The organism is Streptomyces sp. NPDC088730, from assembly GCF_044751215.1.
GTDB lineage: Bacteria > Actinomycetota > Actinomycetes > Streptomycetales > Streptomycetaceae > Streptomyces.
Genome location: NZ_JBIVLK010000016.1, coordinates 111,622 through 168,207, shown reverse-complemented (window position 1 = coordinate 168,207; position 56,586 = coordinate 111,622). Strand labels below are relative to the sequence as shown.

Genomic DNA, 56,586 nt, shown 5'->3' with positions numbered 1-56,586 from the left:
ACGACTGCCGCAGACGCGCGACGGCCGGGTTCGGGGGCGTGCAGGGGCGTCCCCGCAGGACGACGAACACAGACCCGGGTGCTCATTGCGTACCCGCCGCACGTTCGTCGTCCGAGGAGACGCCCCGGAGGGACCCCGAACCCCCACCCACCGGGAAAGGCGCACCCCGCACCCGGCGGAGCCCCCGCACCCACCATGCCGTCACCCGATGTCCGGCGGGTCCACCCGAATGCGTACCGGCCCGCCACCGCCACCGCCCCGCGACATCCGGGCCGCCTGCGCCGACTTCAGCGCGGCCGCCAGTGCCGCCCCGCTGCCCGGACGTACCCGGATCAGGGCCCGCTCCCAGGTCTCCCCCGGCGGCGCGTCGAACGGCCTGCGGGGCCGTCCCGGCTCGCCCGAGGGGACCGGCACCGGGCCGAGCACCTCCGCGTCCGGCGGCAGCTCCGCGGCGGCCAGGAACGCGGCGAGCGCCTGCGGCTCACCCGTCACCGAAGCCATCCGGGACACCGGCGGAAAGCCCAGCTCGGCCCGTTCCGCCAGCTCACGGCGGGCGTGACCGACCGGGTCCCAGCGCACCAGGGCCTGCACAGGACGCAGCGTCGGCTCGGCGACAATCACCACCGTGCCGCCTTCCGGCTGCCCCCGTACCAACGCGGCGGCCGCCGTCCAGCGACGCAGCGCCTCCTCCCCGGCCCGCAGGTCGGGGCGGCCGACCATCGCCCAGCCGTCCAGCAGCAGCGCGGCCGCGTACCCGCCCTCGGCGACGGGTTCGGCGCCCGGGGTGCTGACCACGAGCGCGGGCTGGTCCGGCACCGAGTCCAGCACGTGGTCGCGTCCTGAGGTCCGCACCGGCACGGCGGGAAACGCCCGGCCGAGCTCCTCCGCCGTGCGCCGGGCGCCGACGACCTGCGCGCGCAGCCGGCGGCCCCCGCAGGCCACGCAGTGCCAGGACGTCTCGGGCAGTCCGCACCAGGCGCAGTTCAGGTCCCGCTGGTCGGGCGCCTCCAGGGGTCCCGCGCAGTGCCGGCAGCGGGCGGGCTCCCGGCAGCGCTCGCAGGCCAGCCGCGGGGCGTACCCGCGACGCGGCACCTGCACGAGCACCGGGCCGCCGCGCAGTCCGTCCCGGACGGTCTGCCAGGCGAGGCTCGGCAGCCTCGCGGCCCGTGCGGCGCCGTCCCGCGCGAGCTCGCCGTCCCCGACGGTCCGCACCAGGGGCGCCGCGATCCTGGTCTGCTCCCGGTCGGCGCGCAGCGGCAGCGCCCAGCCGCTCTCGACCAGCTGGGCGGCCTCCACGGTGCAGTTCGTACCGCCGAGCAGGAAGCCGCATCCGCTGTGCGCGGCCCGCAGTTCGAGGACCTCGCGGACGTGCGGGAAGGGGGCGTTGTCATCGCTGTGGCTGGAGTCCCCGTCGTCCCAGACGGCGACCAGGCCGAGACCGGCGACCGGGGCGAACATCGCGGCCCGCGTACCGACGACCGCCCGCACGGACCCGCGCCGCACGGCGAGCCATTCCCGGTACCGCTTCTCGGGGCCGGAGCCGGCGGTCAGCAGGGCGTGGCGGCCCTCACCGAGGATTCCGGTGAGCGCGGTGTCCACCCGTGCCGCGGTCCGTCCGTCGGGGACGACGACCAGTGCGCCGCGTCCGGAGGCGAGGGTCGCGGCGACGGCCCTGGCGATCTCCTCCGGCCAGTGCGGGCCCGGCAGAGCGGTCCACACGGCCCTGGGCGCGCCGCCGGAGGCCAGCGCGTCCAGGAACGCCGCGCCCTGCCCGTAGCGCGCCCAGCTGCCGGGAGCGGGCGGCGGGGGCGGCGGCAGGGGTTCGGGAGAGGGCTTGGACTCCGCGCGGGCGTTCCTCGGCGGCACCGCGAGCTGCAGGACGTCCGCGAGACTGCCCGCGTACCGGTCGGCCACGGCTCGGGCGAGGGCGAGCAGCTCGGGCCCGAGGACCGGTTCGGGCGACACGACGGAGGCGAGGGCGGCCAGCGCCCCGCTGTAGTCGGACTCGGCCAGCCGCTCGACCAGGAATCCGTCGATCAGGCCGCCGCCCTCGCGCCGCCCGCCCCGGACGTTGCGGCCGCCCGCGCCGAAGCGCACCCGCACCCGCACCCCGGGCCGCGCGACGGCGTCGAGCTCCTCGGGGACGGCGTAGTCGAAGTACTGGTCGAGGTGGAGTGCGCCCTTGTTCACCAGGACGCGGGCGACGGGCAGCTCACCGGCGAGGGCGGCCCCGCGCCAGGTCCTCGGTTTGGCGCGGGGCACCTTGGCCTGCCGCACCGTCTCCCGGATCAGCGCAAGCTGCTCCGGAGCCCCGGTGCCGGGCTCGTCGGACCGCTCGTTGTCGCTGCTCACAGCCAAATTCCTACCAGACGCCACTGACATTCCGTCCGGCTCGGGACTCGGACGCAACGCCGGAGCCCGGACACCGATGGGCGTCCGGGCTCCGGCGAAGAGGTGCCCGCTGGGCGGGGCCGGGGGCCTACAGACCCGCGGCTGCGCGCAGTGCGTCCACCCGGTCGGTGCGCTCCCAGGTGAAGTCGGGAAGCTCCCGGCCGAAGTGGCCGTACGCGGCGGTCTGCGCGTAGATCGGGCGGAGCAGGTCGAGGTCACGGATGATCGCGGCCGGGCGGAGGTCGAAGACCTCGCCGATGGCGTGCTCGATCTTCTCGGTCTCGATGGCGGCGGTGCCGAAGGTCTCGACGAAGAGGCCGACCGGCTCGGCCTTGCCGATGGCGTACGCGACCTGGACCTCGCAGCGGGCGGCGAGCCCGGCGGCGACGACGTTCTTGGCGACCCAGCGCATCGCGTAGGCGGCCGAGCGGTCCACCTTGGACGGGTCCTTGCCGGAGAAGGCACCGCCGCCGTGGCGGGCCATGCCGCCGTAGGTGTCGATGATGATCTTGCGGCCGGTGAGTCCGGCGTCACCCATCGGGCCGCCGATCTCGAAGCGTCCGGTCGGGTTGACCAGCAGCCGGTAGCCCTCGGTGTCCAGCTTGATGCCGTCCTCGATCAGCTGCGACAGCACGTGCTCGACGACGAACTCGCGGATGTCCGGTGCGAGGAGCGAGTCGAGGTCGATGTCGCTGGCGTGCTGCGAGGAGACGACGACCGTGTCGAGACGGACGGCCTTGTCACCGTCGTACTCGATGGTGACCTGGGTCTTGCCGTCGGGACGCAGGTACGGGATGGTCCCGTTCTTGCGGACCTCGGACAGCCGGCGCGACAGCCGGTGCGCGAGGTGGATCGGCAGCGGCATCAGCTCGGGCGTCTCGTCGCAGGCGTACCCGAACATCAGGCCCTGGTCGCCGGCGCCCTGCTTGTCGAGTTCGTCCTCGTCGCCCTCGACCCGCTTCTCGTAGGCGGTGTCGACGCCCTGCGCGATGTCGGGCGACTGCGCGCCGATGGACACCGAGACGCCGCAGGAGGCGCCGTCGAAGCCCTTCTTGGAGGAGTCGTAGCCGATCTCCAGGATCTTGTCGCGCACCAGCTGGGCGATCGGGGCGTAGGCCTTGGTCGTGACCTCACCCGCAACATGCACCTGACCTGTGGTGATCAAGGTCTCGACGGCGACACGCGACGTCGGGTCCTCTCGGAGGAGTGCATCGAGAATGGTGTCGCTGATCTGGTCAGCGATCTTGTCGGGGTGACCCTCGGTAACGGACTCCGAGGTGAAGAGACGGCGGGACACATCGCTCCCTGGGGTTGCAGCGGCTGCTGGCTGAATCATTGGCGGACGGGCCCGGGAGCTGCGCCCGGTACGGTCCTGGACCAGTTTATCGGTCGGCTCCGGCCGGTGGACAACATGTCTCGCCCTTTGGGAGTTCTGTGACATGTGGCACGGCCGTCCGAAGGCCTCCCGGGACGCCGTCCGGTGCCGTGTTCCCCGGGAACCGGCCGCCGGAACGGCGACACGAGAAATTCACGCAAGTCGTGGCGACACGAGGTCCCAGACCGTGTCGGCGAGCGCCTCCTTGGGCCCGAACGGCACCGGGGTCTCGCCGCCGTCGGCCGCCAGCACCACCGCTTCGTTCTCCTCCGCGCCGAAGGTCCTGCGCTCCCCCACCTCGTTGACCACCAGCAGGTCGCAGCCCTTGCGGCGGAGCTTCTCCCGCCCGTTGGCGAGGACGTCGTCGGTCTCGGCGGCGAATCCGACGACGATCTGTTCCGGCCGGGCGCGCCGCCCGGCGACCTCCGCGAGGATGTCCGGGTTGCGGACGAGCGCGATCGGGGCGGGCTCCTGGCCGTCCTTCTTCTTGATCTTCCCGGCGGCGTACTCGGCCGGGCGGAAGTCGGCCACCGCCGCCGCCATCACCACGACGTCCGCGTCCGCCGCCGCCTTCAGCACGGCGTCGCGCAGCTGCGTCGCGGTGCCGACCCGGACGACGTCGGCCCCGGACGGGTCGGGCAGGCCGGTGTTGGCCTCGACGAGCGTGACCCGCGCGCCCCGGGCGACCGCGGTGCGGGCGAGCGCGTACCCCTGCTTCCCGGAGGAGCGGTTGCCGAGGTAGCGGACCGGGTCGAGCGGTTCGCGGGTGCCGCCCGCGCTGATCACCACATGGCGGCCGGCCAGGTCGGGGGCGGCGGTTCCGCGCGCCAGCACGCGGCGGCAGACCTCGAAGATCTCCCCCGGGTCCGGCAGCCTGCCCTTGCCGGTGTCGACGCCGGTGAGCCGGCCCACGGCGGGCTCGATGACGACGGCGCCCCGGCGGCGCAGGGTGGCGACGTTCTCCCGGGTGGCCGGGTGCTCCCACATCTCGGTGTGCATGGCGGGCGCGAAGACGACCGGACAGCGCGCGGTGAGCAGCGTGTTGGTGAGCAGGTCGTCGGCGAGCCCGTGGGCGGCCCTGGCCAGCAGGTCGGCGGTGGCGGGAGCGACGACGACGAGGTCGGCGTGCTGTCCGATGCGTACGTGCGGGACCTCGTGGACGTCGTTCCAGACCTCGGTCGACACCGGGTGGCCGGAGAGCGCCGACCAGGTGGCCGCGCCGACGAAGTGGAGCGACGCCTCGGTCGGCACGACCCGTACGTTGTGGCCGGACTCGGTCAGCCGCCGCAGCAGCTCGCACGCCTTGTACGCGGCGATGCCGCCGCTGACGCCCAGAACGACCTCAGGCTTCTCCACTGCGTCTCCCCGCACTCGGGTACGTACTCGGATACGTACGCCCCCCATGCTGCCTCACGGTCGCGGACGCCGGTCCGCCGCCCCGGACACACCACGGGCCCGGCGGTGGTGACCGCCGGGCCCGTGGTGAAGGTGCGTTCTGCTGCTACTGCGCGGGGCCCTCGATGGCCTCGGAGGTGAGCAGGCCCGCGTTGATCTCGCGGAGCGCGATCGAGAGCGGCTTCTCGTGCACGTGGGTGTCGACGAGCGGACCGACGTACTCGAGGAGTCCCTCACCGAGCTGCGAGTAGTACGCGTTGATCTGGCGCGCGCGCTTGGCGGCGTAGATCACGAGGCTGTACTTCGAGTCGGTTGCTTCGAGGAGCTCATCAATCGGCGGGTTGATGATGCCCTCGGGCGTGGTGATGGAAGAGGACACTCTCTGCCTTCCGAAGGGGGTGAAGATCAAAGAAATCTTTGACAGTCAGGGGCTGTGTGGTGCGGTCCCGTACCGGCGCGACCCGTTCTTCGTTCAGTCGCCGGCGGCACGGTGGCCGGAAGCCTCCAGCATCAAGGCTAGCAGCTCACGTGCCACATCCTCGACGGAGGTATTGACAAGCGTCGTATCGAACTCGGATTCGGCGGCCAGCTCGATCCTGGCCGCGGCGAGCCTCCGGTCGATCACGGCAGGTGCCTCGGTACCCCGGCCGGTGAGCCGGCGCACCAGCTCGTCCCAGCTCGGCGGCGCCAGGAAGACCAGCTGGGCGTCGGCCATCGACTGCCTGACCAGCCGGGCGCCCTGGAGGTCGATCTCCAGCAGCACCGGCTCGCCCGCCTCAAGACGCTCCTGCACGGCGCGGCGCGGCGTGCCGTAGCGGTTGCCGGCGAACTCGGCCCACTCAAGCAGCTCACCGTTGGCGATCAGCTTGTCGAACTCCTCGTTGTCCACGAAGAAGTAGTGGACGCCGTTGCGCTCGCCGGGGCGGGGCTTACGGGTCGTCGCCGACACGGAGAGCCAGACCTCGGGGTGGACCTTGCGCATATGCGCGACGACCGTGCTCTTGCCGACCCCCGAGGGGCCGGAGAGCACGGTCAGCCGCGGACGTGCGTCCGGGGGTACGGGGGACGTCCCCCGGGATGTTGCAGCCATGGAGCGATTATCCAGGTTCTCAGGGGTGCCTGAGAACGTCAGGCGGGGCTGCCGCCGAACTCACGCTCCAGGGATGCGATCTGGTTGGAGCCGAGACCCCGCACCCGGCGGCTCTCGGAGATGCCGAGCCGTTCCATGATCTGCTTGGCGCGGACCTTGCCCACGCCGGGCAGGGACTCCAGCAGGGCGGAGACCTTCATCTTGCCGATGACGTCGTTCTCCTGGCCCGACTTGATGACCTCATGGAGGGAGGCGCCGGAGTGCTTGAGTCGATTCTTGACCTCGGCCCGCTCCCGGCGAGCCGCGGCGGCCTTTTCGAGCGCGGCTGCGCGCTGTTCAGGGGTAAGGGGCGGAAGAGCCACGCCTACGTCACCTCGGATGTCGATCTGTCGGATACGGACCGGTGAGGCAGCGGGAACGCCCCTCACCTGGTGAGCAACGCACAACCTGTGTGCGTTGGCTCTCGACGGAGACTAGCGGCCAGGGCCGCCGGAGTCAGCGAGAACAGACGAAAAGTCCTGGTCAGCCTTTGCCGACCGGGACATTCCTGGCATAACAACCGAGATTTTTGGCCAGGATTACGTCGACACGCTGTTACGTGGCATGGTCAGCCCTCCGGGACGGCCGCGCGGACCTCGTCCGCGAACCGCTCGGCGGCTTCGCGCAGCCCTGCCGCGTCCGGTCCGTGGCGCAGCACGCCCCGGCTCACGCTGGGCAGCACATCGCGTACGGCGTCCCCGAAGACCCCGGGCAGATCCGCGGGGGTCGCCCCCTGCGCGCCGATGCCGGGCGCGAGCAGCGGGCCGTTGATCGAGAGGTTCACGCCCGCGTCCCCGAGGGTGGCGCCGACGACCGCGCCCACCGAGCCGAGCCGGGTGGCGCCCTCGTTCTCCGCGGCCATGTGGTCGAGCATCAGCTGGGCCAGCGAGCGGCCGTCGGCCGCGGTGGCGCGCTGCACCTCGGCGCCCTCCGGGTTGGAGGTGAGGGCGAGCACGAAGACCCCGGAGCCGGAGGTCGCCGCCGCGTCCAGTGCCGGCCGCAGCGAGCCGAAGCCGAGGTAGGGCGAGACGGTGACCGCATCGGAGAACAGCGGCGAGTCCTTGTCCAGGTAGGTGGCGGCGTAGGCGCCCATGGTGGAGCCGATGTCGCCGCGCTTGGCGTCCATCAGGACCAGCGCGCCGGCCGCCCGTGCCTCCTGGACGGCCCTCTCCAGGACGGCGATGCCGCGCGAGCCGAAGCGCTCGAAGAACGCCGACTGCGGCTTGAGGACGGCGACCCGGTCCGCCAGCGCCTCGACGACCGTACGGGTGAACCGCTCCAGGCCGGCGACGTCGTCGTTCAGCCCCCAGGAGGTGAGCAGGGAGGCGTGCGGGTCGATGCCGACGCAGAGCGGCCCACGGGTGTCCATGGCGCGGCGCAGTCGCGCGCCGAAGGGTTCCAGGGTCATTTCACGGCCTTCCGGGTTTCCGCGCCGACCGCGTCGGCGAGGGTGGCGTACGGGGAGGCGGCCAGACGGGCGGCCAGGCCCTTGTGGATCGACCGGGCGTAGAACGGGCCCTCGTAGATGAAGGCGCTGTAGCCCTGTACGAGCGTGGCGCCGGCCAGGATGCGCTGCCAGGCGTCCTCGGCGTTCTCGATGCCTCCGACGCCCACCAGGGTGATCCTGTCCCCCACCCGCGCGTAGAGGCGGCTCACGACCGCCAGGGAGCGTTCCTTGAGGGGTGCGCCGGACAGCCCGCCGGTCTCCCCGGTCAGCGACGGCGAGGACCTCAGGCCCAGCGTGTCGCGGGCGATGGTGGTGTTGGTGGCGATGATGCCGTCCAGGCCCAGCTCGACCGCGAGGTCCGCGACCGCGTCGATGTCCTCGTCCGCGAGGTCGGGGGCGATCTTGACGAGCAGCGGGACCCGGCGTCCGGTGACGGTCCGGTCCGCGGCCTCGCGCACCGCGGACAGCAGCGGGCGCAGCGACTCGGTGGCCTGGAGGTTGCGCAGTCCGGGCGTGTTGGGCGACGAGACGTTGACGACGAGGTAGTCGGCGTGGGCGGCGAGCCGCTCGGTGGACTTCACGTAGTCGGCGGCGGCCTCCGCCTCCGGGACCACCTTGGTCTTGCCGATGTTGACGCCGACCGTGGTCCGGAAGACCGGGTTGCGGGCCGCCAGCCGCTCGGCCACGGCGGCGGAGCCCTCGTTGTTGAAGCCCATGCGGTTGATCAGCGCGCGGTCCGCGACGAGGCGGAACAGCCGCTTCTTCGGGTTGCCCGGCTGCGGTTCGCCGGTGACCGTGCCGATCTCGATGTGGTCGAAGCCGAGCATCGACATGCCGTCGATCGCGATGGCGTTCTTGTCGAAGCCGGCGGCGAGGCCGAAGGGGCCGTGCATCCGCAGGCCGAGGGCCTCGGTGCGCAGCTCCCGGTAGCGGGGGGCGAGCGCGGCGGCGACGAAGGTGCGCAGGACGGGCACGCGGGCGGCGAGGCGGATCCAGCGGAAGGCCAGGTAGTGCGCCTCCTCCGGGTCCATCCGCTTGAAGACCAGCTGGAAGAAGAACTTGTACATCGGGGGTGTCCTCGGTGTTCTCACGAAGAGGGGGACACCGTTTCCGGTGTCCCCCTGGGAGCGGGCCAGGACCGGCCCTAGGGCCTGTCCGGTGGATCAGGGTCGGGATAGGGCGCGCCGTCCGGTGCGGTGCATCGCGAGGCGCCGGAGCGTCTCGACAGCGGAGCTATTGGGGCGTTTCGGCAACGCGGCGAGGTGCCGTGCCAGACGCCGCGCCCCCGGCCATGATCCGCGGGACACGGCCTAGTCGCGGGCCGCGGTCAGATGTTCCGCGTGTTCCTGGAGGGAACGGACGCCCACGTCGCCGTGGTTGAGTGCGTCGATGCCCTGGACCGCCGCGGCGAGCGCCTGGACCGTGGTGAGGCACGGCACGGAGCGGGCGACGGCGGCGGTGCGGATCTCGTAGCCGTCGAGCCGGCCGCCGGTGCCGTACGGCGTGTTGACGATGAGGTCGACCTCGCCGTCGTGGATCAGCTGGACGATGGTCTTCTCCCCGTTGGGGCCCTCTCCCTCGGACTGCTTGCGCACGACCGTCGCGTTGATGCCGTTGCGCTTGAGCACCTCCGCGGTGCCGGAGGTGGCCATCAGCTCGAAGCCGTGGGCGACCAGCTCGCGGGCCGGGAAGATCATCGAGCGCTTGTCGCGGTTGGCGACGGAGATGAAGGCGCGGCCCGAGGTGGGCAGCGGGCCGTACGCGCCGGCCTGCGACTTGGCGTACGCCGTGCCGAAGACCGAGTCGATGCCCATGACCTCGCCGGTGGAGCGCATCTCCGGGCCGAGGACCGTGTCGACGCCGCGGCCGTGGATGTCGCGGAAGCGCGACCACGGCATGACCGCCTCCTTGACGGAGATCGGCGCGTCCAGCGGCAGCGTGCCGCCGTCGCCGTGCTTCGGCAGCAGGCCCTCCGCCCGCAGCTCCGCCACGGTCGCGCCCAGCGAGATCCGGGCGGCGGCCTTGGCGAGCGGGACCGCGGTCGCCTTCGAGGTGAAGGGGACGGTCCGGGAGGCGCGCGGGTTGGCCTCCAGGACGTAGAGGATGTCTCCGGAGAGCGCGAACTGGATGTTGATCAGCCCGCGTACGCCGACGCCCTTGGCGATGCCCTCCGTGGAGGCGCGCAGCCGCTTGATGTCGTAGCCGCCGAGGGTGATCGGGGGCAGGGCGCAGGCGGAGTCGCCGGAGTGGATACCGGCCTCCTCGATGTGCTCCATGACGCCGCCGAGGTAGAGCTCGGTGCCGTCGTAGAGCGCGTCCACGTCGATCTCGATGGCGTCGTCGAGGAAGCGGTCGACCAGGACCGGCCGGGTGGGGCTGATCTCGGTGGACTCGGAGATGTACGAGGCGAGGCGGGTCTCGTCGTAGACGATCTCCATGCCCCGGCCGCCGAGCACGTACGAGGGGCGTACGAGGACGGGGTAGCCGATCTCGTCGGCGATGGCCTTGGCCCCGGAGAAGGTGGTGGCGGTGCCGTGCTTGGGGGCGGGCAGTCCGGCCTCGGCCAGGACCTGGCCGAAGGCGCCGCGGTCCTCGGCGGCGTGGATGGCCTCCGGCGGGGTGCCGACGACGGGCACGCCGTTGTCCTTGAGCGCCTGGGCCAGGCCGAGCGGCGTCTGGCCGCCGAGCTGGACGATGACGCCCGCGATCGGGCCGGCGAGGGACTCCGCGTGCACGATCTCCAGCACGTCCTCAAGCGTCAGGGGCTCGAAGTACAGGCGGTCGGAGGTGTCGTAGTCCGTGGAGACGGTCTCGGGGTTGCAGTTGACCATCACGGTCTCGTAGCCGGCGTCGCTCAGGGCGAAGGAGGCGTGGACGCAGGAGTAGTCGAACTCGATGCCCTGGCCGATGCGGTTGGGGCCGGAGCCGAGGATGATCACCGCGGGCTTGGTGCGGGGCGCGACCTCGCTCTCCTCGTCGTAGGAGGAGTAGAAGTACGGCGTCTTCGCGGCGAACTCGGCGGCGCAGGTGTCGACGGTCTTGTAGACCGGGCGGATGCCGAGCGCGTGCCGCACCTCGCGGACGACGTCCTCGCGCAGGCCGCGGATCCCGGCGATCTGGGCGTCCGAGAAGCCGTGCCGCTTGGCGTCGGCCAGCAGTTCGGGCAGCAGCTTGTCGGCGGCGGCCAGCTCGTCGGCGATCTCCTTGATCAGGAAGAGCTGGTCGACGAACCAGGGGTCGATCTTCGTCGCGTCGAAGACCTCCTCCTGGGTGGCGCCGGCCCGGATCGCCTGCATGACGGTGTTGATGCGGCCGTCGGTCGGGCGGACCGCCTCGGCCAGCAGTTCGGCCTTGTCGCCGGGCTCGCCGGTGAAGGTGAACTGCGAGCCCTTCTTCTCCAGGGAGCGCAGCGCCTTCTGCAGGGCCTCGGTGAAGTTCCGGCCGATCGCCATGGCCTCGCCCACCGACTTCATGGTGGTGGTGAGGGTGGAGTCGGCGGAGGGGAACTTCTCGAAGGCGAAGCGCGGGGCCTTGACGACGACGTAGTCGAGGGTCGGCTCGAAGGAGGCCGGGGTCTTCTCGGTGATGTCGTTGGGGATCTCGTCGAGCGTGTAGCCGACGGCCAGCTTGGCGGCGATCTTGGCGATCGGGAAGCCGGTGGCCTTCGACGCCAGCGCGGAGGAGCGGGAGACGCGCGGGTTCATCTCGATCACGATGACCCGGCCGTCGACCGGGTCGATGGCGAACTGGATGTTGCAGCCGCCGGTGTCGACGCCGACCTCGCGGATGATCGCGATGCCGATGTCGCGCAGCCGCTGGTACTCGCGGTCGGTGAGGGTCATCGACGGGGCGACGGTGATCGAGTCACCGGTGTGGACGCCCATCGGGTCGAAGTTCTCGATGGAGCAGACGACCACGACGTTGTCGTTCCGGTCGCGCATCAGCTCCAGCTCGTACTCCTTCCAGCCGAGGATGGACTCCTCCAGGAGCACCTCGGTGGTCGGGGAGAGCGTGAGGCCCTGTCCGGCGATGCGGCGCAGCTCCTCCTCGTCGTGGGCGAAGCCGGAGCCGGCGCCGCCCATGGTGAAGGAGGGGCGGACGACGACGGGGTAGCCGCCGAGCGTGTCGACGCCCTTGATGATGTCGTCCATGGAGTGGCAGATGACCGAGCGGGCGGACTCGCCGTAGCCGATCTTCGCCTTGACGGCCTCGACGACGCCCTTGAAGAGCTCGCGGTCCTCGCCCTTGTTGATGGCCTCGACGTTGGCGCCGATGAGCTCGACGCCGTACTTCTCCAGGACACCGTTCTCGTGCATGGAGATCGCGGTGTTCAGCGCGGTCTGGCCGCCCAGGGTGGGGAGCAGCGCGTCGGGGCGCTCCTTGGCGATGATCTTCTCGACGAACTCGGGGGTGATCGGCTCGACGTAGGTGGCGTCGGCGATCTCCGGGTCGGTCATGATCGTCGCCGGGTTGGAGTTCACCAGGATGACGCGCAGGCCCTCGGACTTGAGGACGCGGCAGGCCTGGGTGCCGGAGTAGTCGAACTCGGCGGCCTGGCCGATGACGATCGGACCGGAGCCGATGACCAGGACGGACTGGATATCGGAGCGCTTAGGCACGCTGGCCCTCCATCAGGGATACGAAGCGGTCGAAGAGGTACGCGGCGTCGTGCGGGCCGGCGGCCGCCTCGGGGTGGTACTGGACGCTGAAGGCCGGCCGGTCGAGGAGCTGGAGGCCCTCGACGACCTGGTCGTTCAGGCAGACGTGGGAGACCTCGGCCCGCCCGTAGGCGGTGTCGGAGACCTTGTCGAGCGGGGCGTCGACGGCGAATCCGTGGTTGTGCGCGGTGACCTCGACCTTGCCGGTCGAGCGGTCCTGCACGGGCTGGTTGATGCCCCGGTGGCCGTACTTCAGCTTGTAGGTGCCGAAGCCGAGCGCCCGGCCGAGGATCTGGTTGCCGAAGCAGATGCCGAAGAGCGGGGTCTGGCGCTCCAGGACGCCCCGCATGAGGGAGACGGGGTGGTCCGCGGTGGACGGGTCGCCGGGGCCGTTGGAGAAGAAGACGCCGTCGGGGTTCACCGCGTACACCTCCTCCAGGGTGGCGGTGGCGGGCAGGACGTGTACCTCGATGCCGCGCTCGGCCATCCGGTGCGGGGTCATGCCCTTGATGCCGAGGTCGACCGCGGCGACGGTGAACTTCTTGGTGCCGATCGCGGGGACGACGTACGTCTCCTTGGTGGCGACCTCCGCGGAGAGGTCGGCGCCGGTCATCTCGGGTGCCTGGCGCACCTTGGCGAGGAGGGCGCCCTCGTCGGCGAGCGCGTCGCCGGAGAAGATGCCGACGCGCATCGCGCCGCGCTCGCGCAGGTGGCGGGTGAGGGCGCGGGTGTCGATGCCGCTGATCCCGACGACGCCCTGGGCCGTGAGCTCCTCGTCGAGCGAACGCTTCGAGCGCCAGTTGGAGGGCTTCCGGGCGGGGTCGCGCACGACGTAGCCGGAGACCCAGATGCGCTTCGACTCGGGGTCCTCGTCGTTCACACCGGTGTTGCCGACGTGCGGGGAGGTCATCACGACGACCTGGCGGTGGTACGAGGGGTCGGTCAGCGTCTCCTGGTAGCCGGTCATGCCGGTGGAGAACACCGCCTCGCCGAAGGTCTCCCCCACAGCCCCGTAGGCGCGGCCGCGGAAGGCGCGGCCGTCCTCCAGGACGAGTACGGCGGGAGCTTTGCCGGCTCCCCGGGTGGAGATCGTCATCGTGCGGTGCCTTCCGTAGAGCTGGTGAGGTGGTTGACGGCTTCGACCCAGGCAGGGTGTTCGGCCGAGTGGTCGGAGCGGAATCCGGAGTCGATCAGCTGGTCGCCGAGCGCCCAGGTGATGACCAGCAGGCCGCCCTCTGGGAGGACCTTGCCGGCGAGGGCCTTGTCGGTCCGGGCCTCGCGCAGGTCGGCGGCGGGGACGAAGAAGTCCGCCGCGCCGGGCCGTACGACGTCGAGGCCCTGCTCGGTGAGGGTGAGCTCGACGCGGCTGCGGGTGCCGAGGCCGTGGGCGACGACGCGGTCGAGCCACTGCCCGGCCGTCGTCGAGGCGTGGTAGCGCCCGGTCAGGGTGAGCAGCCGCTCACCGTCCGCGAAGCCGTCCGGGCGGGTCGCCAGGTCCGGCAGTCCGGACTGGAGGCTGCCGCGCCACTTCCATCCCTGGCGCATCAGCCAGTAGACGAAGGCGACGAGGACGGCCAGTCCGATCACCCAGCTGATCCGGGCGGACCAGTCGGTCACCTCCGCCGACTTCCGCTCGGCGGCCAGTTGGTACAGCTGGAATGTGGGGCTGAGTGTTGTCACGCGAGCTTCCCGTCGACGACCGTGGCACGGCCCCGCAGGAAGGTGTGGGTCACTCGGCCCGGCAGCTCGCGCCCCTCGTACGGAGTGTTGCGGCTGCGGGAGGCGAAGCCCGCGGGGTCCACCGCTCCACGGTATGCCGGATCGACCAGAGTGAGGTTGGCGGGTTCGCCGGCGGCGACGGGGCGGCCGTGGCCTTCGAGGCGGCCGATGGCGGCGGGGCGCAGCGACATCCGGTCCGCGACGCCCGCCCAGTCCAGGAGTCCGGTCTCGACCATCGTCTGCTGGACGACGGAGAGCGCGGTCTCCAGGCCCACCATCCCCATGGCGGCCGCGGCCCACTCGCAGTCCTTGTCCTCGTGCGGGTGCGGGGCGTGGTCGGTGGCGACGCAGTCGATGGTGCCGTCCGCGAGGGCCTCGCGCAGGGCCATGACGTCGGCCTCGGTGCGCAGCGGCGGGTTCACCTTGTAGACGGGGTTGTAGGACCGGACGAGCTCGTCGGTGAGGAGCAGGTGGTGCGGGGTGACCTCGGCGGTGACGTTCCAGCCCTTGGACTTGGCCCAGCGGACGATCTCGACGGATCCGGCGGTCGAGAGGTGGCAGATGTGCACCCGGGAGTCCACGTGGGCCGCGAGCAGCACGTCGCGGGCGATGATCGACTCCTCCGCGACGGCGGGCCAGCCGCCGAGGCCGAGCTCGGCGGAGACGACGCCCTCGTTCATCTGGGCGCCCTCGGTGAGTCGGGGCTCCTGGGCGTGCTGGGCGACGACCCCGTCGAACGCCTTCACGTACTCCAGGGCGCGGCGCATGATCACCGCGTCGTCCACGCACTTGCCGTCGTCGGAGAAGACCTTCACTCCGGCGGCCGAATCGTGCATGGCGCCGAGTTCCGCGAGCTGCTTGCCCTCCAGGCCGACGGTGACGGCGCCGATGGGCTGCACATCGCAGTAGCCGGACTCCTTGCCGAGCCGCCAGACCTGCTCGACGACTCCGGCGGTGTCCGCGACCGGGAAGGTGTTGGCCATGGCGTGCACGGCGGTGAAGCCGCCGACGGCCGCGGCCCTGGTGCCGGTCAGGACGGTCTCGGAGTCCTCCCGGCCGGGCTCGCGCAGGTGGGTGTGGAGGTCGACCAGGCCGGGCAGCAGGACCTGGCCCGCCGCCTCGACGACGGTGGCGCCGGCGGCGTCGAGGCCGGTGCCGACCGCCGCGATGGTCTCGCCGTCGATCAGGACGTCCTGGGGCTCTCCGCCGAGGATCTTCGCGCCGCGAATAAGGATCTTGCTCATGGTTACTTGTTCTCCTCGGTACGGGCGGCGGGCGACGGGTGGGACGGGGCGGCGGGTCCGGATCCGCCCAGCAGCAGGTAGAGCACGGCCATCCGGATGGAGACCCCGTTGGCGACCTGCTCGACGACCGTGCAGCGGTCGGAGTCCGCCACCTCTGCGGTGATCTCCATGCCGCGGACCATCGGGCCGGGGTGCATGACGATGGCGTCCCCGGGCATCTTCGCCATCCGCTCGCCGTCCAGGCCGTAGCGGCGGGAGTACTCGCGCTCGGTCGGGAAGTACGCGGCGTTCATCCGCTCCCGCTGCACCCGCAGCATCATCACCGCGTCCGACTCCGGCAGCACCTTGTCGAGGCTGTAGCTGACGTCGCACGGCCACTGCTCGACGCCGACCGGGACCAGGGTCGGCGGGGCCACCAGGGTGACGTGCGCGCCGAGGGTGGTCAGCAGGTGGACGTTGGAGCGGGCGACCCGGCTGTGCAGGATGTCGCCGACGATCGTGATCCGGCGTCCGGTGAGGTCCTGGCCGAGTCCGGCGTCCGCCCCGACCAGCCTGCGGCGCATCGTGAAGGCGTCCAGCAGGGCCTGCGTGGGGTGCTCGTGGGTGCCGTCACCGGCGTTGACGACCGCACCGTCGATCCAGCCGGAGGTGGCCAGGCGGTAGGGGGCGCCGGAGGCACCGTGCCGGATGACGACGGCGTCGGCGCCCATCGCCTCCAGGGTCAGGGCGGTGTCCTTGAGCGACTCCCCCTTGGAGACGGACGAGCCCTTGGCGGAGAAGTTGATGACATCGGCGGACAGCCGCTTGGCGGCCGCCTCGAAGGAGATGCGGGTGCGCGTCGAGTCCTCGAAGAAGAGGTTGACGACGGTACGGCCGCGCAGGGTGGGGAGCTTCTTGATCGGCCGGTCCGCGACCCTGGCCATCTCCTCGGCGGTGTCGAGGATCAGGACGGCGTCGTCGCGGGTGAGGTCGGCGGCCGAGATGAGGTGACGCTTCATCTGGGTGTTCTCCGGGTGGCTGGAGGGTTCAGGCGTGCGGGCGTGCGGAAGCCGCCGTACGGCGGGTGAGCCGTACGCGAGGTGCGGTTACCGCTCGCCCGACGGGGCGGTCCGCCCGGCGCCGAGCAGGACGGCGTCGCGGCCGTCCTCCTCGTCGAGCTGGACCTTGACCGTCTCCCGCAGCGACGTGGGGAGGTTCTTGCCGACGTAGTCGGCGCGGATCGGGAGTTCGCGGTGTCCGCGGTCCACGAGGACCGCGAGCTGCACCGCGCGGGGCCGGCCGATGTCGCCGAGCGCGTCGAGCGCGGCGCGGATCGTACGGCCGGAGAAGAGGACGTCGTCGACGAGGACGACCAGGCGGCCCTCGATGCCCTCGCCGGGGATCTCGGTGCGGGCCAGGGCCCGTGCCGGGTGCATCCGCAGATCGTCGCGGTACATGGTGATGTCGAGGGAGCCGACCGGCATCTTCCGGCCGGTGATCTCTTCGAGCTTGTCGGCGAGCCGGCGGGCGAGGTAGACGCCCCGGGTCGGGATGCCGAGGAGCACCACGTCGTCGGCGCCCTTGGCGCGTTCGACGATCTCGTGGGCGATGCGGGTCAGTACTCGGGCGATGTCGGGAGCCTCCAGAACGGGGCGTGCCGCATTGCCGGTGGCGTCGTGCTGTGCGTCCATAAGAAACGGACCTCCTTCTCCGCCTCACTGGACGGATCTTAAAGGACGTCGAAATTGCGTCATCCACGTTACCAGGGCTTGTGCGGGGCCCTCGACGCACCCCCGGGAGGTACCGGCCAGGACCTTTCAGCTTGACGCACCCAAGTAACGCTGCGTAACCTCACAGTGAGTTACCAGCCACGCGGCGGAGCCGCGAAATGTTCCAGCGTCCCGGGAGCCTTATGTCCAGCGAATACGCAAAGCAGCTCGGGGCCAAGCTCCGTGCCATCCGCACCCAGCAGGGCCTCTCCCTCCACGGCGTCGAGGAGAAGTCCCAGGGCCGCTGGAAGGCCGTCGTCGTGGGGTCGTACGAGCGCGGTGACCGTGCCGTGACCGTGCAGCGCCTCGCCGAGCTGGCCGACTTCTACGGTGTCCCCGTGCAGGAGCTCCTGCCCGGTACGACGCCGGGCGGCGCTGCCGAGCCGCCGCCGAAGCTCGTCCTGGACCTGGAGCGCCTCGCCCACGTCCCGCCGGAGAAGGCCGGACCGCTGCAGCGCTACGCGGCGACGATCCAGAGCCAGCGCGGCGACTACAACGGCAAGGTGCTCTCGATCCGCCAGGACGATCTGCGCACGCTCGCCGTGATCTACGACCAGTCCCCGTCCGTGCTCACGGAACAGCTGATCAGCTGGGGCGTGCTGGACGCGGACGCGCGCCGCGCCGTCGCCCACGACGAGGGCTGAGCGCCCCCAGCAGAAACGTACCGCCGGATCGGCGGGGCCCTTTCCCGGACGCCCCGCCGCTCCGGCGTTCCTGTTTCCCGGCAGTCCCGTGCCCGCGGGCGGGCCGCAGCACGACGAAGGGCCCGCGGTCTGTTGACCGTGGGCCCTTCGTCGGCTGAGCGGCGCCGGTGGCTACTGCTCCCGGCGGAGGTTCGGCTTGAGGTCCTTGAAGCGGGCCAGCAGGCCGTTCACGAAGGACGGGGAGTCGTCGGTGGAGAACTCCTTGGCGATCTGGACCGCCTCGTCGATCACCACCGCGTCCGGTGTCGCGTCCACCCAGATCAGCTCGTACGCACCGAGCCGCAGGATGTTCCGGTCGACAACCGGCATCCGGTCGATCTCCCAGTCCACGGCGTAGGTGACGATGAGGTCGTCGATGCGGTCCGCGTACTGCGCGTACCCCTCGACGAGCTCCATCGTGTACTCGGTGACCGGCGGCTGACGGGTGTCGGACCGCGAGTGCCGCACCCAGTCCGCGAGGACCGTCTGCACGGACTCACCGCGCTGGTCGGCCTCGAAGAGGATCTGGAAGGCGCGCTTGCGGGCCGTGTTCCGGGCAGCCACGGTTAGCTGTTCACCCGGCCGAGGTAATCGCCCGAGCGGGTGTCGACCTTGATCTTCTCGCCGGTCGTGATGAAGAGCGGGACACCGATCTCGTAACCGGTCTCCAGCGTGGCGGGCTTGGTGCCGCCGGTGGAACGGTCGCCCTGGACGCCCGGGTCCGTGTGCTGGATGACGAGCTCGACGGCGGCCGGCAGCTCGACGTAGAGCACCTCGCCCTCGTGCTGCGCGACGGAGGCGGTGAAGCCCTCGATCAGGAAGTTGGCGGCGTCGCCGACGGACTTGCGGTCGACCATCAGCTGGTCGTACGTGTCCATGTCCATGAAGACGAAGTACTCGCCGTCCATGTACGAGAACTGCATGTCACGTCGGTCAATGGTGGCCGTTTCGACCTTCACACCGGCGTTGAACGTCTTGTCGACGACCTTGCCGGAGAGCACGTTCTTGAGCTTGGTGCGCACGAAGGCGGGGCCCTTGCCGGGCTTGACGTGCTGGAACTCGACGACGGACCAGAGCTGGCCTCCGTCGAGCTTGAGCACCAGGCCGTTCTTGAGGTCGTTCGTGGAAGCCACGGTTGCGGAATCTCCTGGACTGAAGCTGGTGGAACGGCCGAGGATGCGCGCTAGAGCGCGAGCAGCTCCTTGGTCGTAATGGTGAGTAGCTCGGGTCCGCCGTCCGCCTCTGGGCGCACGACGAGCGTGTCATCGATCCGGACCCCGCCCCGGCCCGGGAGGTGGACCCCCGGTTCGACGGTGACCGGCACACAAGCGTCCAGTTTACCCATGGCCGCAGGTGCCAATTGCGGGTCCTCGTCGATTTCGAGCCCGACCCCGTGCCCGGTCCGGGTCACAAGACCCTCTCCGTGACCCGCGGAGTCCAGGAGGTGGCGGGCCGCGCGGTCCACGTCGCGGTAGGCGGCGCCGGGCACAAGTGCCTCCCGTCCAGCCCTCTGAGCGGCGAAAACCAGGTCGTAGAGCTCGATCTGCCAGTCGGCCGGGGCGGTGCCGATGACGAAGGTGCGGCCGATCTCGCACCGGTAGCCGCGGTAGTTCGCGCCGAGGCAGACGGAGAGGAAATCTCCTTCCTCCACCCTTCGGTCCGAGGGCCGGTGCCGGCCCCGGCCGGAGTTGGGACCGGTGGCGACGGACGTGGTGAAGGCGGGGCCGTCGGCGCCGTGGTCCACCAGCCGGCGTTCCAGTTCCAGCGCGAGGTGCCGCTCGGTGCGGCCGACCAGGATCGATTCGAGGAGTTCACCGAGCGCCTGGTCGGTGATCTCGGCGGCGATCCGCAGGCAGCCGATCTCCTCCTCGTCCTTGACGATGCGCAGCTGCTCGACGGTGACCCCGAGGTCGGCCAGCCGGAGCTTCGGGGCGACCGCGCCCATGGCCCGGTGCCGGGCCACGGTCAGATCGTGCTCCTCCACCGCCAGTGACTCCGCGCCCGCGGAGGTGGCCAGCCCGGCGGCGGCGACCACCGGATCGCCGCCGGTGACCGACAGCAGGTCCACCCGGAGCTGCTCGTCGGTACGTCCGTCGGCCGGGTCACCGGTCGGCGGGCCGGGGCAGAGCAGAACGTCCTCGTCGGGGCCGAGCAGCAGCACGGCGCCCGGCGGCGCTCCCCCTGCCAGATAGCGGACATTGGCGGGACGGGAGACCAGGGCGGCCGCGGATCCGACGGCGGCGCACCGGTCGCGGAGCAGCCCGCGTCGGACGGCGTACACCTCTGACATGAATCGAGCGTACGAGCGCGGCCCCGGGCCCGCGCGGTCAGCGCACCCGACCGGGGGGCGGTGCACGGCGGGCGGGGCTACCAGGCCGGGGGGCTGGCAATGGAGCGGGCGAGTATGTCGTCCAGGACGCGGGCGGTGGTCTCCACGTCGTACGTGGAGTTGTCGATGATCGGCAGCCCGGAGCCGTACCAGCCGGCCATCCGGCCGTGGATGCGGGCGACCTCCTCGTCCGAGAGGCGGCGGTTGCCGCTGCGGGCGGCGTTGCGCTCCAGGACGACCTCCAGGCCCGGCAGCAGGACGACGGGCAGCAGCCCGGGGCCCACATGGCGCTTCCAGCCGCCGAGGCCCACCACGGGGCGGTCCGGGAAGACCGCGTCGTCGAGGATGCAGGAGATGCCGTTGGCCAGGAAGTTGCGGGCGGCGAAGCCGCAGGTGCGGCGGGCCAGCCGGTACTGGGCCTCCGACTGGTCGTTCCACCCCGTCTGTGGGTCCGCGAAGCCGGAGCAGACCCACTCCCGGACGTCGTCGAGGCTGACGTGGGCGGTGGGGACCCGGCGGCGGCTGGCCCAGAGCTTGGCCACGGTGGTCTTTCCGGCGCCCGCGGGGCCGATCAGGAGCACGGCGAGGGTCGCGGTGCCGGTGCCGGGCTCGGCGGGCGGCGCGGGCAGCGGTACGGGCCCGCCGGGCGGCAGCTGGATGTGCCCGGTGCTCTCCCGGGAGACCGGCGCCGGCGCCTGGTGCGGTGCCGGTCCGCTCCAGCCCTGGGCCTGCTGGGCGGGCGGGGCCTGCGGCGGAGCGGCGGGGCGCCCGGCCGGCGGCGGGGGGGCGGGGCGGCTCGACGGGGGCGGGCCGGGGGGACCGGCCGGCGGCGGGACCGGCGGGCCGGGGTGGCCTGGGTGCTGGGCCTGCTGCGACCATCCGACGGGCCCGGTCGCGGGTCCGTGGGGCGGCGGCGGCAGCGGTGCCCCCACTGCGTGCTGCATCCGGTGGCACTCCGTCTCGTACAGGCAACTGGCGCTGGTGGAACGGCAACCGTACAGTCCCCGGCCGCCACACAGGGAACGGCCGGGGACCGTGTGAAGTGCCCCGACGGCCGAGCCGGGCCATCTCGGCCGTGCGGTGACGGCCCGTCAGTCCGTCAGCTCGTCCGCCAGGGCCCGCAGCGCGAGCCGGTAGGAACCGATGCCGAACCCCGCTACCGTCCCGGTGGCGACCGGTGCGACCACGGAGTTGTGGCGGAACTCCTCGCGTGCGTACGGGTTCGAGATGTGCACCTCGATCAGCGGGGCGGTGCGCTGGGCGGCCGCGTCCCGCATTCCGTACGAGTAGTGCGTGAAGGCGCCCGGGTTGAGGACGACCGGAATCGAACCGTCCGCGGCCTCGTGGAGCCAGCGGATCAGCTCGCCCTCGTCGTTGGTCTCCCGGACGTCGACGTCGAAGCCGAGTTCCTTGCCGAGCGTGCGGCAGGCCTCGACGAGCCCGGCGTACGAGGTGGCCCCGTAGACGTCGGGCTCGCGGGAGCCCAGCCGGCCGAGGTTGGGCCCGTTGAGGACGAGGACCCGTCGGGTCACGCCGACACCTCCCCGTAGGCGGCGAGCAGCACGGCCGGGTCGGGACCCTCCAGGACGGTGGGCTTGCCGAGGCCGTCCAGGACGATGAAGCGCAGCAGGTCGCCGCGGGACTTCTTGTCGACCTTCATGTTCTCCAGCAGCTTGGGCCACTGGTCGCCCCGGTAGGTGAGCGGCAGCCCGACGGACTCCAGGACGGCGCGGTGCCGGTCGGCGGTCGCGTCGTCCAGGCGCCCGGCCAGCCGGCCCAGTTCGGCGGCGAAGACCATGCCGACCGAGACGGCCGCGCCGTGCCGCCACTTGTAGCGCTCGTTCTTCTCGATCGCGTGCGCCAGGGTGTGGCCGTAGTTGAGGATCTCGCGCAGCCCCGACTCCTTGAGGTCGCTGGAGACGACCTCTGCCTTGACCCGGATGGCGCGTTCGATCAGCTCCGAGGTGTGCGGTCCGGCCGGTGTGCGCGCGCCCTGCGGGTCGGCCTCGACGAGGTCGAGGATGGCCGGGTCCGCGATGAAGCCCGCCTTGATGATCTCGGCCATGCCGCTGACGTAGTCGTTGACCGGCAGGGAGTCCAGGGCGGCGAGGTCGCAGAGCACTCCGGCGGGCGGGTGGAAGGCGCCGACGAGGTTCTTGCCCTCCGCGGTGTTGATGCCGGTCTTGCCGCCGACGGCCGCGTCCACCATGGCGAGCACGGTGGTGGGTACGGCGATCCAGCGCACTCCGCGCAGCCAGGTCGCGGCGACGAAGCCCGCGACGTCCGTGGTGGCGCCGCCGCCCACGCCGACGATGACGTCGGTGCGGGTGAAGCCGGTCTGGCCGAGCGCCTTCCAGCAGTAGGCCGCGACCTCGACGGTCTTGGCCTCCTCCGCGTTCGGCAGCTGGATCGCGATGGCCTCGTAGCCCTGGTCCGCGAGGTCCTGGCGGACGGCCTCGCCGGTCTCCGCGAGCGCCTCGGGGTGCAGGACCGCGACGCGCTTGACGCGGTCACCGATGAACGCGGGCAGCTCGCCCAGCAGTTGCCGGCCGATCACCACCTCGTACGGGTCGGTGCCCGCGCTGCCGGCGATCTGGATCCGGGTGGGTCCCTGCTCTGTCATCGTTGCGTTCTCCCGGCCGGACGACGGCGCGTCCGGCAGTTCCAGTGCTTCGAGGACCGCCTGGGCGACCTCTTGCGGTGTGCGCTCGTCGGTCGCGACGACCGCGCGGGCCACGTCCGTGTACAGGTGGCGGCGGGCCTCCATGAGCTCGCGCCACTGCCGGCGCGGATTCACGGCGAGCAGCGGGCGCGCGGTGTTCAGCCCGACCCGCTTGACCGCTTCGTCGACGTCCATCGAGAGGTAGACGACGGCGTGGCCGGCCAGCAGGGCGCGGGTCGCCTCGTCCAGCACGGCGCCGCCGCCGAGCGAGAGGACACCCGTGTGCTCCGCGACCGCGGCGTGCACGGCCCGCCGCTCCAGCTCGCGGAACCGCTCCTCGCCCTCGTCGTAGAAGATCTCCGCGATCGGCTTCCCGGCCGTGGCGACGACATCCGCGTCGGTGTCCCGGTAGGTGGTGCCGAGCAGTCCGGCGAGCAGCTCGCCGACGGTGGACTTGCCGACGCCCATCGGGCCGACCAGGACGATCAGCGGGGCGCTCATCGGATCCGCAGGTGGTCGAGGTACGACTGCACGTTGCGGTGGGTCTCGGGGACGCTGTCGCCGCCGAACTTCTCCGCGACCGCGTCGGCGAGCACCAGCGCGACCATCGCCTCCGCGACGATCCCGGCGGCCGGGACCGCGCAGACATCGGAGCGCTGGTGGTGGGCCTTGGCGGGCTCGCCGGTCACCACGTCGACGGTGGCCAGGGCGCGCGGCACGGTCGCGATGGGCTTCATCGCGGCGCGGACGCGCAGCAGCTCGCCGGTGGTGAGACCGCCCTCGGTGCCGCCGGAGCGGCCGGAGGCGCGCTTGATGCCGTCCTCTGTCACCAGGATCTCGTCGTGCGCCTGCGATCCCGGCACCCGGGCCAGATCGAAGCCGTCCCCGACCTCGACGCCCTTGATGGCCTGGATTCCCATGAGCGCGGCGGCGAGGCGGGCGTCGAGCCTGCGGTCCCAGTGCACGTGCGAACCGAGGCCGACCGGCACTCCGTACGCCAGTACCTCGACCACTCCGCCGAGCGTGTCGCCGTCCTTGTGGGCCTGGTCGATCTCCGCGACCATCTGCTTGCTCGCGTCCTCGTCGAGGCAGCGCACCGGGTCGGCGTCGAGCTTCTCGACGTCGGCCGGCGTCGGGTAGACCCCGTACGGGGCCTTGGCGGCGGCCAGCTCGACGACATGGCTGACGATCTCGATGCCGGCCGTCTCCTTGAGGTACGAGCGGGCGACGGCGCCGAGGGCGACGCGCGCCGCGGTCTCCCGGGCGCTGGCGCGCTCCAGGACCGGGCGGGCCTCGTCGAAGCCGTACTTCTGCATGCCGGCGAGGTCGGCGTGGCCGGGCCGGGGGCGGGTCAGCGGGGCGTTGCGGGCCTGCGCGGCCAGCACGTCGGGGTCGACCGGGTCGGCCGACATGACCTGCTCCCACTTGGGCCACTCGGTGTTGCCCACCATCACGGCGACCGGCGAACCCATGGTCAGGCCGTGCCGGACCCCGCCCAGGAAGGTGACCTCGTCCTGCTCGAACTTCATCCGGGCGCCGCGGCCGTATCCGAGCCGCCGCCGGGCGAGCGCGTCCGCCACCATCTCCGTGGTGACCGGGACACCGGCGGGAAGACCCTCCAGCGTCGCCACCAGTGCGGGGCCGTGCGACTCCCCCGCGGTCAGCCAGCGCAACCTGCTCAACGGTGCTCCTCATGCTCGCGCCTGAAATCCGAACGGCGCGGCCGGGTGCGCGGCCCTGGCCCGCCGCCCCCGATCCTCCCACGGACCGGGTGGCCGGCCCGCCGCCGGTCCAGCAGACGGACGGATCACGCGGCGCGGAATGAGGTCAGCGGGCGGCCAGCGCCTGCTCGCCGGCCTTCCTCATGGCGGCCGGCGGCGCGGGCCTACGGCCCGTCATCTGCTCGACCTGGAGGACGGCCTGGTGCACCAGGAGATCGAGACCTCCGATGACTGCACCGTCGCGGGCCGCCCAGGCGGCTGCGAGTCCGGTGGGCCAGGGCTCGTACAGCACGTCGAAGAGCGTGCCCGGAGCCTCGGGCAGCGCTCCCGTCAGCGCGTCCGTGGCGCCGGCCGGGGTGGTCGCGATGACCAGCGGGGCGTGCAGCGCCCGCTCGGCCTCCGCCCAGTCGGCGATCCGGACGTCGACGCCGAGCCGTTCGCCCCAGCCGCGCATCTCGTCACCGCGTTCCCGGCTGCGGACGTAGGCCGTGACCGGTCCCGCGCAGATCCCGGCGAGGGCGGCGAGGGCGGAGGAGGCGGTGGCTCCGGCGCCGAGGACGGCCGCGGACTCCGTCTTCTCGACGCCCCGCTCGCGCAGGGCGGCGATCATGCCGGGGATGTCGGTGTTGTCACCGGCCCGCCGGCCGTCCCCGGTGAGGACGACGGTGTTGACGGCCTCGACCGAGGCCGCGGTCTCGGTGATCTCGTCCAGCAGCGGGATGACCGCCCGCTTGAGCGGCATGGTCAGCGAGAGCCCGGCCCATGTTCCGTCGAGGCCCTCGACGAAGCCGGGCAGCGCGGCCTCGTCGATCTCGAAGCGGTCGTAGGTCCAGTCGTCGAGGCCGAGTGCGGCGTACGCGGCCCGGTGCAGGACCGGGGAGAGCGAGTGGGCGATGGGCGAGCCGAGGACGGCTGCCCGGTGCCGCCTGTCAGTCGAGACCATGCTGTTCCTTGAACTTCTGGTTGAGCTGCTCGTGCTCTGCGGCCGTCTTGGTGAACTGGGTCTTCTTGCCGTCGAGCGAGATGAAGAACATCCATCCGTCGCCGGTCGGACTCAGCGTCGCGCGCAGCGCCTCGTCTCCGGGGTTGCTGATGGGCCCTGGCGGCAGACCGGCGTGGTAATAGGTGTTGTAGGGGTCCGGGTTGGTCCGGATCTCCTTCGACCCAATCTTGATCTTGCTCTGCTTCTTGAGGTAATTGAACGCGGAGTCGAATTCGAGCAAGCAGTTCGTGGCCGTGTTATCCGGCTTCAGGCGGTTGTAGACGACCTCGGCCATCTTGCGGAAGTCGTCATGCGTGAGGCCTTCCGCCTGCACCAGGCTGGCCACGGTGAGCACCTGCCAGGGGCCGTCCAGCTTGTACTTCTTGGCGGTTCCTTCGAGGTCGAGCTTCTTGTACTCGTCGTTGGACCGCGCGACCATCTTCTCCAGGACCGCCTCCGGCTTGGTTTCCTTCGTGACCGGATACGCGGCCGGGTAGAGGAAGCCTTCCAGCGGGTCCTTGATGTCCTTGTTCCCGCTCGCCCAGCCGGGCAGGCCGAGGTCGGACTTCTTGGACTTGGCGATGCCCGCTGTCGTGCCCTCCTTGAGGCTCAGCTTCTTGTCGATCATCGCGTAGACGGCGGCGTTGCGGGAACCCTCCGGGATCACCAGCAGGTTCTGGCTCTTCGGGTCGAGCATCATCTCCAGGGCCTCGGACGCGGCCATCTTCTCGTGCAGGAGATAGACGCCGGCCTGGATCGACTTGCCCTTGGGGTTCTCGCTCTGCGCGGAGACGAACGCGTCGACGCTCTTGACCACGCCCTGCTTCTTCAGGATGTTGGCGATGTCGTACCCGTACGAGCCCTTGGGGATCTCGATCTCGACGGTCCCCGAGCCGCTGCCCGCGTAGTCCTCCGCCGGGCCGAACTTGTCCTGGTAGTACGAGTAGCCGAAGTAGCCCACTCCGCCCACACCGCCGACCAGGACGAGAGAGATGACCAGGCAGGCGCAGCCACTGCGGCCCTTCTTCTTCTTGCCCTTGCCCCGGCGCTCGTCCCCGCCTCCCCGGCGGGAGTCGCGGGAGTCATCGTCGTCGTCGTAGTCGTCGTCCTTGCCGTCGCTGTCGTCCACACCCGTGAAGAAGGGGTGGGTCTCCTCCGGCCGGACCTCGGGGTCCCAGTCGGGGTTCTGCGCGGGCGTCTGTTCGGGTGCTTGCTCGGCTACTTGTGCGGGCGCGGCCTGGCGGCGGCCCGGGGGCTGCGGGGGCGGGTAGGCCTCGGCTGTGCCGTAGTAGTCGTTCGTCTCGCCGTAGCCGTATCCGGCGGCGGACTGGTCCTCGTACGGCATCGCGGCCGACTGCTGTCCGGTGTCCCAGCCGCCGTTGTAGGGAGGCTGCTGGACGTACTGGTCCTGCTGAGCGCCGTACTGGGGCTGCTGCTGGTACTGCGGCTGGGCGTACGGGTCGTGCTGCTGTTGCTGCTGCTGCTGCTGCGCGTACGCGTCGTTCTGCTGTTGCTGCTGCGTGTACGGGTCGTGCTGCTGCGGCTGGGCGTACGGATCGTGCTGCTGTTGCTGCTGCGCGTACGGGTCGTGTTGCTGGGCATACGGGTCCTGCGGCTGCTGCTGGGCGGCGTACGGGTCCTGCGGGTAGGGCTGCTGCTGGCCGCCGTACTGGCCCTGGCCGTGGGCAGGCTGCTGGCCTCCCCATCCCTGGTCCCCGTACAAGGGGTCCTCGGGATGCCACGGTTCGGAGCCGGGGCCCCGGCCATACTCAGTCATCGATCCCCTTGAGCCGCGAGACGACGTTCCGTCTCTTTGCTGTGCGGTGTTTGTTCGAACACCGCCGCATCGCGCGGAACGTTACCGTATCGCGATCAGACAACCACTTCGACGCCCTCACCGGGAGGATTGCCCGAAGCCCGTTCGGACTCCAGAGCGTTCTGAAGGATCACCACAGCGGCAGCCTGGTCAATGACGGAACGGCCCTTTTTGGACTTCACGCCTGAGGCGCGCAGGCCCTGACTCGCCGTCACTGTGGTCATCCTCTCGTCCAGCAATCGCACCGGAATGGGTGCGACCGCACGGGCGAACACATCCGCGAAGGCGCGGACCTTGGCCGCGGCCGGCCCCTCTCCCCCACCGAGGGAGCGGGGCAGGCCGACGATGACCTCGATCGGCTCGTACTCCGCGACGATCTGACCGAGCCGCCGGTGGGCGGCCGGGACATCGCGTCCCGGCACGGTCTCCACCGGCGTGGCGAGGATCCCGTCGGGGTCGCAGGAGGCGACCCCGATCCGGGCGTCCCCGACGTCGATCGCCAGCCGGCGACCGCGGCGCATCTGCGTCATCTCCGGCGTCACGCCGTCTCGGTGACGAGGCGTTCGACAGCGGCGACGGCGTCACCGATGGCGTCCGGGTCGGTGCCGCCGCCCTGGGCGACGTCCGGCTTGCCGCCGCCCCCGCCGCCGAGCGTCTTGGCGGCGGTGCGGACCAGGTCACCGGCCTTGAGGCCGCGCTCGCGAGCGGCCTCGTTGGTGGCGATGACGGTCAGCGGGCGGCCGTTGGCCGTGGTGAACAGGGCCACGACGGCCGGCCGGCCGCCCTGGACGCGCCCGCGGACGTCGAGGACGAGCCGGCGCAGGTCGTCGGCCGAGGTGCCGTCCGGGACCTGGCCGGTGACCAGGGCGACGCCCCGGACGTCCAGGGCGGAGTCGACGAGTCCGGCGGCGGCCTGGAGCACCTTCTCCGCGCGGAACTTCTCGATCTCCTTCTCGGCGTCCTTCAGCTTGCCGAGCATTCCGGCGATCTTCTCCGGAAGCTCCTCCGGACGGCCCTTGACGAGCTCCTGGAGCTGGGCGACGACCGTGTGCTCCCTGGCGAGGAAGTTGTACGCGTCGACGCCGACGAGGGCCTCGATGCGGCGCACGCCGGAGCCGATGGACGACTCCCCGAGCAGCTTGACCAGGCCGAGCTGGGCGGTGTTGTGGACGTGCGTGCCGCCGCACAGCTCCTTGGAGAAGTCCCCGATGGTGACGACCCGGACCCGCTCGCCGTACTTCTCGCCGAACTCGGCGATGGCCCCCTGCTTCTTGGCCTCGTCGATGGACATGACCTCGGCCTGCACGTCGAGCTCACGGGAGAGCACGGTGTTGATCTTCTGCTCGACGTCGGTGAGGACCGTGCCGGGTACGGCGGCGGGCGAGCCGAAGTCGAAGCGGAACCGGCCCGGGGAGTTCTCGGAGCCGGCCTGGGCGGCCGTCGGGCCCAGCGCGTCGCGCAGCGCCTGGTGCGTGAGGTGGGTGGCGCTGTGGGCGCGGGCGATGGCCCGGCGGCGGGTGTTGTCGATGGAGGCGAGGGCGGCGGCACCGACCGTGACCTCACCGACCTGGACGACGCCCTTGTGGACGTGGACGCCGGGGACCGGCTTCTGGACGTCGCGGACCTCGATCACCGCACCGGTGTCGAGCCGGATCCGCCCGGTGTCGGCGAGCTGTCCGCCGCCCTCGGCGTAGAACGGGGTGCGGTCCAGCACGACCTCGACCTCGTCGCCCTCCAGGGCGGCGGGCGAGGGGACACCGTCGACGAGGAGGCCGACGATCGTCGACTCGCCCTCGGTCATGGTGTAGCCGGTGAACTCGGTGGCGCCGGAGTTGTCCGCGACCTCGCGGTAGGCGGACAGGTCCGCGTGACCGGTCTTCTTGGCGCGGGCGTCGGCCTTGGCCTTGTCCCGCTGCTCCTGCATGAGGCGGCGGAACCCGTCCTCGTCCACGGACAGGCCCTGCTCCGCGGCCATCTCCAGGGTGAGGTCGATCGGGAAGCCCCAGGTGTCGTGGAGCAGGAACGCCTTGTCACCGGCGATGACCCGGCCGCCGGCGGCCTTGGTCTCGGTGACGGCGGTCTCAAGGATGTTGGTGCCGCCCTTGAGGGCCTTGAGGAAGGCGGCCTCCTCCGCGAGGGCGACGGTCTCGATGCGCTTGCGGTCGGTGATCAGCTCGGGGTACTGCAGGCCCATCGTCTCGATCACGACGCCGACCAGCTCGTTGACGACGGAGCCGGTGGCGCCCATCAGCCGCATGTTGCGGATGGCGCGGCGCATGATGCGGCGCAGCACGTAGCCGCGGCCCTCGTTGCCGGGGGTGACGCCGTCACCGATGAGCATGACGGAGGTGCGGATGTGGTCGGCCACCACCCGGAGCGAGACGTCCGTACCCTCGGCGGCGCCGTAGCGCACGCCGGTCAGCTCGGTGGCCCGGTCCATGACGACGCGCAGGGTGTCCGTCTCGTACATGTTCTGTACGCCCTGCAGGATCATCGCGAGGCGTTCGAGGCCGAGGCCGGTGTCGATGTTCTTGGAGGGCAGGTCCCCGAGGATCGGGAAGTCCTCCTTGCCGTCGCCCGCGCCGCGCTCGTACTGCATGAAGACCAGGTTCCAGATCTCCACGTACCGCTCGTCGTTGACGGCCGGGCCGCCCTCGACGCCGAACTCGGGGCCGCGGTCGTAGTTGATCTCGGAACAGGGACCGCAGGGGCCGGGGACGCCCATGGACCAGAAGTTGTCCTTCTTGCCCAGGCGCTGGATGCGCTCGGCGGGAACGCCGATCCGGTCGCGCCAGATCTGCTCGGCCTCGTCGTCGTCGAGGTAGACCGTGATCCACAGACGCTCGGGGTCGAGGCCGAAGCCGCCGTCCGCCACGGAGCCGGTGAGCAGCTCCCAGGCGTACTCGATGGCGCCTTCCTTGAAGTAGTCGCCGAAGGAGAAGTTCCCGCACATCTGGAAGAAGGTGCCGTGCCGGGTGGTCTTGCCGACCTCTTCGATGTCCGGCGTACGGACGCACTTCTGCACGCTGGTGACGCGCGGGGCGGGCGGCTTGACCTCACCGAGGAAGTACGGCTTGAAGGGCACCATGCCCGCCGGGACCAGCAGCAGAGTCGGGTCGTCCGCGATGAGCGACGCCGAAGGGACGACGGTGTGACCGCGCTCCTCGTAGAAGCTCAGCCAGCGGCGGCGAATTTCAGCCGACTCCATCAGTGGTCCTCATTCCGGTTGTACGAGTTGTAGGGAAGCTTGCGGTTTCGGGCGGGCGCCCCGCGCCGGTCGGACTCCGCCGCCTCGACGGCGTAGTGCGGCCGCACGGGGAGGTCCGGGTCGACCGGTGCTTCGAGACCCAGCGCCTCGCCCAGCTCGGCTTCGCGCCGGACCATGCCCTCACGGACGTCGAGCGCGAAGTCCTTGAGCCTGTGGCCGGCCACGACCGCCTTGTCGGCGGCCTGCGCCGCGAGGCTCTCGGGGGTCAGCTGCTTGATCTTGCGGTTGACCTTGGCGGTGGCCCAGACCCCGGCGGCTGCGCCGGCGGTGAACCAGAACGTACGGCGGAACATCGCTGCGTCAGTCCTTCGATCCGCGGGAGTTTCTGCCGTTGCGCTTCCTGCCACGCGCGGACGGCACGGTCCGGCCGACGATCACCGATCGCCGGGAACGCGCTTCCGGTTCGGGGGCGGTCTTGCGGCCGATGGCCTGCCGGACCCCGTAGCCGAACGCGGCGACCTTGACCAGCGGGCCGCCGAACGTGGAGGCGACGGTGGTGGAGAGCGCCGAGGCGTTGGAGGTGACCTCCTGGACGTCCGTCGCGATCGCGTCGACCTTGTCGAGCTGGGTCTGCGCGGAACGTACGGTCGCGGAGGCGTCGGCGAGCAGCGGGACGGCCTGCTCGGTCACGTCCGCCACGAGTCTGGTGGTCGCCCTGAGCGTCTGCGCGAGCCTCACCAGCACGACGGCGAGGAACGAAACCAGGATCGCCCAGAAGACGGCCACCAGGATCCCGGCCACCTCACCACCGGACACTGTGCACCGCTCTCTCTGGCTTGTCGTCTGTCTCTGCGTTGTCCAGCGCGGTTCCGCGCTGTTCAGCGTTGTTCTCTGCTCGGTCGGCGGCGGCCCCCTTGGTGGCCGGTCACCACCTCCGAGCCTATCGCGCCGGGACTCGCGCCCTGTACCGCATTACCGCCTGGCACGACGGGAGTTCCCGCAACGAGATTGTACGGAGCGCTTTCGGGCCAGTACTCTGCGTGTTTCATGCGACGCTCTCAGCGCCCCTTCCCCTCCTCCGATGGTCCAGGCACACCGCCGACCGCCCGTGGCGGGCCCGCACGCGGGCTTCCGGGCAATCTCCCGGCGGAGCTGAACAGGTTCGTGGGACGCGACGACGAGCTGACCGAACTCGCCGGACTCCTGGAGGAGTCCCGGCTGGTCACCGTCGTGGGAGTGGGCGGGGTCGGCAAGACCCGGCTGGTCACCAGGGCCGCGGCCCTCCTGGAGAAACGGTACTGCGACGGGGTCTGGCTGCTGGAGCTGTCCGACGTCCACGATCCGGAGCTGCTGGAACACGCACTCGTCGACGCGCTGGGCCTGACCGATCACACCAACAGGCCGCCGCGCACCACGCTCCTCGAACACTGCGCCGGGCGCCGGCTCCTGCTGGTGATCGACGGATTCGAACATCTCGTGGACGCCTGTGCGGAGTTGGTACGGGACCTGCTGCGCCGGGCCCCGCGGCTGCGGGTGCTGGCGGCCGGCCGGCTGCCGCTGGAACTCGACGGCGAGGCGGTCTATCCGCTCGCGACCATGACCGACCGGGACGCGCTCCGGCTGTTCGCGGAGCGGGCCACCGCGGTGCGGCCGGAGTTCCGGCTGACCGAGCACACCCGGGGCGCGGTCCAGGAGCTCTGCCGACGGCTGGACGGGATCCCGCTCGCGCTGGAACTGGCGGCCGGACGGCTGCGGGCGCTCTCCGCCGAGCAGGTGCTGGAGCGCCTCGACGACCGCTTCCGGCTGCTGACCGGCGGCAGCCGCAGCGCGCTGGCCCGGCATCAGACGCTCCGCACGGCCATCGGCTGGAGCCATGAACTCTGCGCCCCGGAACAGCGGCTGCTGTGGTCACGGCTCTCGGTCTTCGCCGGGCAGTTCGACCTGGAGGCGGTCGAGTACATCTGCAGCGGCTCCGAACTGCCGGCCGACTCGGTGCTCGACGTGCTCTCCGGGCTGCTCGCGCAGTCCATCGTGCTGCGGGAGGACTCGGCGGCCGGGACCCGCTACCGGATGCTCGACACGGTGCGCGAGTACGGCGCCGAGTGGCTGGCGGCCACCGGCGAGACCGAGCGGCTGCGGAGGCGTCACCGCGACTGGTTCCTGGGGCTGGCGACCTGGTGCGAACTGGACTGGTTCAGCCCTCGGCAGAGCGAGGTGGCGGCCCGGGTGGAGAGCGAACTGCCCAATCTGCGGCGGGCCATGGAGTGTTCGCTGGATTGCCCGGAGGAGGCACATCTCGCCCAGTACCTGGCGGGCACGCTCTGGTTCCTGTGGGTCGGCTGCGGGCGGCTCTCCGAGGGTCGGCACTGGCTGGACCACGTACTGGAGGAGGAGACCCCGTACGACTCCTCGCGGCTGAAGGCGCTCTGGGTGCTCGGCTATGTCGCGGTCCTGCAGGGGGACCCGGTGGGGGCGATCTCGGCGCTGACCGAGTGCCGGGAGGAGGCGGAGCTGGCCGGTGACGCCACGGCCTCGGCATACGCGCTGCACCGCACCGGCTGCCTGGCGCTCGTCACGGACGACACGGCGCGGGCGCAGGAGCTGCTGCACGAGGCGCTCGGCCGCTACCGGGACCTCGGGGAGCTGAACAGCAATGTGCTGATGGCCCAGGTCGAACTGGCGATGTCGGTCGGGTTCCGGGGCGAGCTGGACCGCGCCGTCACGATCTGCGAGGAGGTCCGGGAGATCTGCGAGGACCACGGCGAGCGCTGGGCCCTCAGCTACGCGCTGTTCGTCCTGGCCTTCGCCGCCCTTGAGCGGGGCCGTCCGGCACGGGCCAGGGAGCTCCTCGGGGAGTCGCTGTCCATCAGCCACGCCTTCCACGACCTGCTCGGCACCGTGCTCTCGCTGGAACTGCTGGCGCTGGTCACGGTGGTCGAGGGTGATGCCGACGAGGCGGCGCTGCTGCAGGGGGCGGCCGAACAGATCTGGCCGTCGGTGGGGCTGCCGCTGTTCGGCTCCGAGCACTACGGGGCGCCCCGGGTCCGGTGCGAGGAGCTGGCCCGCCGGGAGCTGGGCGAGGAGCGGTACGCCTCGCAGCGGCGGGCCGGGGCGGCGCTGGGCGCCGACGCGGTGCTGGCCAGGGCACTGGCCGGGCGCCCCGGGGAACGGCAGAACGGCGCGGACACCGGCGCAGCGGAGGCACCGGGGCCGCTTCCCGAGGCCGGGAAGACGCGAAAGCCCGCCGCCTCCCCGGCTTCGGGAAGGGGCGGGCCTGAGCGCTGGTGAAGAGCGGCTACGCCTGGATCAGCGGGCGTAGTACTCGACGACGAGCTGCTCGTCGCAGATCACGGGGATTTCCTTGCGGTTCGGGTCCCGGTCAAGGCGGAAGGCGAGGGCCTTCAGGTTCACCTGCAGGTAGCGCGGGGTCTCACCGTCGGTGTCGTAACCACCCTCGCGGGCAACCTGGAAGGGGTGCTTGTCGCGGCTGCGCTCGCGGACCATCACGATGTTGTCGGGACGGACACGGAAGGACGGCTTGTCGACCTTCTGGCCGTCGACCTCGATGTGACCGTGCACGACCATCTGGCGCGCCTGGTAGATCGTCTTGGCGATACCGGAACGCAGGACCAGCGCGTCGAGGCGGCGCTCCAGCTCGACGACGAGAGCCTCGCCCGTCTTGCCTTCGGCCTTCTTGGCGCGGTCGTAGGCGCGGGCCATCTGGCGCTCGCTGATGTCGTACTGGGCGCGCAGACGCTGCTTCTCCAGCAGACGGACCTTGTAGTCCGAGTTCTGCTTGCGGCCGCGGCCGTGCTCGCCCGGCGGGTAGGGGCGGGCCTCGAAGTACTTGACGGCCTTCGGCGTCAGCGCGATGCCGAGCGCGCGGCTCTTCTTGACCTTGGGACGCGACTGATTAGGCACGTTCTCCAGACCTCCGTTGTAGGTTAGGTTAGGCTCACCTTACTCAAGGAGATCGCATGTCTCGCCCTGGGAACACCACACACGTCACGGACAGCACAGACAGCGGCAGCACACATGAAGGTGCTGCTACGACGGAAGGCCGATCTGATCGTGGTCAGCCGCGTCCCAGCGGGCTTGAAAACACTCGAATGCCGTCAGCAGCCGAGCGCACACGAACTCTCGTACAGAGTACCTGCTCCTCGGTACTGCTCATCCCCGGCCTCGGCTCCGCGGGCTCGGACCAGCTGATGCCGCTGTCCCGCAGTGTGGGTCCGGACGGGGACCTCTTCCTCGAATTCCCCGCGGAATCCCCGGCGGTACGGGCCGCGGCACACGCCCAGGACGACGAGCTGACAGCTGTGCTGGAGATCACCGACGTGGCGCCGGTCTCCGTACCGCACCGCATCCGCGGCCGGGCCAGGGTCTTCGGCTGGCTCACCACCGTGCCGGGCATGGCGGGACCCGGCCGGATGCTGCTGCGGCTGGAGACGGGTGAGGCGTACGTGGACGACCTCTGGGGCGCGCAGAGCGTCGAGCCGGAGGAGTTCCGCGACGCGTCCGCCGACCCGCTCGTCAGCCACGAGGCGGAGCTGCTGCAGCATCTGCACGCGGCCCACGGCGAACAGCTGGGCAATCTGTCCGCGCTGCTCGGCGAGCGTGCCACGTCCGGCTGCTCCGCGCACCGCCCCGCGGTCGTACCGCTCGCGCTGGACCGGCTGGGGCTGCGGGTGCGGGTGTGCGAGCGGGACGGCAGGTGCTTCGACGCCCGCTTCGAGTTCCCCGAGCCGGTGCGCGATGTGAACGAGCTGCGGCACGCCATGCACACGCTCTTCGACGCGGCCGCGCGCTGAGGGCCGCGGCCCCGGACTCCGGGCTATGTCCCGGACGGGCCCGCGTCGCCGTCGCTGTCGCCGCCGGTACGGCCGAGCCGCTCGCGGACCCGGTCCGCCACATCCGCGTACCGCGCCTCCGCGCCGTACCGGGTGGGCTGGTAGTAGCGCTTGTCGCGCACCGCGTCCGGGGCGTACTGCTGGGCGGCGATACCGCCGGGGACGTCATGCGGATAGACATAGCCCTGTGCGTGACCCAGCTTGGCGGCCCCCTTGTAGTGGCCGTCGCGCAGATGGGCCGGAACGGGACCGGCCAGTCCCCTGCGCACGTCGTCCTGGGCGGCGGAGATCGCCAGCGTCGCCGCGTTGGACTTGGGGGCGAGCGCCAGGGCGATCGTGGCGTGGCTGAGGGTGAGCGCCGCCTCGGGGAAGCCGATCATCGCGACGGCCTGGGCCGCCGCGACCGCTGTGGGCAGCGCCGTGGGGTCCGCGAGACCGATGTCCTCGCTGGCCGAGATCATCAGCCGCCGGGCGATGAACCGGGGGTCCTCACCGGCCTCGATCATCCGGGCCAGGTAGTGCAGCGCGGCATCGACGTCCGAGCCGCGGATCGACTTGATCAGGGCACTCGCCACGTCGTAGTGCTGGTCGCCATCCCGGTCGTACTTCACCGCGGCACGGTCGACGGTCTCCTCCAGGGTCAGGAGGGTGATCTCCGGCTCCCCTTTGGACAGCGCCGCACCGGCCGCCGCCTCCAGCGCCGTCAGCGCCCGGCGCGCGTCGCCCCCCGCGATGCGCAGCAGGTGCTCCTCCGCGTCCTCGGGAAGCGTCACCGCGCCGCCGAGCCCGCGCTCGTCGGCCAGGGCGCGGCGCAGCAGACCGCGCAGGTCGTCGTCGGTCAGCGATTCCAGGGTCAGCAGCAGCGAACGGGAGAGCAGCGGCGAGATGATCGAGAAGTAGGGATTCTCGGTGGTGGCCGCGATCAGCGTCACCCAGCGGTTCTCGACGGCCGGGAGCAGTGAGTCCTGCTGCGCCTTGGAGAAGCGGTGGATCTCGTCCAGGAAGAGGACGGTCTCCTTGCCGTAGCCACCGGTGGCGCGCCGGGCGCCCTCGATGACCGCCCGCACTTCCTTCACGCCCGCGGTGATCGCGGAGAGCTCGACAAAGCGTTTGTTGGTGGCCTTGCTGACCACGTACGCCAGCGTCGTCTTGCCGATGCCGGGCGGGCCCCAGAGGATCACCGACGAGGGGCCGGCCGGTCCCCCGCTCCCCTCTCCGACGAGGCGGCGCAGCGGTGAGCCCGGTTTGAGCAGATGCTGCTGGCCGACGACCTCGTCGAGGGTACGCGGACGCATCCGGACAGCGAGGGGGCTGCTGGACGGGTCCTTCTCCTGGCGGTCTTCGGCTGCTGCGGTAAAGAGGTCGGGCTCCACGTTTTGAAGCCTATGTCACCGCACTGACAATCCTGCCGGGCCCCGGTCCGGACCAGCCGCGCGCACGGGCCGCTCAGCTGGTCCAGAAGTCCCACCAGCGGGTCAGGATGAGCATGCCGATGATGCCGACCCACAGGACCGGCGGTACCCAGTGGAACTCGGTCAGTCCGTTACGCAGCCAGCTGGGCGCGGGAATGATCCGGTGCTTGATGTTGTGCGTGGTGACGTAGCAGAACATCAGGATCGTGGCGACCCAGGCCAGGCAGCACCACAGGCACAGGGAGTTGATGTTGTACAGCGACTGGTACTGCAGCCAGGTGCAGAAGCCGACGCCGAACAGGGTGCCCGCGTTGATCCCCAGCCAGTACCAGCCCCGGAAGCGCGCTCCGGCGAGCAGTGCCAGGCCGATGCCCATGATCACGGGGTAGGTGGCGAGTCCGAGCCAGGGGTTCGGGAAGCCGAAGGCGGCCGCCTGATCGCTCTTCATGATGTTGCCGCAGGACACCACCGGGTTGAGGCTGCAGCCCGGGACGAAGCTGGGGTCCTCCATCAGCTTGAGCTTGTCGAGCGTGATGACCCACGCGGCGAGGAGTCCGGCAGCGCCCGTGATCACCAGCAGCAGTGCGAACGCGCGACTGCCGCCGATGGTCCTCTTCCCGCCGTCCTCGTCCTGGTCGGAGGAGGGATGGTCAACCGTTGCAGTCGTCATATCGCCATTCCGTCACTGAGTAGCCTGCTGGGCACGGTCATTGTGCCGTACCGCCGCGCCGGTCCTCCGTTCGATGAACATAAAGATGCGCGCGCGATCGGCGTGCGGTTCCGGGTACGGAAGGCGTCGACGGCACTGAGGGCAGGCGCTCTCGGGTCCGGCCGGGCTGCCGGCCGCCGGGTAACGGCACCGGCCCTTCCGGATCGGAACCCCCCGGCGGGATGAATCGGGCCGCGCCGAGTTGACGCGGCGGGGCCGGAGCCCGGTGCCCCCGGTCGCAGTCGGGCGGGGACACCGCCCGACTGCGACCCGTGCGGGAGCTACGCGAGGCGCGCCTTGATCGCCTCGGTCACCTCGGCCAGCGGAACGGCCGTCTGCTCACCGGACTCCATGTCCTTGAGCTGCACGACGCCCTCGGCCAGATCGCGCTCACCGGCCACGACGGTGAACCGCGCGCCCGACCGGTTGGCGCTCTTCATCGCGCCCTTGAGACCGCGGCCCCCGAACGCGAAGTCCGCGGCCACCCCCTCGCGGCGCAGCCGCGTCACCACGGCGAACAGCTTGCGCCTGGCCTCCTCGCCGAGCGGTACGGCGAAGACACTGGTGGTCGAGGGCAGTTCGAGCTCGATGCCCTCCGCCTCCAGGGCCAGCACCGTGCGGTCCACGCCGAGCGCCCAGCCCACCGACGGGAGCGCCGGGCCGCCGATCATCTCGGAGAGGCCGTCGTACCGGCCGCCGCCGCCCACCGCCGACTGCGAGCCCAGTCCGTCGTGGACGAACTCGAAGGTGGTGCGGGTGTAGTAGTCGAGGCCCCGGACGAGCTTCTCGTCGTCCTCGTAGACCACGCCCGCCTCGTTGAGCAGGTCGCGGACCTCCTCGTGGTACGCCTTGCAGGCGTCGCAGAGGTAGTCGCGCAGCACCGGGGCGCCGGTCAGCTGCTTCTGGACCTCGGGGCGCTTGTCGTCGAGGACCCGGAGCGGGTTGATCTCGATGCGGCGGCGGGTCTCCTCGTCCAGGTCGAGCTCGCGCAGGAAGCCCTGGAGCGCGTCGCGGTAGACCGGCCGGCACTCCTTGTCGCCCAGCGAGTTCAGCAGGATCCGGAACTCGCGCAGGCCCAGGGCGCGGTACGCCTGGTCGGCCAGGATGATCAGCTCGGCGTCCAGCGCCGGGTCCTCCGCGCCGATGGCCTCGGCACCGACCTGCGAGAAGTGGCGGTAACGGCCCTTCTGCGGACGCTCGTAGCGGTAGTAGGAGCCGGAGTACCAGAGCTTCACCGGCAGGTTGCCGAGCTTGTGGAGGTTGGCCTCCAGCGCGGCGCGCAGCACGGAGGCGGTGCCCTCGGGGCGCAGCGCCAGCTGGGAGCCGCCCTTGGTGGTGAGGGTGTACATCTCCTTGCTCACGATGTCGGTGGACTCACCGACGCCCCGGGAGAAGAGGGCCACGTCCTCGAAGCCGGGGGTCTCGATGTAGCCGTAGCCGGAGTTCTTCAGCGGTGCGGAGATCGCCTCCCGTACGGCGAGGTACTTCGCGGAGTCGGGCGGGGTCAGGTCGTACGTGCCCTTGGGGGCCTTGAAGGTGCTCACGATTTCGCTCTCGTCACATTCCTCGTCGGGGCGCGTCCATACCGTGCAGATACGGATTGGTGGCGCGCTCGCGGCCGATGGTCGTCTGGGGGCCGTGGCCGGACAGCACCACGGTCGAGTCGTCGAGCGGCAGGCACACGCGGGCCAGCGACTCGAGCAGCTCGGCGTGGTCGCCGCCGGGCAGGTCGGTGCGTCCGACGGAGCCGGCGAAGAGCAGGTCGCCCGAGAAGAGGACCTGCGGAACGTCCGCGGCCTCGGGCATCCTGAACGTCACCGACCCCTTGGTATGGCCGGGCGCGTGCGAGACACCGAACTCCAGACCGGCCAGCGTCAGCCGGGCACCGTCGCTCAGCTCCTTGACGTCGTCCGGCTCCCCCACCGTCAGCTCGCCCATGAGCGGCATCCCGATGGAGCGGCCGAGGGCCTTCTCCGGGTCGCTCATCATGTAACGGTCCTCCGGGTGGATCCAGGCGGGGACATCGTGGGCGCCGCACACCGGGACGACCGAGGCGACGTGGTCGATGTGGCCGTGGGTGAGTACGACGGCGACGGGCTTCAGCCGATGCTTGCGCAGTGCTTCCTCGACCCCGGAGGCGGCCTGGTGGCCCGGGTCGATGATCACGCACTCCTCACCCGCGGCGGGGGCGACCAGGTAACAGTTGGTCCCCCAGGCCCCGGCGGGGAACCCGGCAATGAGCACGATCGTCCTTAATGGTCGTCCGACGAGGGGTGGCGGCTGCGCGGTCGCAGCAGTTCAGAGCCTACCGGCGCTCCTCATTCCACAGCTAACCCATATACGGTACGGGGCAACTCAGGCCCGATCACACGACGTACAAGGAGATCACCCGGTGGTCAGCAGCGATCAGCGGCGGCGGCAGCTCGCCAGGGAGAAGTTCGAGCGGCAGCAGCAGCGCCGGGAGGAGGCCCGACGCCGGACCCGGCGGCTGACGGCCATCATCGCCTCCGCGGTGGCCGCGGTGGCCGTCATAGGCGGAATCACGTACTTCGCCACCGGCGACGACGGCAAGAAGGACAAGACCGACGCGGCCGCGAGCGCCAGCCCGTCGGCGTCCCCCTCGGCATCTCCCTCGGCGAGCGAGAAGAGCGCGCCCGAGCCGGCGATGAAGATCGACAAGAAGGCGAAGTACACCCTGTCGCTCAAGACGGGCCAGGGCGACATCGCGTTCACGATGGACGCGGCGAAGACCCCGCACACCACGAACTCGTTCAAGTCGCTCGCGGACAAGGGCTTCTTCGACGGCACCAAGTGCCACCGGCTGACCACGCAGGGTATTTTCGTCCTCCAGTGCGGTGACCCCAAGGGCGACGGCACCGGCGGTCCGGGCTACACGATCCCGGACGAGAACCTCACCGCGCTGGGCAAGCCGGGCAAGGACGGCTCGGTGACCTACCCGGCGGGCACGGTGGCGATGGCCAACACGGGTCAGCCGCACACCGGCGGCAGCCAGTTCTTCCTGGTCTACAAGGACACCAAACTGCCGCCCACCTACACGCCGTTCGGCACGATGGACAAGGCTTCGCTGAAGGCCGTCGAGGCCATCGGCAAGGCGGGGGTCACCGGCGGCGCCGCCGACGGTGCGCCGAAGAAGGCCGTGAACATCTCGAAGGCGGCCGTCGACAAGGCGTGAGCACGGCGGGCCCCGGCATGATCCGCACGGCGGCGCCGGGCGCGGGCGGATAATTTCGGCCGCGCGGAGTGCGGACAGCCGGGCGGCCCGTCGCCTAGATTGGCGTTGTGCAGGGCGGGCGCTGCCCGCCCCAGGAAACTGTGGACGATGCCAGGGGGGTTAACCCTCTCGCGGGCATCAGGTGGAGGAGGCGCTGTGAGCAGCGACCCGTGGGGCCGTGTCGATGAGACAGGCACCGTGTACGTGCGTACCGCCGACGGCGAGCAGGTCGTCGGATCGTGGCAGGCCGGTTCTCCGGCGGAGGCCCTGGCCTACTTCGAGCGCAAGTACGAGGGCATTGTGGTCGAGATCGGCCTCCTGGAGCGGCGGGTGAAGACCACCGATCTGTCCGCGAAGGACGCGACGACCGCCATCGAGCATCTGCGTGCGCAGGTCGACGAGCACCACGCCGTCGGGGACCTGGACGCGCTGCGCAAGCGGCTGGACGCCCTGGTGGCGACGGTCGACTCGCGGCGGGAGGAGCGCAAGGCCCAGAAGGCGAAGCAGACCGACGAGGCGAAGCACGCCAAGGAGGCACTGGTCGTCGAGGCCGAGGAGCTGGCGCAGAGCGAGCAGTGGCGCTCCGCGGGCGAGCGGCTCCGTGCGCTCGTCGACACGTGGAAGGGCCTGCCGAGGCTGGACCGCAAGTCGGACGACGAGCTGTGGCACCGCTTCTCCCACGCGCGCTCGGCGTTCTCCAAGCGCCGCAAGGCCCACTTCGCCTCGCTGGACGCCCAGCGCGAGGAGGCCCGCAAGGCCAAGGAGAAGCTGGTCGTCGAGGCCGAGTCGCTGTCCCGTTCCTCGGACTGGGGCACGACGGCCGCCCGCTACCGCGACCTGATGACGGAGTGGAAGGCCGCGGGCCGCGCCCAGCGCGAGGCGGAGGACGATCTGTGGAACCGTTTCCGCGGTGCCCAGGACGTCTTCTTCGCCGCCCGCAGTGAGGTGTTCGCGGAGCGGGACGCGGAGCAGGGCGAGAACCTCAAGCTCAAGGAGGAGCTCGCGGCCGAGGCCGAGAAGCTGCTGCCGGTGAAGGACCTGAAGGCCTCCAGGGCGGCGTTCCGGGCCGTCAACGAGCGCTGGGAGGCCATCGGCCACGTACCGCGTGACGCCCGCCCCAGGATCGAGGCGCGGATGCACGCGGTGGAGCGGGCGCTCCAGGAGGCCGAGGAGTCGGAGTGGCGCCGGACCAACCCGGAGGCACGCGCCCGTGCCGCGGGTCTGACCGGGCAGCTCCAGTCGGCCGTGGACAAGCTGCGCACCCAGATCGACACGGCGCGCGCCTCGGGCAACAACGCCCGTGCGGACAAGCTCGCCCGCGAGCTGGAGGGCCGGCAGGCACTCCTGGACCAGGCCCTGAAGGGTCTTGAGGAGTTCGGCGGCTGACACCCGGTCCGCCTGTTCCACAGGTGAAGGGCCCCTCCGCCGGTGGCGGAGGGGCCCTTCACCTGTGACGCGAGAGGCTGCACGGCCCGGGGACGGCCCGGGTCAGGGCCGGCGGGCCGAGGTCACCCGGTAGACGTCGTAGACGCCCTCGACGCCGCGTACGGCCTTCAGGACGTGGCCGAGGTGTTTCGGGTCGCCCATCTCGAAGGTGAAGCGCGAGGTGGCCACCCGGTCGCGGGAGGTCTGCACGGCCGCGGACAGGATGTTGACGTGCTGGTCGGACAGGATCCGGGTGACGTCGGAGAGCAGCCGGGAGCGGTCCAGTGCCTCGACCTGGATGGCGACGAGGAACACCGAGGACTGGGTGGGCGCCCATTCGACCTCAAGAATCCGCTCCGGCTCCTGCGAGAGCGAGTCGACGTTCACGCAGTCCGCGCGGTGGACGGAGACTCCGCTGCCCCTGGTCACGAAGCCGATGATCGGGTCACCGGGAACGGGGGTGCAGCAGCGGGCCAGCTTGACCCAGACGTCCTCGACGCCCTTGACGACGACACCGGGGTCGGCGTTCGCACGGCGCTTGTTGCGGCCGTGCGAGGGCGGCGAGCTCTCCGCGAGGTCCTCGTTGGCCTCGTCCTGGCCGCCGAGCGCCTGGACCAGCTTCTGCACGACACCGGCCGCCGCGACATGGCCCTCACCGATCGCGGCGTACAGGGACGAGATGTCGGGGTAGCGCATCTCGTGGGCGAGCGTGACCAGGGAGTCCCCGGTCAGGATCCGCTGGATCGGCAGGTTCTGCTTGCGCATGGCCCGCGCGATGGAGTCCTTGCCCTGCTCGATCGCCTCGTCGCGGCGCTCCTTGGAGAACCAGGCGCGGATCTTGTTGCGTGCCCGCGGCGACTTGACGAAGCCGAGCCAGTCCCGGGAGGGGCCCGCGCCGGCCGCCTTGGAGGTGAAGACCTCCACCAGGTCGCCGTTGTCGAGCGTGGACTCCAGCGGCACGAGCCGCCCGTTGACCCGCGCCCCTATCGTCCGGTGGCCCACCTCCGTATGGACGGCGTAGGCGAAGTCGACCGGTGTCGCCCCCGCCGGGAGCGCTATGACGTCGCCCTTGGGCGTGAAGACGAAGACCTCGTTGCGCGAGAGGTCGAAGCGCAGGGACTCCAGGAACTCGCTGGGGTCCTCGGTCTCCTTCTGCCAGTCCAGGAGCTGGCGCAGCCACGCCATGTCGTTGACGGTGTCCTGGCCCCGGCCGGTGTTCCGGGGGACGTCGGTGCGCACCTTGGAGGCGCCCGCGACGGCCTCCTGCTTGTACTTCCAGTGCGCGGCGATGCCGTACTCGGCGCGGCGGTGCATGTCGAAGGTACGGATCTGCAGCTCGACGGGCTTGCCGCTGGGTCCGATCACCGTGGTGTGCAGCGACTGGTACATGTTGAACTTGGGCATCGCGATGTAGTCCTTGAACCGGCCGGGGACCGGATTCCACCGCGCGTGGACGGTGCCGAGCGCCGCGTAGCAGTCGCGGACCGTGTCGACGAGGACGCGGATGCCCACCAGGTCGTAGATCTCCGCGAAGTCGCGGCCCCGCACGATCATCTTCTGGTAGACGCTGTAGTAGTGCTTCGGCCGGCCGGTGACGGTGGCCTTGATGCGGGCGGCGCGCAGGTCGGACTGCACCTCGTCGGTCACTATGGCGAGGTATTCGTCACGCTTGGGCGCCCGCTCCGCGACGAGCCGGACGATCTCGTCGTACATCTTCGGGTAGAGGATCGCGAAGGCGAGGTCCTCCAGCTCCCACTTGATGGTGTTCATGCCCAGGCGGTGGGCCAGCGGGGCGTAGATCTCCAGCGTCTCGCGGGCCTTCTTCTCCTGCTTCTCCCGCTTGAGGTAACGCATGGTGCGCATGTTGTGCAGCCGGTCGGCGAGCTTGATGACCAGGACCCGCGGGTCCTTGGCCATCGCGACGACCATCTTGCGCACGGTCTCGGCCTGCGCGGCCTCGCCGAACTTGACCTTGTCGAGCTTGGTGACGCCGTCCACCAGCAGGGCGACCTGGTCGCCGAAGTCGCGGCGCAGGGTGTCCAGGCCGTACTCGGTGTCCTCGACGGTGTCGTGCAGCAGCCCGGCCATCAGGGTGGCCGGATCCATACCCAGCTCGGCCAGGATCGTGGTCACGGCGAGGGGGTGGGTGATGTAGGGGTCGCCGCTCTTGCGCTTCTGGCCGCGGTGCCAGCGCTCGGCGACCTGGTAGGCGCGCTCGATCTGGCGCAGCGTGGAGGTCTCGATCTTCGAGTCGTTGCTCCGGACGGTACGCAGCAGCGGCTCCAGCACCGGGTTGTACGGGCTGGAGCGCTGGACGCCGAGCCGGGCCAGCCTGGCCCGGACTCGGTTGGAGGAGCCGCCGCCGGTACGGGCCGCCGGGCCCGCGGGTGCCGCCGTGGGCTTCGCCGGAGGCTTCGGCGCCGTCGGGGGCGGCGAGGCGGGCGCGGCCGGCTGGGCGGGGGAAGCGGGCGCGGGCCCGTTGGCCTCCGCGGGGGCCGGGCCCGAGCCGGGCTCGGGCGCCGGCGGCTTCGGCTTCTCCGCTGACTGCTTCTCCGCGGGCTGCTGCTTCGCGGGCGTGGCTGGGGCCGCCGCGGGCTGGTCGGGCTGCGGGGCGGCGACTGGCTGGGCCTCGTCTGGCAAGAGCGCTCCTCGTGCGGATCCGGACACCCGGAAAGGCCATCGTAACGACCCTTCGGCCGCTCCTCCCCCGGGGACCGTGAGAGCCCGCACAACGCGGAGCGGGCACCCGGTTGTTCCCGGGTGCCCGCTTCGGAGCCCGTCATGCGGTGCCGCGTGCGGCCCGCTGGGGGTTCAGACCGTGATCAGGGCGTCCAGCGGAGCGCCCTTCAGGCTCTCCTCGATGCGCGCCCGGCCGGCCAGGAATCCCAGCTCCATGAGGACGGCGACGCCCGCGACGCCGGCCCCGGCCCGCCGGATCAGCTCCAGCGAGGCGGCGGCGGTGCCACCGGTGGCCAGCACGTCGTCGATGACCATGACCCGGTCGTCGGCGGACAGGTCCTCCGCGTGGATCTCGATCTCCGCGCTGCCGTACTCCAGCTCGTACGACTGGGTGAGCGTGGCACCGGGCAGCTTGCCGGCCTTGCGGACCGGGACGAAGCCGAGCCCGGCCCGTACCGCGACCGGTGCGGCCAGGATGAAGCCGCGGGCCTCCAGACCGACGATCTTCGTGGCGCCGTGCCGTACGCACAGCTCCGCCAGCGCTTCGGTGAGCGCGGTGAAGGCCACCGGGTCCGCGAGCAGCGGAGTGATGTCCTTGAACACCACCCCCGGCTTCGGGTAGTCGGCCACGTCACGGATCCGGCTGAGCAGGAGGTCCCTCGTGCCCTCGGTCGTGCTGCTGGTCATCGGCGCTTCCCGGGGGTGCGGCCGTGGCCCCTGGGGGGCTCCTGGCGCTGTCCGACGACGGCACCGGCCGGTGCGGTGTCCTGTGCGGCGTCCTGTGTGACGCCCCGGTCCGCCCGGTCCGACTGCTCGGCCTCGGAGAGCTCGCCCTTGGCGGCGGCTGCCGCGCGCTTGGCGAGGACCCGCTTCTTCAGGGCCTTCATCTGCGGTTCGCGTTCCTTGAGGTCGGCGACGAGCGGAGTGGCGATGAAGATCGAGGAGTAGGCACCGGCGGCGAGGCCGACGAAGAGTGCCAGGGAGATGTCGTTCAGCATGCCCGCGCCGAGGACACCGCCACCGATGAACAGCAGACCGGCGACCGGCAGCAGCGCGACGATCGTGGTGTTGATCGAGCGGACCAGCGTGCCGTTGATCGAGCGGTTGGCGATCTCGCTGTACGTCCACCGGGTCTGCTTGGTGATCCCCTTCGTGCCCTCCTTCAGGCTGTCGAAGACGACGACCGTGTCGTAGAGGGAGTAACCGAGAATCGTCAGCAGACCGATCACGGTGCCCGGGGTGACCTCGAAGCCGACCAGCGCGTAGACGCCGACCGTGATGGTGATGTCGTGGATCAGCGCGACCAGGGCCGCGATGGCCATGCGCCACTCGAAGGCGATGGCCAGGTAGATCACGACGAGGACCATGAAGACGCCGAGGCCGGTCCACGCCTTGTTGGCGATCTGCTCACCCCAGCTGGGGCCGACCAGGTCGGCGGCGATCTTCTCCTCGGGGACGCTGAGGCCCTTGGAGAGGTCACCCTTGATCGCGTCCGACTTCGAGGTGTCGACCTCGGTGATCTGGATGCGCAGGCCGCCGTTGCCCAGCTTCTGGACGATGGCCTGGTGGCCGGAGGAGGTCGACGCCAGGTCTTCCGCCTTCTCGACCGAGACGCTCGTCTTCGGTGTGGTGAAGACGGCACCGCCCTTGAACTCGATGCCCATGTTCAGGCCGCTGACCGCCAGGCCGACGATGGCCGTGATGGTGATCAGGATCGAGATGCCGTACCAGATCTTGCGGTTGCCGATGAAGTCGTAGCCGACCTCGCCGCGGTAGAGACGGGCGCCGAGATTGCCGAGTCGCGACATCTCACGCCTCCTTCGGGTCGGTGGGGGCGTTGACACGGCGTGAACGGCGCAGCGGCGGCTTGGCGCCGAGCCGCTTCGGGTCGAGACCGGACCACGGGTGACCGCTCGCGAAGAACTTCTTGCGGGCCATCAGCGTCATGACGGGCTTGGTGAAGAGGAACACCACGACCACGTCGAGCAGGGTGGTGAGGCCGAGCGTGAACGCGAAGCCCTGCACCTTTCCGACCGTGACGACGAACAGCACCGCCGCGGCCAGGAACGATACGAAGTCGGAGACCAGGATGGTGCGCCGGGCCCGCGGCCAGGCCCGCTCGACGGCGGGGCGGAGGGTGCGGCCCTCGCGGATCTCGTCACGGATGCGTTCGAAGTACACGATGAACGAGTCCGCGGTGATTCCGATCGCCACGATGGCGCCGCAGACAGCGGGCAGGTTCAGCGCGAATCCGATGGCCGGGCCGAGCAGCGACATGATCGTGTACGTCAGGATGCCGGAGACCAGCAGGCTGAGGAGCGCGATGAGCGCCAGTCCGCGGTAGTAGGCCACCAGGTAGATGATGACCAGGGCCAGGCCGATGGCACCGGCGATCAGGCCCGCCTTGAGCTGCTCACCGCCGAGTGCGGCGGTGACGGTGGTGACGCTCTGCTCCTGGAAGGAGAGCGGCAGGGCGCCGTAGGAGAGCACGTTGGCGAGGTCCTCGGCGGACTGCTGGGTGAAGCTGCCGGAGATCTCGGCGTTGGCGCTCAGCGCCTCCTTCACGGAGGGTGCCGAGACCACTTCGCCGTCGAGGGCGATGGCGAACTGGTTCTGCGGCGCCTGCTGCTGCGCGAGCGTGCCGGTGATCTTCTGGAACTTCTTGGCGCCGCCGCCGGTGAACTCCATCTGGACGATCCACTGGCCGTTGTTCTGGTTGATGGCCGCCTTGGCGCTGTCCACGTCCGTACCGTCGACCTGGGCCGGGCCCAGTACGTACTTGGCGCTGCCGTCCTGCTCGCACGCGACCACCGTGTCGGTGGCCTTGGAGCCCTGGGCCGCCTTGGACCGGCCGGCCTTGGTGGAGCAGTCGAGCGCCTCGAACCGCTTCTGCAGCTTCGCGGCCGCGGCCTGCTCCTCCGCCGACGGCGTGGGCGTGCCGCTCGCCTTCGGGGTCTCGCTGGCCTTCGGGGTGGGCGTGGAGTCGGCCTTCAGGGCGCCGGTGACCGCGCGGCCCTGGGTGGTGGCGCTCGCGCTCGGCTTCCCGGACGGGCTCGACGCCTTGTCGGGGGCGGAGGAGCTCGGCGACGGAGACGGGCTGCCCTTGCCGGAGGACGAGGCGCTGGGCTCAGGGGTGGGCGTTCCCTCGGCGACGGTCAACACCGGCCGGAAGTACAGCTTGGCCGTCGTACCGACCTGCTGCCGGGCCTGGGCGGAGTTCGTGCCCTTGGGGATGTTGACGATGATGTTGCTCTTGCCCTGGGTCTGGACCTCGGCCTCGGAGACACCAAGACCGTTGACGCGGCGTTCCATGATCTGGACCGCCGTGTCCATGTTGGTCTTGTTGATCGCCGACTCCTGGCCGGGCTCGGCCTTCGCCTCAAGCGTGATGGACGTGCCACCCGCCAGGTCGATGCCGAGTCGCGGCGTCGGCTGATCGGCCAGGAACATCCCGCCGGTGAGCGCGACCATGGCGATCAGGATCAGAGCCAGGGCACGCCCCGGCCTGCCCTGACCGCCGGCCGGCCCTCGGCCCTTCTTCGGTGCTGCCACCTTCTCGTTTCTCCCTGTCCAACCGCCCCGCGCCGGGTACGCGCCCAAGCGGCCACGAAGTGTAGTGGGGACCCGCCCCCGCAGAAGACCGCACGGTCCGGGGACAGCCGGATGCCTGTGGGCTCACGGCATCCCCGGGTCGTGTGCTACTTCGCGTCGGCCTCGCCGTCGGACTTGCCGTCGGACTTCTTGTCGGCCGGCTCCGCGTCGTCCGCCTCGGCCTTCTTGCCGAGGTCGATCTTCGCGACGTCTTCGGCGTCCGCGGCAGTGTCGGCGTCGTGGAGCTCGGTCAGCGAGGAGGCGTCGTCGGGCACGACCGCGCCGTCGACGTCCAGCTCCTCCTCCTCGTCACCGTGGACGATGCGGTTGTACTCCGCGTCGTCGAGGACGGCACCGATCGCGTTCTTGGCGTAGACGGCGTGGACGCCGGGAGCGATCTCAAGGAGGACCGAATCGTCGTGAAGCTCCTTGACGGTGGCGTACATGCCCCCGATCGTCCGGACGCCGGTACCGGGCTGCATTTCATTGCGCATGTTCGCAGCCGCCGCCTGCTTCTTCTTGGCGGACCGCGTCATCAGGAACATGGCCCCGATGAGCACGATGAAGGGGAGGAGAGTCACGGGATTCACGGGACGAGTTTCCTTCGCACGACCGCATTGGAGAGCGGCCTGGTCTACGGGGGTGGGTACACCGACCTTTAAGGGCGGCATCGGCGGAGTCTAAGCGAGTCCGCATCGATGGAACAACGCCCAGCATGGCACCCGGGTTCCGCTGCGGGTCAACCTGTGACTCATCACGCCCCGAACAGGCCCTGTTGTCCCTTTCCGCCCTGCTGCGGCGGAACCAGCCCGAGGTGGGCCCAGGCAGCCGGTGTGGCGACCCGGCCCCGCGGCGTCCTGGCCAGCAGTCCTTCGCGCACCAGGAAGGGCTCGGCGACCTCCTCGACCGTCTCGCGCTCCTCCCCCACGGCGACCGCGAGCGTGGAGAGGCCGACGGGACCGCCGCCGAAGAGCCTCATCAGGGCGCCGAGCACCGCCCGGTCCAGCCGGTCGAGACCGCGGGCGTCGACCTCGTACACCTGGAGCGCGGCTCCGGCGATGTCCCGGTCGATCCGGCCGTCTGCCTTGACCTGGGCGTAGTCCCGGACCCGGCGCAGCAGCCGGTTGGCGATACGGGGCGTGCCGCGGGAGCGGCCGGCGATCTCCGCGGCCCCCTCTATGTCTGTCTCGACGTCGAGGAGCCGGGCGGAGCGATGAATCACCCTTTCCAGTTCGGCCGGCGTGTAGAACTCCATGTGCCCGGTGAAGCCGAACCGGTCGCGCAGCGGGGGCGGCAGGAGCCCGGCCCTGGTGGTGGCGCCGACCAGGGTGAAGGGCGGCAGCTCCAGCGGGATGGCGGTGGCCCCGGGCCCCTTGCCGACGATCACGTCGACCCGGAAGTCCTCCATCGCCATGTAGAGCATCTCCTCGGCGGGCCGGGACATGCGGTGGATCTCGTCGAGGAAGAGGACCTCGCCCTCCTGGAGGGAGGACAGGATCGCCGCGAGGTCGCCGGCGTGCTGGATGGCGGGCCCCGAGGTGATCCGGATCGGCGCGTTCATCTCGGCGGCGATGATCATGGAGAGGGTGGTCTTGCCCAGACCGGGGGCGCCGGAGAGCAGTACGTGGTCGGCGGTGGCGCCGCGGGCGCGGGCCGCCTTGAGGACCAGGTCGAGCTGTTCGCGCACCGTCTCCTGGCCGACGAACTCGTCGAGGTCCTTGGGGCGCAGTGCCGCCTCCACGGCGGTGTCCTCGCCGTCCGCTCCGGCGTCGACGAGGCGCTCGTCGAGCAGCTCGTCGGTGTCGGGTCCGGTCTCGTCCCAGTTCATCTCGTCAGTCCCGCCTCGGGTGTCTCTGTGCCGGGCCGCGCGGTGCCCGGCCCGGGTGGCGAAGGGTGCCCTCGGGGTCCGCTCAGCGTGTGCGGTTGAGGGTCTGGAGGGCGGCGCGCAGCAGCTGCGGCACCGGCGGCTGGGCGCCCTCCGCGAGGGCCGCCTCGGCCTGCGGGGTCACGGCGGAGACCGCTTCGTCGGCCTCGCGGGTGGCGTAGCCGAGGCCGATCAGGGCGGCCTGCAGCTGGTCCCGCCAGGAGGAGGAGACCGCGGTGCCGATGCCCTGCTGGCCGATGTGGGCGCCGACCGGCTCCCCGAGCCTGTCCTTGAGTTCGAGCAGGAGCTTCTGCGCACCCTTCTTGCCGATGCCGGAGACGGCGGTGAGCGCCTTCTCGTCCCCGGTGGACACGGCGATGCGCAGGGCGTCCGGGCTGTGCGTGGCGAGCATGGCCTGGGCGAGCCGGGGGCCGACCCCGCTGGCGGTCTGGAGCAGCTCGAAGGTCTGCCGCTCGTCGTCGTCGGCGAAGCCGTAGAGCGTCAGTGAGTCCTCCCGTACGACGAGGGAGGTGGCGAGCCTGGCCTCCTTGCCGATCCGGAGGGCGGCGAGGGTGTTCGGCGCACACTGGACGGCCATGCCGATGCCGCCGACCTCGATCACGGCCGTGGTGGGGGCGATCGCGGCCACGGGGCCGGTGATGAAGGCGATCATCGGGGGACCTTCCGGACGGGGACTGCTGCGGTGCGCGGAACGCGCGGGATACGGGCCGCGGCCGCTGCCGCGTGCGCCTGCTGGAGGCGGTTGACGGCCGGGGCGCGCCAGATGTGACAGATGGCGAGAGCCAGCGCGTCGGCGGCGTCGGCCGGTTTCGGCGGGGCGTCCAGCCGCAGGAGCCGGGTGATCATGGCCCCGACCTGGGCCTTGTCCGCGCGGCCGCTGCCGGTGACGGCGGCCTTGACCTCGCTGGGCGTGTGCAGGGCCACCGGGATGCCCCGGCGGGACGCGCAGAGCATCGCGACCGCGCTGGCCTGGGCCGTGCCCATCACGGTCCGGACGTTGTGCTGGGCGAACACCCGCTCGACGGCGACGTATTCGGGGCGGTGCTCGTCGAGCCACTCCTCGATGCCGCGCTCGATGGCCACCAGCCGGTGTCCGAGCTCCGCGTCGGACGCGGTGCGCACGACTCCGACACCGAGCATGGTGAGCGGACGGCCCGCGACTCCTTCGACGACTCCGACGCCGCACCGGGTCAGCCCGGGGTCCACGCCGAGTACCCGCACGGGTCGCCCCCTCCCTGCCGATCGGTCAACTGTTCTGGCAGGCTATCGGCTCGCACTGACAATGCGACGGGCCGACGGGGTGTGTCCCCCGTCGGCCCGTCCGCGAAAGCTGCGCCGGTCAGCCGGCGGCCGCTCAGGCGTCGACCTTCTCCATGACCTCGTCCGAGACGTCGAAGTTGGCGAAGACGTTCTGCACGTCGTCGCTGTCCTCCAGCGCGTCGATCAGCTTGAAGATCTTGCGGGCGCCCTCCTCGTCGAGGTCGACCTGCATGGTGGGCAGGAAGTTGGCCTCGGCCGAGTCGTAGTCGATGCCCGCCTCCTGGAGCGCGGTGCGGACCGCGACCATGTCGGTGGCCTCGCTGACGACCTCGTACGTCTCACCGAGGTCGTTGACCTCCTCTGCGCCCGCGTCGAGGACCGCGCCCAGCACGTCGTCCTCGGACAGCTCGCCCTTGGGGACGATCACGACGCCCTTGCGGTTGAACAGGTACGAGACCGAGCCCGGGTCGGCCATCGAGCCGCCGTTGCGCGTCATGGCGACACGCACGTCGGACGCGGCACGGTTGCGGTTGTCGGTGAGGCACTCGATGAGCACCGCCACACCGTTCGGGCCGTAACCCTCGTACATGATCGTCTGATAGTCGACGCCACCCGCTTCGAGACCGCCACCGCGCTTGACCGCGGAGTCGATGTTCTTGTTCGGGACCGAGCTCTTCTTCGCCTTCTGGATCGCGTCCACAAGGGTCGGGTTGCCTTCGGGGTCCACACCGCCGGTGCGGGCCGCGACCTCGATGTTCTTGATCAGCTTCGCGAAGAGCTTGCCGCGCTTGGCGTCAATCACGGCCTTCTTGTGCTTCGTCGTAGCCCATTTAGAGTGGCCGGACATCTGCCTTCTCCTTCGCGTCACCAAATTCCGTACGAACCCGAGAGATCCTACCGGGATCGAGTCAGCCCGATGCGCGCACCATGTCGACGAAGTACGCGTGGAGCCGGTGGTCACCGGTCAGTTCCGGATGGAATGACGTGGCAAGGGCGTTTCCCTGCCGTACCGCCACGATATGGCCGCCCTGCTGCGCCACGACCCGGACCCGCGCCCCCACCGATTCGACCCAGGGGGCCCGGATGAAGACGCCCTCGACGGGCCCGCCCTCGATCCCGGCGACGTCCACGGCCGCCTCGAACGACTCGTTCTGCCGCCCGAAAGCGTTACGGCGCACGATCATGTCGATGCCGCCGATCGTCTCCTGGCCCGAGCGCGGATCGAGGATCTTGTCCGCGAGCAGGATCATCCCGGCGCAGGTGCCGTAGACCGGCATCCCCGCGGCGACCCGCTCGCGCAGTGGTTCCAGCATCCCGAACAGGGCGGCCAGTTTGGACATCGTGGTGGACTCGCCGCCGGGGATGACGAGGCCGTCGACCTCGGCGAGTTCCTCGGGCCGCCGGACCGGCCTGGCCAGGGCGTCCGCCGAGGCCAGGGCGATCAGGTGTTCCCGTACGTCGCCCTGGAGAGCCAGGACTCCGATCACAGGAGTGTCGCTCATCAGTGACTACCAGCCGCGGTTGGCGTAGCGCTCGGTCTCGGGCAGCGTGTCGCAGTTGATGCCGACCATGGCCTCGCCCAGGTTGCGGGAGGCATCCGCGATGACCTTCGGCTCGTCGAAGAACGTGGTGGCCTTCACGATGGCGGCGGCGCGCTTGGCCGGGTCGCCGGACTTGAAGATGCCGGAGCCGACGAAGACGCCCTCCGCGCCCAGCTGACGCATCAGCGCGGCGTCGGCGGGGGTGGCCACGCCGCCCGCGGAGAACAGGACGACGGGCAGCTTGCCGAGCTCCGCGACCTCCTTGACCAGCTCGTACGGGGCACGGAGGTCCTTGGCGGCGGCGTACAGCTCGTTGTTGTCGTAGCCGCGCAGCCGGGCGATCTCGTTCTTGATCTGACGCAGGTGGCGCACCGCCTCGACGACGTTGCCGGTGCCGGCCTCGCCCTTCGAGCGGATCATGGCCGCGCCCTCCGCGATGCGGCGCAGGGCCTCGCCCAGGTTGGTGGCGCCGCAGACGAACGGGGTGGTGAAGGCGAACTTGTCGCTGTGGTTGACCTCGTCGGCCGGGGTGAGCACCTCGGACTCGTCGATGTAGTCGACGCCGAGGGACTGCAGCACCTGGGCCTCGACGAAGTGTCCGATACGGGACTTCGCCATGACCGGGATGGAGACGGCCTCGATGATCTCCTCGATCATGTTCGGGTCGGACATCCGGGCCACGCCGCCGTCCTTGCGGATGTCGGCGGGCACCCGCTCCAGGGCCATGACGGCCACGGCGCCGGCGTCCTCGGCGATCTTCGCCTGCTCGGCGTTGACGACGTCCATGATCACGCCGCCCTTGAGTTGCTCGGCCATGCCGCGCTTGACGCGGGCGGTGCCGGTCGCCGGGGAGTCAGCGGACTGCGGGGTGGTGGGAAGCGTGGACACGGATCGACCTCACTGGGAGAAGGAGCGCTGAGCGTGCGGGGTGACGCACCGCTGAGCAAACTCTCCGGAGCCGGTCCACAGCAAGGGCCAATAGCAGGCCGGTGGATCGTTTTGGCCCCGCCGAGGCCACGCCGACCGCTGCGGCGTGGGGCCTGAGTGGGTGGGTGTCAGCTGACCGGACGGGCGGCGAGGGCGACCGGCGGCTCGTCGTCCATCTCGAAGGCGAGCGGGAAGGGGGCATGGCCGGCCAGCCGGAACCAGCGCACCGTGCGGTGGCGGCGCAGCGCGCGGGCGGCCCGCACCGCGTCGTTGTGGAACCGGCGCGCCATCGGGACCCGGCGGACGGCGGCGGCCAGTTCGGACGCGGCCTCCTCGCCGCCCGGGATCTCCTGCACCGCCGCCACCTGCGCCGACTCACCGAACACCGCGCGCAGGGCGGTGCTCAGTTCGCTCTCGGCGACCTCGCGGTGCTCCTCCTCCGACTGGCGGGCGGCGTGCGCGGCCTCGTACAGGACGATGGAGGCGGCCGGGTCGAGGACTCCGGACGTGGCGAGTTCCTGGGTGACCGAGGCCCGGCGCAGCAGTTGCGCGTCGAGCGCGGCACGGGCCGCGTCGATACGGGTGTGCAGCCGGTCGAGCCGGCCGGCGGTCCAGCTGAGGTAGAGGCCGATCGTGACGAGCGCGACGACGGTCCAGATGAGGGATTCGGTCACGGGCCGAAGGCTACCGGTGACCGGCCCCCGTCCGGCGCCGGTCACCCGCGTCGGCGACGACGGCCGGACACCGCGGTCCACATCTCAGGAGCGGGGCCGTGGCCGGACCGCTCTCGCACCGAGGACGCCGAGCGCCGCGCAGGCGAGAAACGCGGACGCGGTGCCCGTGCGGTCGGCGAGCGCGCCGACGGCGGGGGAAGCCACGGCCTGTCCCGCGGAGATCATGAGGAAGCCCAGTGCGACCGCGGCAGCGGTGGTCCCGGGGTGCATGCGGGTGATCCAGAAGAAGATCACGGTGGTGAGCGTGACGTACGCGGCTCCGAAGACCGCGATCCCGGCGAAAGCGGCAACGGGCAGGCCGGGCAGCAGTCCGATCACGGCGCTCGCCGTTCCCAGCAGGGCGAGGGCGACGGTCCAGACCCGGCGGAGCCCGTGGCGTCCGATCAGGTCACCGGCGGACAGGCCGACGAGTTCGGCCGCGCCCAAGACCACCCACAGCAGCACGGAGACGGTGGCACTCGCCCCTCCGGCGTTCATGACGTGTTCCCGGCCGAAGCTCCAGGTGGCCGAGGTCGCCGCGCCGAACAGTGCCGCCGCGCCCAGCGCCGGCCAGGACCTGGGGTCACGCGCCACGGCCGTCAGTGCGCCGAGCGGACGCACCGCGCCGGTGTCTGCGCCGGGTTGAGCCCGGCCAGGCAGCCGCAGGGTGACCCAGCACGTCACCGCGACGGCTGTGACGGCGAAGGCCGCCCATGCGACGCGCCAGTGCCCGAGGGCGGAGAGTGCCACGAAGCCGGAAGCCACGATGCCGACGGCGGGACCGGCGTTGACGATGGCCTGGGCGCGATCATGATGGTGGCGCGGACCCCAGCGCCCTATCGCCTCGGCCAGTGGCGGGGACGCCACCCCGGTGCTGGCTCCTGCTATCAGTACGCCCACGGCCAGCATGCCCGCGTCCGTCGCGGTGGCGACCAGCGCCATACCCGCCGCCGCGGTCAGCCCGGCGGCAGCGGCGACGGGGCGCGGCCCGAAGCGCGTGACGGCCGCGGCCGCGGCGACGACGGTGACGCAGTACGCCGCGAAGCTGCCGCCGGCGATCACACCGGACAGCGTCCCGCCGAAGTGGAAGGCGTCCTGGAACGCGGGCAGGAACAGCCCGTAGGCGAAGCGCGCGAGCCCGTAGCAGACCGCGATCAGAGCCAGCCCCGAGACGGTCAGGCCCCACGGACGTACCACTGTCGCCGATGGCGTCGCCATATTCTCGACCCCCAAGAGGTAGAACGATCACTCTCATATGTAGAACGATTGGTATCGTAGCCCACGTGGACAACGTGACAACCGACGGGCGCTCGGCCCGCAGCCGCCTTCTGGACGCCGCCGACCGGCTGTTCTACGCCCACGGCATCAACGCCACAGGGGTGGACGCCGTCATCGAAGCGGCGAACGTGGCCCGGATGACCTTCTACCGGCACTTCGGCGGGAAGGACGCCCTCGTAGCGGCCTACCTCCAAGCTCGCGACGCCCGCTGGCGGGCCACCGTGGAGGAGTGCGTCACCGCCGCCGGCGACGACCCCGGCGCCCGTCTCCTGGCCGTCTTCGAGGCCCTGCGCACATGGCATGCGGACCCGCGCTTCCGCGGCTGCTCCTTCGCCAACGCCGCCGCCGAGCTCACCGCGCCCGACCATCCGGCCCGCGCTGTCGTCACCGCCCACAAGCAGGCACTTCGCGCCCGCATCACCGAACTCGCCGGAGCCACCGGACACCCCGCACCCTGCCGGCTGACCGATCAGCTGCTTCTCCTCATCGAGGGCGCCACCACGACCCAGGCCCTGGGCACTGTCAGCGACGCGGTGGACGAAGCCCGTGCCATGGCCGGGGATCTGGTCAACACCCG

General features: G+C 71.0%; 51 protein-coding genes (1 of these 51 only partly in view). 6 read left to right on the top strand and 45 right to left on the bottom strand.

Annotated elements, in window-relative coordinates; genetic code table 11:
• Positions 1 to 201: 201 nt before the first annotated feature.
• The 14 genes from ACIP89_RS32805 to pyrR all read right to left on the bottom strand — a co-directional run bounded on the left by ACIP89_RS32805 (position 202) and on the right by pyrR (position 17,028).
• Complete coding sequence (locus ACIP89_RS32805; protein WP_402118006.1) at positions 202 to 2,352, bottom strand: primosomal protein N'; 2,151 nt, start codon at positions 2,350 to 2,352, stop codon at positions 202 to 204.
• 127 nt (positions 2,353 to 2,479) lie between these two features.
• Positions 2,480 to 3,688, bottom strand: a complete 1,209-nt coding sequence (metK, locus tag ACIP89_RS32800) for a methionine adenosyltransferase (protein ID WP_401930214.1) — start codon at positions 3,686 to 3,688, stop codon at positions 2,480 to 2,482.
• Positions 3,689 to 3,919: 231 nt separating this feature from the next.
• On the bottom strand, positions 3,920 to 5,122 hold the full coding sequence (gene coaBC / locus ACIP89_RS32795; RefSeq protein WP_402118005.1) for a bifunctional phosphopantothenoylcysteine decarboxylase/phosphopantothenate--cysteine ligase CoaBC: 1,203 nt from the start codon (positions 5,120 to 5,122) through the stop codon (positions 3,920 to 3,922).
• Between the two features lie 145 nt (positions 5,123 to 5,267).
• A complete protein-coding gene (gene rpoZ / locus ACIP89_RS32790; RefSeq protein WP_003970369.1) occupies positions 5,268 to 5,540 on the bottom strand; it encodes a DNA-directed RNA polymerase subunit omega in 273 nt (90 codons plus the stop codon).
• A 93-nt stretch (positions 5,541 to 5,633) separates the two neighbouring features.
• A complete protein-coding gene (gmk, locus tag ACIP89_RS32785; protein WP_073737558.1) occupies positions 5,634 to 6,251 on the bottom strand; it encodes a guanylate kinase in 618 nt (205 codons plus the stop codon).
• 38 nt (positions 6,252 to 6,289) lie between these two features.
• Positions 6,290 to 6,613 (bottom strand): integration host factor, encoded by a 324-nt coding sequence (locus tag ACIP89_RS32780; RefSeq protein WP_024490957.1) that lies wholly within the window; start codon positions 6,611 to 6,613, stop codon positions 6,290 to 6,292.
• Between the two features lie 245 nt (positions 6,614 to 6,858).
• A complete protein-coding gene (gene pyrF, locus ACIP89_RS32775; protein ID WP_402118003.1) occupies positions 6,859 to 7,698 on the bottom strand; it encodes an orotidine-5'-phosphate decarboxylase in 840 nt (279 codons plus the stop codon).
• Positions 7,695 to 8,804: a quinone-dependent dihydroorotate dehydrogenase gene (locus ACIP89_RS32770; RefSeq protein WP_401930207.1), complete on the bottom strand. Its 1,110-nt coding sequence runs from the start codon at positions 8,802 to 8,804 to the stop codon at positions 7,695 to 7,697. The genes pyrF and ACIP89_RS32770 overlap by 4 nt, the downstream gene beginning before the upstream one ends.
• Before the next feature lie 243 nt (positions 8,805 to 9,047).
• Complete coding sequence (gene carB, locus ACIP89_RS32765) at positions 9,048 to 12,356, bottom strand: carbamoyl-phosphate synthase large subunit (protein WP_401930205.1); 3,309 nt, start codon at positions 12,354 to 12,356, stop codon at positions 9,048 to 9,050.
• A complete protein-coding gene (gene carA / locus ACIP89_RS32760) occupies positions 12,349 to 13,491 on the bottom strand; it encodes a glutamine-hydrolyzing carbamoyl-phosphate synthase small subunit (RefSeq protein WP_402118002.1) in 1,143 nt (380 codons plus the stop codon). Before carA ends, carB begins: the two co-directional genes overlap by 8 nt.
• Positions 13,488 to 14,075: a hypothetical protein gene (locus tag ACIP89_RS32755; RefSeq protein ID WP_401930201.1), complete on the bottom strand. Its 588-nt coding sequence runs from the start codon at positions 14,073 to 14,075 to the stop codon at positions 13,488 to 13,490. The genes carA and ACIP89_RS32755 overlap by 4 nt, the downstream gene beginning before the upstream one ends.
• Entirely contained in the window at positions 14,072 to 15,358 is a 1,287-nt protein-coding gene (locus ACIP89_RS32750) for a dihydroorotase (protein ID WP_401930384.1), read from the bottom strand. Before ACIP89_RS32750 ends, ACIP89_RS32755 begins: the two co-directional genes overlap by 4 nt.
• A 2-nt stretch (positions 15,359 to 15,360) precedes the next feature.
• Positions 15,361 to 16,356, bottom strand: a complete 996-nt coding sequence (locus ACIP89_RS32745) for an aspartate carbamoyltransferase catalytic subunit (RefSeq protein WP_401930197.1) — start codon at positions 16,354 to 16,356, stop codon at positions 15,361 to 15,363.
• An 87-nt stretch (positions 16,357 to 16,443) separates the two neighbouring features.
• The gene (pyrR, locus tag ACIP89_RS32740; RefSeq protein WP_073737550.1) at positions 16,444 to 17,028 is read right to left on the bottom strand and encodes a bifunctional pyr operon transcriptional regulator/uracil phosphoribosyltransferase PyrR; all 585 of its coding nucleotides are present in this window, start codon (positions 17,026 to 17,028) and stop codon (positions 16,444 to 16,446) included.
• Between the two features lie 221 nt (positions 17,029 to 17,249).
• Between pyrR and bldD the strand changes: the two genes are divergently transcribed.
• Positions 17,250 to 17,750 (top strand): transcriptional regulator BldD, encoded by a 501-nt coding sequence (gene bldD, locus ACIP89_RS32735; protein ID WP_014157378.1) that lies wholly within the window; start codon positions 17,250 to 17,252, stop codon positions 17,748 to 17,750.
• Positions 17,751 to 17,921: 171 nt separating this feature from the next.
• Here the strand turns inward: bldD and nusB are convergent, their stop codons facing one another.
• The 13 genes from nusB to ACIP89_RS32670 form a co-directional block, all read right to left on the bottom strand.
• Complete coding sequence (gene nusB, locus ACIP89_RS32730; protein WP_024490948.1) at positions 17,922 to 18,353, bottom strand: transcription antitermination factor NusB; 432 nt, start codon at positions 18,351 to 18,353, stop codon at positions 17,922 to 17,924.
• A 2-nt stretch (positions 18,354 to 18,355) separates the two neighbouring features.
• Positions 18,356 to 18,922 carry an elongation factor P gene (gene efp, locus ACIP89_RS32725; protein WP_024490947.1) on the bottom strand — a complete coding sequence of 189 codons (567 nt, stop codon included), beginning with the start codon at positions 18,920 to 18,922 and terminating at the stop codon, positions 18,356 to 18,358.
• Between the two features lie 50 nt (positions 18,923 to 18,972).
• Positions 18,973 to 20,079 carry an aminopeptidase P family protein gene (locus ACIP89_RS32720; protein WP_401930193.1) on the bottom strand — a complete coding sequence of 369 codons (1,107 nt, stop codon included), beginning with the start codon at positions 20,077 to 20,079 and terminating at the stop codon, positions 18,973 to 18,975.
• Positions 20,080 to 20,156: 77 nt separating this feature from the next.
• Complete coding sequence (locus ACIP89_RS32715) at positions 20,157 to 21,062, bottom strand: Pro-rich N-terminal domain-containing protein (RefSeq protein WP_401930191.1); 906 nt, start codon at positions 21,060 to 21,062, stop codon at positions 20,157 to 20,159.
• Positions 21,063 to 21,209: 147 nt separating this feature from the next.
• A complete protein-coding gene (aroQ, locus tag ACIP89_RS32710) occupies positions 21,210 to 21,650 on the bottom strand; it encodes a type II 3-dehydroquinate dehydratase (protein WP_024491791.1) in 441 nt (146 codons plus the stop codon).
• On the bottom strand, positions 21,647 to 23,281 hold the full coding sequence (gene aroB / locus ACIP89_RS32705) for a 3-dehydroquinate synthase (protein ID WP_401930189.1): 1,635 nt from the start codon (positions 23,279 to 23,281) through the stop codon (positions 21,647 to 21,649). The genes aroQ and aroB overlap by 4 nt, the downstream gene beginning before the upstream one ends.
• The gene (aroC, locus tag ACIP89_RS32700; protein WP_401930187.1) at positions 23,278 to 24,462 is read right to left on the bottom strand and encodes a chorismate synthase; all 1,185 of its coding nucleotides are present in this window, start codon (positions 24,460 to 24,462) and stop codon (positions 23,278 to 23,280) included. The genes aroB and aroC overlap by 4 nt, the downstream gene beginning before the upstream one ends.
• A gap of 145 nt (positions 24,463 to 24,607) precedes the next feature.
• The gene (locus ACIP89_RS32695) at positions 24,608 to 25,444 is read right to left on the bottom strand and encodes a shikimate dehydrogenase (RefSeq protein ID WP_402118000.1); all 837 of its coding nucleotides are present in this window, start codon (positions 25,442 to 25,444) and stop codon (positions 24,608 to 24,610) included.
• On the bottom strand, positions 25,431 to 27,260 hold the full coding sequence (gene mltG, locus ACIP89_RS32690) for an endolytic transglycosylase MltG (RefSeq protein ID WP_402117998.1): 1,830 nt from the start codon (positions 27,258 to 27,260) through the stop codon (positions 25,431 to 25,433). The genes ACIP89_RS32695 and mltG overlap by 14 nt, the downstream gene beginning before the upstream one ends.
• A 95-nt stretch (positions 27,261 to 27,355) precedes the next feature.
• On the bottom strand, positions 27,356 to 27,829 hold the full coding sequence (ruvX, locus tag ACIP89_RS32685) for a Holliday junction resolvase RuvX (protein WP_401930276.1): 474 nt from the start codon (positions 27,827 to 27,829) through the stop codon (positions 27,356 to 27,358).
• An 8-nt stretch (positions 27,830 to 27,837) separates the two neighbouring features.
• Entirely contained in the window at positions 27,838 to 30,507 is a 2,670-nt protein-coding gene (gene alaS, locus ACIP89_RS32680) for an alanine--tRNA ligase (RefSeq protein WP_401930378.1), read from the bottom strand.
• On the bottom strand, positions 30,507 to 30,860 hold the full coding sequence (locus tag ACIP89_RS32675) for a DUF6167 family protein (protein ID WP_401930179.1): 354 nt from the start codon (positions 30,858 to 30,860) through the stop codon (positions 30,507 to 30,509). Before ACIP89_RS32675 ends, alaS begins: the two co-directional genes overlap by 1 nt.
• A 7-nt stretch (positions 30,861 to 30,867) precedes the next feature.
• The gene (locus ACIP89_RS32670) at positions 30,868 to 31,308 is read right to left on the bottom strand and encodes a DUF948 domain-containing protein (RefSeq protein WP_073737538.1); all 441 of its coding nucleotides are present in this window, start codon (positions 31,306 to 31,308) and stop codon (positions 30,868 to 30,870) included.
• A gap of 246 nt (positions 31,309 to 31,554) precedes the next feature.
• On the opposite strand from ACIP89_RS32670, the gene ACIP89_RS32665 reads away from it, so the two are divergent.
• Entirely contained in the window at positions 31,555 to 33,795 is a 2,241-nt protein-coding gene (locus tag ACIP89_RS32665) for an ATP-binding protein (RefSeq protein ID WP_402117997.1), read from the top strand.
• Positions 33,796 to 33,813: 18 nt separating this feature from the next.
• On the opposite strand, the gene rpsD is transcribed toward ACIP89_RS32665, so the two are convergent.
• Positions 33,814 to 34,428 carry a 30S ribosomal protein S4 gene (rpsD, locus tag ACIP89_RS32660; protein WP_311306772.1) on the bottom strand — a complete coding sequence of 205 codons (615 nt, stop codon included), beginning with the start codon at positions 34,426 to 34,428 and terminating at the stop codon, positions 33,814 to 33,816.
• 188 nt (positions 34,429 to 34,616) lie between these two features.
• Between rpsD and ACIP89_RS32655 the strand changes: the two genes are divergently transcribed.
• On the top strand, positions 34,617 to 35,318 hold the full coding sequence (locus tag ACIP89_RS32655; protein ID WP_402117996.1) for a DUF2470 domain-containing protein: 702 nt from the start codon (positions 34,617 to 34,619) through the stop codon (positions 35,316 to 35,318).
• Between the two features lie 23 nt (positions 35,319 to 35,341).
• On the opposite strand, the gene ACIP89_RS32650 is transcribed toward ACIP89_RS32655, so the two are convergent.
• From ACIP89_RS32650 to ACIP89_RS32635, 4 genes are all read right to left on the bottom strand, one after another.
• Positions 35,342 to 36,730, bottom strand: coding sequence for a replication-associated recombination protein A (locus tag ACIP89_RS32650; RefSeq protein WP_401930172.1), 1,389 nt, complete (start codon positions 36,728 to 36,730; stop codon positions 35,342 to 35,344).
• A gap of 73 nt (positions 36,731 to 36,803) precedes the next feature.
• On the bottom strand, positions 36,804 to 37,439 hold the full coding sequence (locus ACIP89_RS32645; RefSeq protein ID WP_401930170.1) for a vitamin K epoxide reductase family protein: 636 nt from the start codon (positions 37,437 to 37,439) through the stop codon (positions 36,804 to 36,806).
• A gap of 320 nt (positions 37,440 to 37,759) precedes the next feature.
• The gene (hisS, locus tag ACIP89_RS32640) at positions 37,760 to 39,022 is read right to left on the bottom strand and encodes a histidine--tRNA ligase (protein WP_401930168.1); all 1,263 of its coding nucleotides are present in this window, start codon (positions 39,020 to 39,022) and stop codon (positions 37,760 to 37,762) included.
• Positions 39,023 to 39,035: 13 nt separating this feature from the next.
• Complete coding sequence (locus ACIP89_RS32635) at positions 39,036 to 39,722, bottom strand: MBL fold metallo-hydrolase (RefSeq protein ID WP_389213642.1); 687 nt, start codon at positions 39,720 to 39,722, stop codon at positions 39,036 to 39,038.
• Positions 39,723 to 39,870: 148 nt separating this feature from the next.
• Between ACIP89_RS32635 and ACIP89_RS32630 the strand changes: the two genes are divergently transcribed.
• On the top strand, positions 39,871 to 40,671 hold the full coding sequence (locus ACIP89_RS32630; protein ID WP_401930164.1) for a peptidylprolyl isomerase: 801 nt from the start codon (positions 39,871 to 39,873) through the stop codon (positions 40,669 to 40,671).
• Between the two features lie 195 nt (positions 40,672 to 40,866).
• A complete protein-coding gene (locus tag ACIP89_RS32625) occupies positions 40,867 to 42,096 on the top strand; it encodes a DUF349 domain-containing protein (protein ID WP_401930162.1) in 1,230 nt (409 codons plus the stop codon).
• 102 nt (positions 42,097 to 42,198) lie between these two features.
• Here the strand turns inward: ACIP89_RS32625 and ACIP89_RS32620 are convergent, their stop codons facing one another.
• The 13 genes from ACIP89_RS32620 to ACIP89_RS32560 form a co-directional block, all read right to left on the bottom strand.
• Positions 42,199 to 44,775 carry a RelA/SpoT family protein gene (locus tag ACIP89_RS32620; RefSeq protein WP_401930160.1) on the bottom strand — a complete coding sequence of 859 codons (2,577 nt, stop codon included), beginning with the start codon at positions 44,773 to 44,775 and terminating at the stop codon, positions 42,199 to 42,201.
• A 171-nt stretch (positions 44,776 to 44,946) separates the two neighbouring features.
• The gene (locus ACIP89_RS32615) at positions 44,947 to 45,501 is read right to left on the bottom strand and encodes an adenine phosphoribosyltransferase (protein ID WP_401930158.1); all 555 of its coding nucleotides are present in this window, start codon (positions 45,499 to 45,501) and stop codon (positions 44,947 to 44,949) included.
• Positions 45,498 to 46,622, bottom strand: coding sequence for a protein translocase subunit SecF (gene secF, locus ACIP89_RS32610; RefSeq protein ID WP_401930156.1), 1,125 nt, complete (start codon positions 46,620 to 46,622; stop codon positions 45,498 to 45,500). The genes ACIP89_RS32615 and secF overlap by 4 nt, the downstream gene beginning before the upstream one ends.
• Before the next feature lies 1 nt (position 46,623).
• Positions 46,624 to 48,366, bottom strand: coding sequence for a protein translocase subunit SecD (gene secD, locus ACIP89_RS32605; RefSeq protein ID WP_402117994.1), 1,743 nt, complete (start codon positions 48,364 to 48,366; stop codon positions 46,624 to 46,626).
• A gap of 146 nt (positions 48,367 to 48,512) precedes the next feature.
• Positions 48,513 to 48,995 (bottom strand): preprotein translocase subunit YajC, encoded by a 483-nt coding sequence (gene yajC / locus ACIP89_RS32600; RefSeq protein WP_402117993.1) that lies wholly within the window; start codon positions 48,993 to 48,995, stop codon positions 48,513 to 48,515.
• A gap of 164 nt (positions 48,996 to 49,159) precedes the next feature.
• A complete protein-coding gene (gene ruvB, locus ACIP89_RS32595; RefSeq protein ID WP_401930150.1) occupies positions 49,160 to 50,233 on the bottom strand; it encodes a Holliday junction branch migration DNA helicase RuvB in 1,074 nt (357 codons plus the stop codon).
• Positions 50,234 to 50,315: 82 nt separating this feature from the next.
• Positions 50,316 to 50,942, bottom strand: coding sequence for a Holliday junction branch migration protein RuvA (ruvA, locus tag ACIP89_RS32590; RefSeq protein ID WP_401930370.1), 627 nt, complete (start codon positions 50,940 to 50,942; stop codon positions 50,316 to 50,318).
• Positions 50,939 to 51,511, bottom strand: coding sequence for a crossover junction endodeoxyribonuclease RuvC (ruvC, locus tag ACIP89_RS32585; RefSeq protein ID WP_402117991.1), 573 nt, complete (start codon positions 51,509 to 51,511; stop codon positions 50,939 to 50,941). The genes ruvA and ruvC overlap by 4 nt, the downstream gene beginning before the upstream one ends.
• A 133-nt stretch (positions 51,512 to 51,644) precedes the next feature.
• Positions 51,645 to 52,397 carry a YebC/PmpR family DNA-binding transcriptional regulator gene (locus tag ACIP89_RS32580; RefSeq protein WP_024492903.1) on the bottom strand — a complete coding sequence of 251 codons (753 nt, stop codon included), beginning with the start codon at positions 52,395 to 52,397 and terminating at the stop codon, positions 51,645 to 51,647.
• 61 nt (positions 52,398 to 52,458) lie between these two features.
• The gene (gene pdxT / locus ACIP89_RS32575; protein ID WP_402117989.1) at positions 52,459 to 53,052 is read right to left on the bottom strand and encodes a pyridoxal 5'-phosphate synthase glutaminase subunit PdxT; all 594 of its coding nucleotides are present in this window, start codon (positions 53,050 to 53,052) and stop codon (positions 52,459 to 52,461) included.
• A 6-nt stretch (positions 53,053 to 53,058) separates the two neighbouring features.
• Entirely contained in the window at positions 53,059 to 53,979 is a 921-nt protein-coding gene (pdxS, locus tag ACIP89_RS32570; RefSeq protein ID WP_401930368.1) for a pyridoxal 5'-phosphate synthase lyase subunit PdxS, read from the bottom strand.
• 167 nt (positions 53,980 to 54,146) lie between these two features.
• Complete coding sequence (locus ACIP89_RS32565; RefSeq protein WP_402117988.1) at positions 54,147 to 54,692, bottom strand: hypothetical protein; 546 nt, start codon at positions 54,690 to 54,692, stop codon at positions 54,147 to 54,149.
• Positions 54,693 to 54,776: 84 nt separating this feature from the next.
• On the bottom strand, positions 54,777 to 55,949 hold the full coding sequence (locus tag ACIP89_RS32560; protein WP_401930366.1) for an MFS transporter: 1,173 nt from the start codon (positions 55,947 to 55,949) through the stop codon (positions 54,777 to 54,779).
• A gap of 65 nt (positions 55,950 to 56,014) precedes the next feature.
• Between ACIP89_RS32560 and ACIP89_RS32555 the strand changes: the two genes are divergently transcribed.
• A protein-coding gene (locus ACIP89_RS32555) for a TetR/AcrR family transcriptional regulator (protein ID WP_401930138.1) crosses the window boundary here: on the top strand, positions 56,015 to 56,586 show its 5' portion. The gene runs 37 nt beyond the window's last position; only the first 572 of its 609 coding nucleotides appear in the window; it begins with the start codon at positions 56,015 to 56,017; its stop codon lies off the right edge, out of view.

Excerpts from the sequence above, each read along its gene's own strand:
- gmk (WP_073737558.1), bottom strand. The coding sequence starts at position 6,251 with ATGGCTGCAACATCCCGGGGGACGTCCCCCGTACCCCCGGACGCACGT.
- ruvA (WP_401930370.1), bottom strand. The coding sequence starts at position 50,942 with ATGATCGCCTTCATCACCGGCCCCGTGGCCGCGATCGCCCCCACCACG.
- ACIP89_RS32715 (WP_401930191.1), bottom strand. The coding sequence starts at position 21,062 with ATGCAGCACGCAGTGGGGGCACCGCTGCCGCCGCCGCCCCACGGACCC.
- bldD (WP_014157378.1), top strand. The coding sequence starts at position 17,250 with ATGTCCAGCGAATACGCAAAGCAGCTCGGGGCCAAGCTCCGTGCCATC.
- pyrF (WP_402118003.1), bottom strand. The coding sequence starts at position 7,698 with ATGACCCTGGAACCCTTCGGCGCGCGACTGCGCCGCGCCATGGACACC.
- ACIP89_RS32560 (WP_401930366.1), bottom strand. The coding sequence starts at position 55,949 with ATGGCGACGCCATCGGCGACAGTGGTACGTCCGTGGGGCCTGACCGTC.
- ACIP89_RS32770 (WP_401930207.1), bottom strand. The coding sequence starts at position 8,804 with ATGTACAAGTTCTTCTTCCAGCTGGTCTTCAAGCGGATGGACCCGGAG.
- aroB (WP_401930189.1), bottom strand. The coding sequence starts at position 23,281 with ATGAGCGCCCCGCTGATCGTCCTGGTCGGCCCGATGGGCGTCGGCAAG.
- ACIP89_RS32745 (WP_401930197.1), bottom strand. The coding sequence starts at position 16,356 with ATGAAGCGTCACCTCATCTCGGCCGCCGACCTCACCCGCGACGACGCC.
- ruvX (WP_401930276.1), bottom strand. The coding sequence starts at position 27,829 with ATGACGCAGATGCGCCGCGGTCGCCGGCTGGCGATCGACGTCGGGGAC.
- ACIP89_RS32750 (WP_401930384.1), bottom strand. The coding sequence starts at position 15,358 with ATGAGCAAGATCCTTATTCGCGGCGCGAAGATCCTCGGCGGAGAGCCC.
- ACIP89_RS32720 (WP_401930193.1), bottom strand. The coding sequence starts at position 20,079 with ATGTCAGAGGTGTACGCCGTCCGACGCGGGCTGCTCCGCGACCGGTGC.
- pyrR (WP_073737550.1), bottom strand. The coding sequence starts at position 17,028 with ATGGACGCACAGCACGACGCCACCGGCAATGCGGCACGCCCCGTTCTG.
- pdxT (WP_402117989.1), bottom strand. The coding sequence starts at position 53,052 with ATGAGCGACACTCCTGTGATCGGAGTCCTGGCTCTCCAGGGCGACGTA.
- ACIP89_RS32580 (WP_024492903.1), bottom strand. The coding sequence starts at position 52,397 with ATGTCCGGCCACTCTAAATGGGCTACGACGAAGCACAAGAAGGCCGTG.
- ACIP89_RS32655 (WP_402117996.1), top strand. The coding sequence starts at position 34,617 with ATGCCGTCAGCAGCCGAGCGCACACGAACTCTCGTACAGAGTACCTGC.
- mltG (WP_402117998.1), bottom strand. The coding sequence starts at position 27,260 with ATGACTGAGTATGGCCGGGGCCCCGGCTCCGAACCGTGGCATCCCGAG.
- ACIP89_RS32615 (WP_401930158.1), bottom strand. The coding sequence starts at position 45,501 with ATGACCAGCAGCACGACCGAGGGCACGAGGGACCTCCTGCTCAGCCGG.
- ACIP89_RS32665 (WP_402117997.1), top strand. The coding sequence starts at position 31,555 with ATGCGACGCTCTCAGCGCCCCTTCCCCTCCTCCGATGGTCCAGGCACA.
- alaS (WP_401930378.1), bottom strand. The coding sequence starts at position 30,507 with ATGGAGTCGGCTGAAATTCGCCGCCGCTGGCTGAGCTTCTACGAGGAG.
- ruvB (WP_401930150.1), bottom strand. The coding sequence starts at position 50,233 with ATGAACTGGGACGAGACCGGACCCGACACCGACGAGCTGCTCGACGAG.
- ACIP89_RS32695 (WP_402118000.1), bottom strand. The coding sequence starts at position 25,444 with ATGGTCTCGACTGACAGGCGGCACCGGGCAGCCGTCCTCGGCTCGCCC.
- carA (WP_402118002.1), bottom strand. The coding sequence starts at position 13,491 with ATGACGATCTCCACCCGGGGAGCCGGCAAAGCTCCCGCCGTACTCGTC.
- ACIP89_RS32645 (WP_401930170.1), bottom strand. The coding sequence starts at position 37,439 with ATGACGACTGCAACGGTTGACCATCCCTCCTCCGACCAGGACGAGGAC.
- ACIP89_RS32675 (WP_401930179.1), bottom strand. The coding sequence starts at position 30,860 with ATGTTCCGCCGTACGTTCTGGTTCACCGCCGGCGCAGCCGCCGGGGTC.
- secF (WP_401930156.1), bottom strand. The coding sequence starts at position 46,622 with ATGTCGCGACTCGGCAATCTCGGCGCCCGTCTCTACCGCGGCGAGGTC.